Origin of the sequence: Cedecea sp. VD22 (assembly GCF_037150195.1) — a bacterium.
Taxonomy (GTDB): domain Bacteria; phylum Pseudomonadota; class Gammaproteobacteria; order Enterobacterales; family Enterobacteriaceae; genus Cedecea.
In genome coordinates this window covers 230,687-286,843 of the sequence record NZ_JBBCPX010000005.1, presented here as the reverse complement: position 1 = coordinate 286,843, position 56,157 = coordinate 230,687, and the positions used below count along the sequence as shown (strand labels likewise).

Genomic DNA, 56,157 nt, shown 5'->3' with positions numbered 1-56,157 from the left:
GAGGTCGCTCCCCGGAACGACAACATCTGGAATAAATACTGAGAACACGGTGCCGCTCGGCAGGTTATCGGAAACCTCCACCGTGCCCTTCGCCAGCGCGACGTAGCTGGCGATCAGGTGCAGGCCGAGCCCGTGGTCGCCGTGGGTTTTGGTGGTGACGCCCGGCGTGAAAATATGGTCACGCAGTTCATGCGCAATGCCGACGCCGTGGTCGGCCACCTCGATGACCAGCTCCCGGTCGTTTATCACGATATAGACTTCCACCGGCTGGTGCTCGCCTTCGGCGCGCTGGGTGGCCTCGATGGCGTTATCCAGCAGGTTACCAATAATCGAAATCAGCTCGGATTCCGGCACGTTGCTCGGCATTCTCGTCATGCTGCAGGCCGGATCGAACGCCAGCGACACGCCTTTCTCACGCGCTCTGGCGTATTTGCCCAACAGCAGGCCGCACAGCGTGGCGGAACAGAAGCGTGCGGAGACAAAATCCAGCACTTCCTGGGCGTGCTCGGACTGCGCTTTGATATAGCGTTTGGCGTCATCGTAGCGGGCCATGTGCAGCAGCCCGGCGAGCGTTGCCATGCGGTTAAGCTGCTCGTGCCGCATGATGCGTAGGTTGTCCACGTAGCGTTTCACCTGGCTGAGCTGGAAGCTCAGGCTATCAATATCTTTGCGGTCGCGGAAGGTGATCACCCAGCCCTGCAGCACGCCCTCAAGCTCGATACGAACCCGGCTGGCAAGCACGCTGAGATCGTTAAAGGCGCAGATTTCATCGTGGGTATCTCGCGCCAGCATGACTTCAGGAGCGAAGAACGTCACCGGCTGGATCACCTCGGCAATCTGCTTGCCGCGGATCTCGCGTGAAGGCTGTTCCAGGCCCAGCAGTTTCTTCGCCGCCTTGTTGATCACCTCGATCTGCGAGCGGCTGTCGATGGCGATCACGCCTTCGTAGATCGACTCCATCATCGCTTTTTGCTGGCGCACCAGCAGGCTGATCTGCCGCGGCTCCAGCGAGAACATCTGCCTTTTGATACTGCGGGTGAAGTACCAGGAAAAGATAAACAGCGCCAGCAGCAAAATGATCGCCGCCAGCAGGATGTTGATCACCTTGCCGGACGTGACGTCATCGAGGTAGCTCTTCAGGTAGCCCACCGACACAATGCCAATCACCTTGCCGTGCTGGTCGAAGATTGGGGCTTTGCTGCGCAGCGACAGGCCGAGGCCGCCTTTGCGCAGCGTGGTGATGCTTTTGCCCTGCAGCACTTCCTCGTTATCGCCGCCGACCAGCGTTTTGCCCACGCGGTCGGCATGCACGGAATGATAGAGATGAATGCCGTGCTCGTCGCCGATGACGATAAAGCTGGCATCGCTATGCACGACCAGCTTTTGCATAAAGTTGTGTATTGCCGGAATATCTTTTTTTTCCACCGACTCCTGCAGGGTAGGAATTAAGGCAATCTCTTCCGCCTGAATTCTCGCCCGGGTGCTCATTTCCTGATAAAGCTGCCGGCCAACGTCGAAATAGTAATAGGTTCCGAGCATGGCAAAGAGCACGGAAAAAAAGGCAACCAGGTAGATAAACAAGCGTATCTGAAAGGAAACTTTCATAGGCCAGGCGTGTATTCAGTGAGGCAAAATGGCAGCTTAACACCGATGCCCCGCTGGCTGCGCGGCTTTGAACGAAAGTTTGAACAACCTCACGCAACGGCACTTTTCGTTAATTTCAGCCAATTTTTTTGCACTCTCTTAAGGTTTGTCTAAGCCGGGAATAAAAACCATAAAAACCACGAAGAAATAAAAACCATTAACGCCATAGATGCCTTTAAATTAACGGTTTTAATCTGCTACCCCTCACATTACAGGGGTATTTAATCTTTTAGTCTGCCCCGACAAATTAAAAAAAGGGGCTTGATATGAGCACGACCGATGATTCCTACAACATCATTCCTGAATCCATTGATATTAATAAGCCGACGCTCAAAGAGCGCTGGTGGCATATTCTCGACAGCTGGAAAGTGGGGATTATCCCGCTGCCGCTGTTTGTGCTGGCAGGGGCGCTGATCGCCATCGACTGCCTCGGCGGTAAACTGCCGAGCGATATCGTGGTGATGGTGGCGACGCTGGCCTTCTTCGGCTTTGCCTGCGGCGAATTTGGTAAACGCCTGCCGGTGATCGGCAAAATGGGTGCCGCCGCCATCTGCGCCACCTTCATCCCTTCCGCGCTGGTGTACTACGGCCTGCTGCCGGACGTGGTGGTGGAGTCCACCACCAAATTCTATAAATCCACCAACATCCTTTACCTCTACATCTGCTGCATCATCGTCGGCAGCATCATGAGCATGAACCGCACCACGTTAATTCAGGGCTTCCTGCGTATTTTCTTCCCGATGCTGTGTGGCGAAGTCGTGGGCATGATTGTTGGCATGGGCGTTGGTCTGGCGCTGGGCCTTGAGCCGTTCCAGATCTTCTTCTTCCTGATCCTGCCGATCATGGCCGGGGGCGTTGGGGAAGGGGCGATCCCGCTTTCCATCGGCTACGCCACGCTGCTGCATATGGATCAGGGCGTGGCGCTGGGCCGCATTCTGCCTATCGTGATGCTGGGCAGCCTGACGGCGATCGTTATCTCCGGCTGCCTGAATCAGCTGGGAAAACGCTTCCCGCACCTGACCGGCGAAGGTGAACTGATGCCGGGTAAAACCAACGGCGGTGAAAAAGAGCAAACCGCCGCCCTGTTCAACGGCAAAGCAGATGTGACCACTATCGCTTCCGGCGCGCTGCTGGCGGTGCTGCTCTACATGGTGGGTATGCTGCTGCACAAACTGATTGGCCTGCCGGCTCCGGTCGGGATGCTGTTTGTCGCGGTGCTGATCAAACTTTGCCACGGCGTTTCCCCACGCATGCTGGCGGGCTCGCAGGTGGTTTATAAATTCTTCCAGACCGCCGTGACCTATCCAATTCTGTTTGCCGTGGGCGTCGCCATTACGCCTTGGAATGAGCTGGTTGACGCTTTCACTATTACCAACCTGCTGGTCATTGTCAGTACCGTCAGCGCGCTGGTGGCGACCGGTTTCTTCGTCGGTAAAAAAATCGGTATGCATCCCATCGACGTGGCCATTGTGTCCTGTTGCCAGAGCGGGCAGGGCGGGACCGGCGACGTCGCCATTCTGACCGCCGGTAACCGCATGTCGCTGATGCCGTTCGCCCAGATTGCAACCCGCATTGGCGGGGCGATCAACGTCTCGGTGGCGCTGCTGGTGCTTGGCAACTTTCTTGTCTGACTTTTGATTAACCAGGAACTGTTATGAAACTCGCAAGTTATGTACTTCAGGGCCAGCGGAGCTACGGCGTGGTAACGCCGGAAGGCATCGTTGACCTGGGCCGCCGTTTAGGCTCGCGTTTTGCGGATTTAAAGGCTTTGCTGGCGGCAGACGCGGTGCATGAAGCGCTGGCGTTTGCCGGGCTGAAGGCCGATGTGGCGGCGTCAGACGTTCGCTGGCTGCCGGTCATCGAACGCCCGGAGAAAATTCTCTGCGTCGGCATGAACTACGCTGACAAGCGCAAAGAGTTCGACCAGCACAATCCGGCTCCAACCCTGTTTGTGCGCTTTGCAGACTCCCAGACCGGGCATGACTCCCCGGTGGTGAAACCGCATCACTCCAGCGAGTTCGACTATGAAGGCGAGCTGGCGGTGATCATCGGCAAAGGTGGGGTGAACATTTCTGCGGCGGATGCCCTGAACCACGTCGCGGGCTACAGCTGCTATATGGACGGGTCGGCGCGCGACTGGCAGCACACCTGGTTTACCGCCGGGAAAAACTGGCCACAGACCGGGGCTTTTGGCCCGTGGATGACCACGTCGGATGAAATTCGCGATCCGCACGATCTGGCGATCCGCACCTGGCTGAACGGGCGCATGGTACAGGAAGACAACACCAGCAGCATGATCCACAAGGTTGCCGAGCTTATCGAATACATCTCGACTTTTACCTCGCTCAGCGCGGGGGACGTGATCATCACCGGTTCTCCCGGTGGCGTCGGCAAAAAGCGCACGCCGCCGCTGTTCATGCAGCCGGGCGACCGCATTGAAGTTGAAATTGAGCGCATTGGCCATCTCAGCAACGTGATCGTTGCGGCCCGCGAGCCTCTGGCTTCCGGGGCGGTGGCGCACTAACGCTATGTTCCAGCCCAACCCCATCGAGTTCAGTACCGTCGATCCGCTGCGCCAGCCGCAGGCGCTGGCCGCTATCCGGGATCTGCTGGGGCGGAACCAGCTCGGGCTTGACGGCGACATTCAGCTGTTCGTCGTCGCCCTTTCAGGGGCAAAAATCGTCGGCTGTGCCGGGCTGGCGTGGCGCACCATCAAATGTGTGGCGGTGGATGAAGCCTGGCGTGGGGAGAACCTTAGCGTGCGTTTGCTGGGGGAAATCCAGCATATCGCGATGGAGCGCGGGCAGGCGCATTTGTTCCTGTTCACCCGCCCCTACAACCTCGACCGGTTTCGCCAGAGCGGCTTCTGGCCGCTGGTGCAGGTGGATGAGGCGGCGGTGCTGATGGAAAACACGCCCGTCGGCATCAGCCGCTACTGCGCCGGGTTGGAGAAACTACGGCAACCGGGCAACCGGATCGGCGCCATTGTGATGAACGCTAACCCGTTCACTCTCGGCCACCGCTATCTGGCCGAGCAGGCGGCGCAGCGCTGCGACTGGCTGCATCTGTTTGTGGTACGCGAGGACGCTTCATTTTTTCCGTTCGAGGAGCGGTGGGAGATGGTTCGCCAGGGAGTGGCCCACTTGCCTAACGTGATTGTGCATCCGGGGTCCGACTACCTGATCTCCCGCGCCACCTTTCCGGGCTATTTCCTGAAAGAGAGCGGGCTTATCGACAAAACCTGGAGCGCAATGGATCTGATGATTTTCCGTGACTACGTTGCCCCGGCGCTGGGCGTGACGCACCGCTTTGTCGGCAACGAACCGTTCTGCGCGGTGACCCGGGAATACAACCAGGCCATGCGCTACTGGCTGGAAGTGCACCGCCACCACAGCGCGGCGTCGATTCAGGTGATCGAGCTGCCGCGAAAATGCCATGCCGCCGGACGAGAGATTTCCGCCTCTGAAGTGCGAGCCTTACTCAAGAGCCAGCAAATGGCCCGCATCCGGGACATTGTCCCGGACAGTACCTTTAGCCATCTCCAGCGGCACTACGCGCGGGATGTGGCCTGAATTTTTTAACCAGGACAAAGCCTTATGAGAATCGTAAAGCAAGCCTTAGCCGGGACGCTGGAGTCCAGCGATCTGCTGGTGAGAGTCGCCCCCGCCGAAGGTGAGTTCAGCCTGATGATACACAGCGAAGTACAAAAGCAGTTCGGGGAGCAAATTCGTCGTGTGGCGGAGCAGACGCTCTCTCAGCTCGGTGTGAAAGAGGGGATTTTTATTCTGGAAGACAAGGGGGCACTGGACTGCGTGATCCGCGCCCGTTTGCAAAGCGCGGTGCTCCGTGCCGCCGATGCCGAACAGATTGACTGGGAAAAACTACAATGAAAAAACTCCGTCGCAGCATGTTGTTCCTCCCCGGCGCTAACGCCGCCATGCTCTCCACCGCTTTTATTTACCGCCCGGATTCGATCATGTTCGACCTGGAAGACGCCGTGGCGCTGCGTGAGAAAGACACCGCCCGCGTGCTGGTGTTTCACGCTCTGCAGCACCCGATGTACCGCGACATCGAAACCGTGGTTCGTATTAACCCGCTTAACACCCCGTTTGGCCTGGCCGATCTCGAGGCCGTCGTGCGCGCCGGAGTGGACGTGGTGCGCCTGCCAAAAACCGACACGCCGGAAGATATCTTCCTGCTGGAATCTCACCTCGAGCGCATTGAGCGTGAGTGTGGCCGAGAGCCAGGCTCCACCAAACTGATGGCGGCGATTGAATCCGCCGTCGGCGTGATCAACGCCGTCGCCATCGCACGTTCTTCCCCTCGTCTGATTGGTATTGCGCTGGCGGCGTTTGATTACGTGATGGATATGCAAACCGAGCGTGGCGACGGCACGGAGCTGTTCTATGCCCGCTGCGCGGTGCTGCATGCCGCGCGCGCCGCCGGGATTGACGCGTTCGACGTGGTTTGGTCTGACGTGAATAACGAGGCCGGGTTCCTGCGGGAAGTCGAGCTAATCCGCAAAATGGGCTTCAACGGTAAATCGCTGATCAACCCCCGGCAGATTGAGCTGCTGCATAACGCCTACGCGCCAACTCAGGACGAAGTCGATTATGCCCGCCGGGTGATTGCCGCCGCCGACGAAGGGGAGCGCAACGGCCTGGGCGTAGTGTCGCTCAACGGCAAGATGATCGACGCGCCAATCATTAACCATGCGCAGGTGGTGCTTGAGCGCGCCGCGGCTTCCGGCGTGCGCCGTTAAGGACAAAACAATGAGCAATATGACCGAACTTTTACACCTTGAGTATCCGCATCTGGCCCATCTGCGAAGCTTCGAAGGGGCGCATCAAACTACGCCGTGGCTGGCGGATGCCGAAGCGAAGAAAACCCGTAAGCTTTGCGACACGCTGGAGCAGGCGATTGCCCAAAGCGGGCTGAAGGACGGCATGACCATCTCCTTCCACCATGCTTTCCGGGAAGGCGATCGGGTGATTAATCACGTGGTTGCCACGCTGGCTCGCCTTGGATTTAAAGATCTGACGCTGGCCTCAAGTTCGCTGATGACCTGCAACGAAGCGCTGATTGAGCCCATTCGTAACGGTGTGATCACCCGCATTTACACCTCCGGGATGCGCGGCAAGCTGGCGGAAGCGATCTCTCATGGCCTGATGGCCGAGCCGGTACAAATCCACTCCCACGGCGGGCGCGTGAAGCTGCTGCAGGACGGCGAGCTAAAAATCGACGTGGCATTTCTCGGCGTGCCGTGCAGCGACGAATACGGCAATGCCAACGGCACCCACGGTAAATCCTGCTGCGGCTCGCTGGGCTATGCCAAAGTAGACGCCCATTTTGCCCGCAAAGTCGTGCTGTTAACCGAAGAGCTGGTGCCGTTCCCCAATATGCCCGCGAGCCTGATGCAGGATGAGGTGGACTACATCGTTCAGGTCGACACCGTGGGCGATCCGGCCAAAATCAGCGTCGGGGCTGCACGTGTCACCAGCAACCCCCGCGAGCTGATGATTGCCCGCACCGCAGCGGAAGTGATTGAACATTCGGGCTACTTCCGCCCCGGCTTCTCCATGCAGACCGGCTCCGGCGCGGCGGCGACCGCCTGCACGCGCTTTATGGAAGAAAAAATGGAGCGTAATGGCGTCGTCGCTCGCTTTGCCCTCGGGGGGATCACCGGCAGCCTGGTGGATCTCCATGAGAAAGGGCTGATCGAAAAACTGCTCGACACCCAGTGTTTTGACGGCCAGGCCGCCGCCTCTCTGGCGCGTAACCCGAACCACGTTGAGATCTCCACCAACGTTTATGCCAATCCCGGAGCGAAGGCCACGAGCTGCGATCAGCTTGATGTGGTGATCCTCAGCGCGCTGGAGATCGATATCGACTTTAACGTCAATGTGATCACCGGATCTGACGGCGTTATGCGCGGCGCATCCGGCGGACACTGCGACGTGGCGAGCGCGGCAAACCTGACTATCGTGGTTGCTCCGCTGCTGCGCACGCGCATTCCTACCGTTGTTAAAAGGGTGACCACGCGCGTTACGCCAGGTGAAAGCATTGATGTGCTGGTGACGGATCACGGCGTGGCGGTTAATCCGGCCCGGCCGGAGATCCGTGAACGGCTTGAGGGTGCGGGGATGAAGATCGTGAGCATAGAAGATCTTTACCAGCGCGCTATTTCCCTGACCGGCGAGCCGAAGCCGATCGAATTTACGCCGCACATCGTCGGCGTGATCCGCTACCGCGACGGCAGCGTGATCGACGTGGTGCGTCAGGTCAAAGAGGAGTCAGCCCAATGAGTGAAACGCTTGTGGAAGCGGAAGGCGTTACCCTTACAGCCCTGCTTGAGGCGAAAGAGCGGCGGGCGCACCGGCAGCAAGAGTGGCTGGTTAAGTACCGGCAGCCGGTGCTTTCCCTGACGCTGGTGACGCCCGGCCAGGTAAAGGACAGCATTCGCTACCGCAACTGCATGGCGGTAGCGCTGCAGGCCTGCGACCAGCTGCTGTGGGGCAACCGCTGGCCGGTGCTCGAGCGGCAGGTACTGTGGCTGCCGACCGGGGCCGAAGCGATGTGGAGCGTGGCGCATTCGGCCAGCGAACTTAAGGCGGCAACTGTCGGGCTGGAGCAAACCCATCCGCTCGGCAGGCTGTGGGATGCGGATGTGATTTGCCCCGACAATGGCCCGGTCGGGCGGACTTCGCTGGATTTGGCGGGCCGGCTCTGCCTGGTGTGCAACGAGCCCGCGCATGCCTGTGCACGCTCCCGCCGCCACCCCATGGATGAAGTGACCGCGCGCGTCGAGAGGCTGATAGATGGCTGGTTTGCCAGGGATTAAATCAAATACTGCCGCCGCCCCGGATGTGCCAGCCCTGGCGCGGCAGGCGCTGCTGGACGAGGTGTGGCTAACGCCAAAGCCGGGGCTGGTGGATGCCGCCAACAACGGCTCGCACCGGGACATGGATCTGCCGATGTTTCTCGGCAGCATTGCGGCCATTGGCCCCTGGTTCAGCACGTTCCACGCTTTAGGACGTGAACATGCCGGGCGAGGTGCCAGTGAGATGCTGCGGCTCATCCGTCCGGCGGGCATCGCCTGCGAACAGGCGATGTATAAGGCCACTCAGGGCGTGAATACGCACAAAGGTGGCGTGTTTTCGCTGGGGCTGCTTTCTACCGCCGCTGGCCGTCTGCAGGGGCAGGACAAAGCGCTAACTGCATCGGCGGTGTGTTCCACCGTGAGCGAGATCTGCAGCGGGATTGTGGAAAGAGAACTGGTCGCGGCCCGGAAGGCTTCTTCCGTTGGCGAAAGGCTTTATCAGCAGTTTGGCCTGACCGGCGCACGCGGCGAGGCGGAAAGCGGATTCCTTACTGTGCGCCAGCACGTGCTGCCTTACTGGCAGGCGGAAAGCTGCCCGAAGCGCCGTCTGCTTGCGGCGATGTTGCGTCTGATGGCTGCTAACCCAGACACCAATCTTGTGTCGCGCGGCGGGCTAAACGGACTGCGCTATGTGCAGCGTTACGCTGCGCGCCTGATTCAGCAAGGCTGGCACGAGGACGATCTTCGGCAAATGGATGCCGATCTTATTGCCCGCAACCTCAGTCCCGGCGGGAGCGCGGATCTGCTGGCCGTCAGCGCTGTTTTAGCGGAAATTGCGGTGTGAAGGCAACGCAGCACGAATTTCATGCTAATAAGACCCGTTTTTGTCTAGTCTGAGGTTTTCACTCTTGATAATAAAAGGAGTAACTCATGGCTCAGACCGCAGAGAAAAACCGTCGCTTTGTGCTGGCGAAGCGCCCGCAGGGGATGCCGACCCGCGAAGATATCCATCTGGAAGAAGTGGCTGTTCCGACGCCGGGAAAAGGTGAAGTGCTGCTACGCACGCTTTTCCTCTCCCTCGACCCGTATATGCGCGGGCGCATGAGCGACGCCAAATCCTACTCGGCGCCGATTGCCATCGGTGAAGTTATTGTGGGGGGAACCGTCAGCCGCGTGGAAAGCTCTCGGCATCCTGATTACCAGCCGGGCGACCTTGTTCTGGCCGACTCTGGCTGGCAGGATTATTCACTTTCCAACGGGGAAGGCCTGCAGAAGCTGGAGAAAAACATGTCTCATCCTTCCTGGGCGCTGGGACTGCTTGGCATGCCGGGCTTTACCGGCTATATGGGGCTGACGGACATCGGTAACCCGCAGCCGGGTGAAACCGTGGTGGTTGCGGCAGCCAGCGGCGCGGTGGGTTCGGTTGTAGGGCAAACGGCTCGCCTTCGCGGGGCGAGAGTTATCGGCATTGCCGGCGGGGAAGATAAGTGCCGCTATGTGAAGGACACGCTGAAGTTTGATGAGTGCCTCGATCATCGTGCCAGTGATTTCGCTGAACAGCTCGCCAAAGCCTGCCCGAACGGCATCGACGTCTACTTTGAAAACGTCGGCGGGGCGGTGTTTGACGCCGTCTTCCCGCTGCTGAATACCAAAGCGCGTATCCCGGTTTGTGGCATGATCAGCCAGTACAACGGCAACAACAGCGCCTTTGAGCACGATCGTCTGCCGGAGCTAATGGCTACTATCCTGAAAAAACGTATGCGCGTGGAAGGGTTTATCATCAGCCAGGATTACGGCCATCGTTACCCGGAATTCTACAAGCAGATGAGCGAGTGGATCGCCGCCGGAGAGATTGAGTTCCGCGAGGATATCGTGGACGGGCTGGAAAACACCGTGGAGGCGTTCCAGGGGCTGCTGGCCGGGAAGAACTTCGGCAAGCTGATTGTGAAGGTGGCGGAATAAGATTGACCCTCACCCCGGCTCTCTCCCTGGAAGGGAGAGAGGGGGATCAAACGTTTTTTGTATGAATTCCCTCTCCCCCGTGGGAGAGGGTTAGGGTGTGGGGAAGCCACGCTCCCTTAAATGAGAATTTTTTTTATTTCCCTGCTGTACTTGCTAAATGGCGGCGGACGTGAGAGATTAGCACCCGGTTTGGAACACAGACCTTATGAAAGCAGTTTTAGTAAAGCAGTCCTCAGTTCAAGCGCTATCTTAGATATCCCTTCTTCTCGAGTCTCCTCCTAAGTGCCCGAATAAGTCCAACTCTGCTGAACAGACCATGTTCGCCGCGTTTAGTGGCTCAAGAAACTGAAAAGGTAATATCTATGTCTAACAAAATGACTGGTTTAGTAAAATGGTTCAACGCTGAGAAAGGTTTCGGCTTCATCTCTCCTACCGATGGCAGCAAAGATGTATTCGTACACTTCTCTGCAATCCAGAGCGACAGCTTCAAAACCCTCGACGAAGGCCAGAAAGTTGAGTTCTCTATCGAGAACGGCGCTAAAGGCCCAGCTGCTGCTAACGTTGTTGCGCTGTAATCCAGCCTGACGTTTCAGAAGTGAAGAAACCCGCTACGGCGGGTTTTTTTGTGCCCGCAGTTTGTAGATGTCTGATATCTTTTGCTCTCTCCTGCCTAATGTTGTGTGTTAAATTGTGATTTTGGTTAACCAATTATCCCTTCATGATTGACACGCTTGCCGAATTGGCCGAACTTAGACGCTATATCACGCACCTAAAGAGGTGCTTAATCATCAGTGTTTACTGGTCAACCAATTTGAGTTGTGGGGTGGATATTATGAAGCAAACCTGGCGCTGGTATGGTCCAAACGATCCGGTTAGTCTGGCCGACGCCCGGCAGGCGGGGGCGACAGGGATCGTCACCGCGCTGCACCATATTCCGAACGGTGAAGTGTGGCCGGTCGAAGAGATACTGAAACGCAAAGCCGTGGTGGAGGCCGCCGGGCTGGTCTGGTCGGTGGTGGAAAGCGTGCCTATCCACGAAGAGATCAAAACCCATCGCGGGCAGTACGATTTGTGGATCGACAATTACTGCCAAAGTCTGCGTAACCTGGCGGAATGCGGCATCTACACCGTGTGCTACAACTTCATGCCGGTGCTGGACTGGACGCGCACCGATCTCGAATACCCGCTGCCGGACGGTTCCAAAGCGCTGCGCTTTGACCAAATCGAATTCGCCGCGTTTGAGCTGCATATTCTGAAGCGCAAAGGGGCTGAAGCTGACTACAGCGCGGAAGAAATCGAACAGGCAAACCGACGCTTCGCGGAAATGCGCGAGGATGAAAAAGCGCGGCTGACTCGCAACATCATCGCTGGCCTTCCTGGCGCAGAAGAAGGCTACACGCTCGACCAGTTCCGCGCCCAACTGGACACCTACCAGGATATCGATAAAGCGAAACTTCGCGAAAACTTTGCCTACTTCCTTGAGGCAATTATCCCGGTTGCGGAGCAGGTTGGCATCAAAATGGCGGTTCACCCGGACGATCCTCCGCGTCCCATCCTTGGCCTGCCGCGCATTGTTTCAACTGTGGAGGATATGCAGTGGATGGTGGAGGCGGTGAACAGTCCGGCGAATGGCTTCACGATGTGTACCGGCTCTTACGGCGTGCGGGCCGATAACGACCTGGTCGGCATGATTAAACGCTTTGGGCCTCGTATCTACTTCACGCACCTGCGCTCAACGCTGCGGGAAGAAAACCCTAAAACCTTCCACGAGGCCGCACACCTTTATGGTGACGTGGATATGTATGAAGTGGTGAAAGCCATTGTGGAAGAGGAGCAGCGCCGGAAAGAAGCAGGGCAAAGTGAACTGATTCCGATGCGCCCGGATCACGGCCATCAAATGCTGGATGACCTGAATAAAAAGGTGAATCCAGGCTATTCGGCGATTGGCCGCCTGAAAGGGTTGGCCGAAGTGCGTGGCGTTGAGATGGCTATCCAGCGCGCGTTCTTTGGTAAATAGCCCTCACTGGGCCAGGGAATGGGTCAACCAGTTATGCTATAGTCCGGCTCATTCCCTACCTGCCGTGAGTAAAGATGAAACCGCAAATCCAGGACAAACCTGCCGCGCAGCCGCAGCGGCCTTATCAGGAAGTGGGTGTGATGCTGCGCGACATGATTGCGCGGCAGCAATATGCCCTGGGGGATCGTCTTCCGCCCGAGCGTGAAATCGCGGCGCTGCTGTCGGTGAGCCGGACCGTGGTGCGTGAAGCGCTGATCATGCTGGAGATTGAAGGGCTGGTGGAAGTCCGCCGTGGGGCGGGTATTTTTGTGGTTGCCATGCCGGATAAACTTGTTAACCCTCCCGTTAGCACGAGCCAGTGCAACGATGCCGGGCCGTTTGAGCTATTGCAGGCGCGCCAGCTGCTGGAAAGCAATATCGCGGAGTTTGCCGCCCAGCAGGCCACACGGGAAGATATTCTCAAAATGCGTCAGGCCTTGCAGGTAGAAGAGCAGGAACTGGCTGCCGGGGATAACGAAAGCGGCGACAGGCAGTTCCATCTTGCCGTGGCCGAGGCCACCCACAACAGCATGCTGGTGGAATTGTTTAAACAATCCTGGCAGTGGCGTGAAAACAACCCGATGTGGATCCAGCTGCACAGCCATCTGGAAAACAACCACTATCGGCAAGAGTGGCTCGCCGACCATAAACAAATTCTTGCGGCGCTGATCAAGAAAGACGCCAAAGCGGCCAAACACGCGATGTGGCAGCACCTGGAAAACGTCAAAAACCGGCTGCTGGAACTGTCCGACGTCGATGATATTAACTTCGACGGATATTTGTTCGAGTCCTGGCCGCTGAACGAGCCTGGGCGTTAACCCGGGCTTATTTCACACGAACTGCCGCTGCAGCAGCTCGCCGCTTTGCTGTAAATCCTGCTGCGGGTTGCGGCCTATCAGCACATATTCATACCCCTTACTGCGCCACCAGACCAGGTTAAGGCCGCGGCGGACTTCGTGCTTCAGCGTAGGGCTGTCGGCTGCCTTGCTGCGGGAAATACACAGCGCCATCGGCCCGTAGCTGGCGTGCAGGTAGGCCATCTGCGCGATGGAGATGCTGTCGTAGCGCAGCATCCTCACGCTTTTTAGCTCGGCTTCCGGCAGCTCAACTTCACCTTGCTGCAGCCTGAGGCCGATATCCTGCTGCATACGGTTCAGGCCGTTTTGCAGCGCCTGAGGCGTGACGTTGATGTCCGCCAGCGTTTCGGCGCTGTAAAGCGACATGTACTGCGCAATCAGGTCGCGAATTTCTGGCTCGCCGCTAAGTTTTTGCTCGCCGGGGCGAATAAAGCGCCCGGCCAGCACGCCGACGGCGAGGAAGCTGAGGGCGGCGGCGATCAGGCTGCGGCGGCTAACGCCTTGTGTTTGCGGCTTCATGTTCATCGGCTGATGCAGCAGCACGTTGAGTTTGGCCTGCATTCTATCGACTGGCGCTTCTTCCAAAAGTGGGGCAAAAGCCTGTTCCAGCGGCAGATGGCTTTGCATGAGCGGCTCAACGCGCGCGGCCAGATCGGCGTCGTTATTCAACTGCTGCTCAAAGACGTGGCGTTCATCCTCGCGCATTTCGCCGTCCAGCCAGGCCACGATAGCCTCATCGCTCCACGGAGCGGAGAAGGATTGACGCGTCATTGGAGCTCCTTCTTCATCGTCGGCATCAGGTGCCTGGCCAGCGTCAGACGCGCGGCGGCCAGGCGGCTCATCACGGTGCCAATGGGAATGGCCAGCGTGTCGGCTGCTTCCTGATAGGTAAAGCCCTCGACATACACTAAAAACACGGTATTGCGCTGGGCTTCAGGCAGCTCGCTAACCTGCTGCAGCAGCGCGTGATACTGGTGCTTGTCTTCGGTATTTTCGCTGTCTGCCAGCTGGCTCAGTTCGTCGATGTCGACAAAGCCCTGGCCCTGGCGAACGCGCAGGGCGCGAATTTCGTTGATCCAGATAGAGTACAAAATCGCAAACAGCCAGCGGTCTATCCGCGTCCCGGACTGAAACTGACTGCAGCGCTCTAAAGCGCGCACGCAGGTGGACTGAACCAAATCTTCAGCCACATCACGATTGCGGGACAGCACCATGCCGTAACGCCAGAGGCGAGCAAGGTGCTGGGCCAGCTGTAAACGAACTTCGTTGACGGTGATTTTTATGCCCTCAGCCTTAGGACTCTGGGTGCCCGTCAATGGCGGCTTTTAAATCGCGATACTCCTCGCAGCCGGTTCCGCAGAGCGTTTTAATGGTCGCTAACTGGGCTTTCGCCAGGTCAGGGCGGCCCTTAATCATCCACGCTTCGCCAAGATATTCGCGCACTTTGGCATAGTGCGGATCCAGGGCGATGGAGCGCTGATAATAGCCGATTCCTTCGTCGGTGCGCCCCAGTTTTCTTGTGGCGTAGCCCCGGTAGTTCCAGGCTTCACGCGTGTTGGGCTGCTGCAGGGTATCCAGCAGGTTTAACGCCTCCTGATACCGGCATGATTTTGCCAGATGGTAAGCATATTGCGTCTTGTCGCTGTCGCTTAACATGCTGCTCTTTTCCACGGTACAGGTTTTGGTTTTGCTGTCGTACACCTGGCCTTTCGGGCAGTCCGGCGTTTTGGCATCATCGTCGCCCATGGCGCTGGCGGTGGCGGAGTAGAAAAGTCCGCTGGTCACGAGGCACAGCAAAGGCAGCAGTTTACGAGTTGAAGGCATGTTCATGGTGTCGTCCTGTAGGTTAACGAGAGTGGCCTTTGCAGGCGGGGAGCATGCGGCGCAGCGTGCCGTCACGCAGAACATAGTGGTGGATCAGGGCGGCGGCGGCATGCGCCCCCGCCAGCAGGATCAGCGCCCAGGCCACATTGTTGTGCAGCATCGCCAGGGTATGGCGCAGCGTTGGATCGATGTTAAACACGTCCGGAACTTCAAACAGGTTGAAGAACCAGAAGGGTTCGCCCTGCGCCCAGCGGAACAGGAAGCCAAGCGTGACCTGAGTCAGCAACAGGATGTAAAGCACGCCGTGCGTGGCATGGGCGGCAAGGCGGAATGCGCCCGGCATCGGCACTTTTTCCAGCTTTCGCGACGGCGAAAAAGCGGCGCTGATGCGCCAGATTAGTCGGACGACCATCACCGCCCCAAGCAAAATGCCGAACGAAATGTGTAGCGATTGCAGGCCTTTGCGAAGCGGAGTGCCGCGTTCAAGGACTTCCCAGATGTGCGCGCTGGCAAACAGAAATATCACGCAGAAGGCGGTTAGCCAGTGGAGGGCCATGCTAAAGGCGTCGTAGCGCTTGTGAGGCGGCGTAGCTTCGGGGGGCAGGTAACTCATGATTGTCTCTTCCTCAGGTTCTTGTAAGGAGTAAACAATCGGGGTGGGGAAATTATTCGGCGAAAACGAAAAAAAAGTCAGGCACTCCGCAGAGGCCTGACTTGATCGGGGCTGGAGGGCAGCTTAAAGGGCTTTTTCCCACACGGACTGCGGCAGTAAATAAACCGCTTTTTCAGCGTGCTGGCCGTCGGTCACGATGTGTTTGATGCCGCTTGCCATCACGGCCAGCGTCACGTCGAAGGCGTTCAGGCTGTCGCCGAAGCCGGCGGTCAGGTTCAGCATTGAGCCGTTCGCCATCAGGTAAAGCGTTTTGCCGTTAAGCTGGTACGCGTTGATAAACGGCATCACTTCTTCGGTCGGATATTGCTGCAGGTAGCCGCAGTCGATCTCTTCCGCAACGTGGCCCACGTTCAGCACAAACACGCCGTCTTTGGCTTTATCCAGTACCGCTGCGCTGACGACTTTTTTCGCCCCGGTGGCGGTGGCGACAACGTCAGTGGTGGCAATCACGTCATGAATATCAACCACGTGCCAGCCGTCATAGGCGGCCTGCAGGCGGCGGGCCGGATCTAACTCGGCAACCATCACCTGGCCACCGTAGGCTTTGGCGGCGGCGGCAACGCCCTGGCCGACCAGGCCATAGCCAATGACCAGTACTTTCTTTTCATGCAAGGTAAGGTGCGTCGTCTGGAAGAAGGTTTGCCAGGCGGTGAGGCCAACCATGTGGCGGTTATGCAGGCCTTCTTTTACCGGCAGATCGTCCCAGTTAAAGATCGGGTAGCCAGGGCGGAGATCCGCGAGGCGGTTGACCCCGGAGCCGGTTGCTTCCAGGCAGGCAACCACGTCGCCAAACTCGCCACGCTGATGCAGCAGCGTGGTGATGTCCGCGCCCATTTCGCACAGATGCGTTGGGCGCCAGGCGATGGCTTTTTCCCACGAGTCGCGCCAGTCGGCGTCGTTCATATTGCGCCATGCGCTGGCTTCCGCCCCGGCGGCGACCAGGTAAGCGACAACGTCATCCTGCACGGTGGTTGGGTTGCAGGTGGTGAGGAAGACTTTGGCATTTTTCTTCAGCAGGCCTTCAACCAGCGGGATCATTTTCAGGTCGAGATGCATATTGCAGGCGATGCGAACGTGGCTTAAGTCGGGCAGCGCCTGAACCTGTTTGAGGGTGCGAACCATGTGGCGGGTAGACCACGCAATCTCTTTGTTAAACATCTCGCTCTGGGTGCTCACGTTTTTTCCTTATTAATTGTTTTTACTGGTTTTTATAGAATATATCATCACGTTAACGGGAATCAGAATAGCAAAACGATGGCCGATTGTTAATCACCGAAGCCGGCGCGGCAGGCGTGACTTCTGCTTACCAATGTTTTGTTTTTTCCCTCGATTTCTTCTCTATAGTAAAAGCTTCATCCCCTGATAAAAACGAGAAAAACATGATCAAAAAAGCGCTTGTTGTGTTGTTAAGCAGTGCCTTCTTGACCCCGATGATAGCGAAGGCCGACAGCACGATAGTGTTCCTGCGGCACGGTGAGAAACCGGCTAACAATAGCGGGCAGCTCACCTGCAAAGGGCTGAATCGCGCGCTGCAATTGCCGTCGGTTCTGCTGAGCCAGTACGGCAAACCGGATGCCATCTACGCCGCCGCGCCGAAAGAGAACAAAACCGGCAGCTCTCTGCGCCCGTTAACCACCATCACGCCGACCGCGATCCGCCTTTCTCAGGCCATCGACCTGCACTACCACGCGGAGCAGACGGATGAGCTGGCGGATGATTTACTGAAAACTCAGAGCAGCGGCCGCCTGACTTTTGTCTCGTGGGAGCACAAAAACCTGGTGATCGCGGCGCAAAAGCTGGTGAAGGCAACTGGCGGCGACCCAACCGTGGTGCCAAAATGGCCGGGCAGCGATTTTGATTCGCTGTACATCATCAAACTGGACGATCAAAAGCGATTTAAATCTTTCACCCACGGGGCTGAAGGGCTGAATAACGTGCCGGACAGCTGCGCGGGCGCGAGCTGACAGAAAAGAAAAACCCGTCTGGAAGACGGGTTTTTTTATGCACTTAGCCAAAGAGGATTACCACCACACTTCAGCCTGAACGCCAGCCATAAACTCGTTCTTGCTGTTTTCGTTAAAGCGGAAGTTTGACAGCTCGTTGTCCAGAATATTCAGGTATGTGCCGTAGAAACGAATTTCAGGACGCGAGCCGAGCAGGCTTGGGCCAACCTTCAGAGCGTGATAGAGCGTGGTTTTGTAACCCGACTCTTTCAGATTTACGCCCTGTTCGGTTTTGTTTTTCTGGGTAAACCAGCTCAGCTCCAGGCCGGTCTGGTTCCAGGTATCCCAAATCCACGCCGGGCGAATCACGGCCCGAATGCTGCTGAAGTCGCTGTGGGCGCCGCTCTCATAGCTATAAACATCGCTACCCTGGGAGTAAACCAGCGCGTTAGCCATGATGATCCTGTCCTCGAGGTACATTTCCCCCTGCGAAATCAGACGCCAGGCCACGCCGTCCGTCTGGTCGCCGTAGTAATATCGGCCCGGTGCCATGGAGTTGCTGGCTCCCGAGAAGTTCGCGAAGCTGCTGGCATAAGAGTTATTGGCCACCTGCAGGGTAAACTCGTTGAAGGTGTCGCGCGGCAGATCCTGGCGCACAATGGCCGTCGCCATCCAGGTATCCTTCAGTTTAAAGAAGGAGCCGTTATTTTCGTTGTCCTTCTGGTCGTCAGTTTTATTGGCAAAGGCGTATTTGCCCATCAGCGAGAGCGAACCTTTTTCCCACAGCGGAATGTTGCGGTAGCGCAGGTCAACCGAGTTGGTGTTCATCTGCGTGGTGTGGCTGAAGTCGCGGGAATAAACGTCGACGTCGTTGCGGCTGAGGGAGGCGTCAAGTTGGCCGACGCCCAGGTTCCAGTTTTGGATCCCGACGGCCGCCGCCACCTGGGTGGTTAAGGATTTCCAGTCGAGCATCTGGATTTCGTACTCAGGCAGCTTGTGCTTCCCGACCCAGAAGTCTGCTTCCGGCGCAAACGGCAGGAAGCCTCTGGTGGTCAGGAAAATATCGCTGAACTGCATGATGTTTTCGTTGCCGTTGTTGTCGCCAAACCAGGCGTCGTTATACTGCTCCCCGACGTTACCGTCGTAGGTCACGATGGCGTTGGCGGTTTTGCCGTCCTGGTTGTAGACGCGCTGGTTCAGCGTTAAGTCGAACCAGCCGCTCATTTCATTGCCGAAACGACCCAGCGACCCGGCGGCGTAGGTTTGAGCCGACCCGCGATTGGCCGCTGCCCAGCCGGAACGGAAATAACCTTCGTAGCTAAAGCCAATATCATCTTTAATGTATTTACTGATGTCTTTCAGGGTAACGTTTTCTACGGTAGTTTTGCCACCTTCGTTATTGACCACGGCCACTTTTTGCGTGCCTTTCACCGGCGTTGGTGCCGGCTTAGTATCGAGATGATTATTTTCATTCTCGATGTTGTCGGCTACCGGAGAATAAACCGTCTGATTGACCGGGGCCGGGCCAGACTGCACGTTGTTACCGGCTGGCTGCAGTTGGGCGACCTTATCTTTATATATGGCCAATTCTTTCTGCGTTTTATTTAATTCTGATTTGTTTTCTGATAATTGTCTTTCAAGTAATTCCAGACGCTGCTCTACCGTTAATTTTGCTGCCATTACGTGGGTTGAGGATAACGCCAGAAGGATGGATGAAGACAATAAGCTAACCTTCAATAAATTTGAATTCATAGAATGTCCCAGAAGTATAATTATTATTTGCCTCCAGTTTTAATAACCGGAGGCGGGTGAAAATTAAATTGCTATCATCGGTTTATTTATTACTGCGCCGCCTGTGCTGCATTTACCTTATTGGCGGCCATAACGAACGGTAAATAAATTAGCGTGGAGATGGCCAGGCATAGCAGCCCGACAATCAATGCCATCCAGTTCCCCCCGGTGCCGAAGAAGGCGATGAGCGGCCCCGGCGTTGTCCACGGTACGGCATAGGCAATTGGTGGAATAATCTCCAGAGTGACGAAGGTGTAGCCCACCAAAGAGTTGACGAACGGCACCATGATAAACGGAATGATCAGGATCGGGTTCAGCACGATGGGCAGGCCGAAAATCACCGGTTCGTTGATGTTAAACAGGCCCGGCACGAAGGCCATTTTCGCCAGATCGCGGTAGTCGGCACGGCGGGAGGCAATAAAAATAGCCAGCAGCAGGCCGAGCGTCATTCCCGATCCACCGTAGTTGGCGAAGGCGTCGTTGATGCTCCCCCAGGTGATAGGGTATGGCGCCCCCCACGTAGTGCCGTTGGATGCGGCAAAAGAGAGGTTTTCGAGGTTAGCTTCGGAGAAAATAGTCTCGCGAATCGCCGCCGTGGTGTTCGGCCCGTGAATGCCCAGCACCCACAGGAAGTTGGTGACCACGCCAAGCACCAGCACCGCGACGATATTGGTGCCCATGTTTTTCAGCGGGGCCTGAATCAGGGTATAAATCAGTTCGTTCAGGCCATTCGGGGAGATTTTCGTCAGGCAGTAGTTCAGCACCGAGAAGAAGATCATCACGAAGAAGATAGGAATTAAAACTTTAAATGAGCGTGCAACCGCCGGCGGTACGGCGTCTGGCATGGTGATGGTGATCTTCGGGTTACGCGCCAGGCGGCAGAAGATTTCCCCGGTAATCAGCGCGACAATCACCGCCACAAAAAGCCCCTGCGGCCCCAGATATTGCGTGGTCAGATACGACTGCCCGCCCATCATTTGATAAGGGGTATAGACCACGAAGAACGCGCCGATAGCGGTCAGGCCGCACAGCAAGTCGTCCTGCTGATAGCTGATAGCGATATTACGTGCGACCAGGAAGGCAATCATGATCGACATGATATTCACCGACCCATTCATCACCGGGGAGAATATGTTTTGAGCTTCGGCTAAGTTAGGGAATAACACGCCGAGATGCAGCAGTGAAGCAATAAAACCATCCGGTGAAAGGATGGCAAAGTTAATCAGCACGATCAGCGAGCTGGCCATAACGATGGGGAACGACAAAATAAATGCATCGCGGATGGCCGAGACGTGTATCTGAGAGTTTAATTTAATCGCAATAGGAACAAGGAGCTTTTCCATACCGCGCTCAAAGGCATTCATAATACTCATGATGCGCCCTTTATCATTAGAGAGATATTGACTGATGATATAAGTTTATTGGTGAAGCCTCTGCTTAATAGCAGGTCGCGTAACGATAAACCTAATCAATTACCCATTGGGTTGTTATTTTGGCTGGAAAGCTTAGCGTTCACCGAGTAAATTCAGTGCGGAATCAAGAACTGATTTGCCATCCATTTGCCCGTAATACTTCATGTCGATTACCGCTACCGGAATTTTCCCCTGGGCGATTTCTTCTATTTCACTTTTTTGGAAGCGAACCTGAGGTCCCAGCAGAACAACATCTGCTTCATTTCTTTTAATTCTTTCTTTCGCCTCGGCAATCGCCAGTGCATTAATATTGACCGAAATATTTCCCGCGCTGGCGTGATCCTGCATTCTTTTCACCAGCATGCTGGTAGACATCCCGGCCGCACAAACCAATAATATATTCTTCATTTTTCCCCTTAACGCTTCGTAGATAATCAACCAGCGGCTAACTTAATGAATATCAATGCGTTCATCTGCCATTTCGATCACAGTTAGTCATGCCCGAGTGGTGCAGAAAGCAAAGTGAAAATGGACCTGTGTTGCGCTTTTATTATGACTCGAACGGTAATTGACTGTTTTTAAATAAGTTCAGGAGGTTCAAAAGTGGTATACAAAGATGTTGTTAACTTACTAAAAAACAGGATCAGCAGCCCAACTTATCATATCGGCGACATCCTCCCTTCGGAGAAAGAGCTGGCTGAGTTCTACAATGTGTCACGTAATACCTTGCGTAAAGCATTGAAAGTACTGGAAGATGAGGCGTTGATTGAGCGTAGGCACGGCTCCGGCACCTATGTGCGAAATAAACATTTTCAGGCTTCGGTTACGCATCTGGACAGCTTCACCGAGATTGCCCGAAGTGAAGGGAAAAAACCGTCCAGCCAGGTGCTGAGATTTGAGCTGCAGCAGGCATCGGAAGAGATTGCCAGCCGCCTGCAGCTGGCCATCGGCGAACCGGTCTATTACGCCAAACGACTGCGCCACATCGACAACGTGCCGATGCAGCTGGAAGAGACCTGGCTGTCGGTGAACCGCTTCCCCGACCTGACGGTCAACCACATGAAGCGTTCGAAATTTTCCTACATCGAAGATGAATGCGGCGTCAAAATTCACGGCTGCTACGAGGCGTTTCAGCCCATTCTGCCGTCAACCGAGATTGCCAAAATGCTGCACATCAGTACCCGCGACCCGATTATCCGCATGGAAACCCAGTCCGTTGACGCCAGCCACAGCCCGATTGATTACTCGATCCTCTACACCAACGTGTTCGAGTTCCAGGTGAAGTATTTTTTGCCTCGTAAGGCGGGCTAGCCGCTGTGGCTGACCTTGTATTCGCCACGTCGGTCACAGTTCTGCTTTAAAAAGAGGTTCAATAATGTTCATGAAAATGAACCTGTCGATTCTGAAAGATGAATATCAGCGGTAACTCACTGTATATCATATCTTTTGACAGGTTCAAAAGTTGTTCAATGTGTTATCCCCCTTCTATTGCCTGATGCGCCTCCCATTGATTAAGATTTTCTTCGTTTTCAGAACTGATAATTAAAAATTGAACTCGTCAATTTTTGTATTCCTTTTACCAGGCATGAATATGACCGGTGCGAAATAGTTTCCTCGTTTCAGTGGAAATAAACGATGAGCCGGAAATATGCAGGAGGAATTAGCGTATGAATATCGCCGCATTTGATATCGGTGGTACGGCTTTAAAAATGGGGATCGTCAACTCGCAGGGCGAGATACTGGCAAAAGGCAAAGAGACGATCGACGACAGCGATGGCGAGCAAATTTTACAGGCCATTTTAGCGTGGATTGCCGAGCATCCCGGCTGTGAAGGCGTGGCGATCAGCGCCCCTGGCTATGTCAATCCGCACACTGGCTTTATTGAAATGGGCGGGGCCATCCGCCGCTTCGACAACTTTGCCATCAAAGAATGGCTGGAAGAAAGCACGCAGCTGCCTGTTGCCATCGAAAATGACGCCAACTGCGTCCTGCTGGCCGAACGCTGGCAGGGGAAAGCGGCGGGGATGAGCAACTTCCTCGTACTGACCATCGGCACCGGTATCGGCGGGGCGATTTTCTGCAATAACCAACTGGTACACGGCGCGCGCTTCCGGGCGGGAGAATTCGGTTACATGCTGACCGAACGCCCTGGCCCACGCGATGTTCGCCGCTACACCATGAACGATACCTGCACCCTGAGAACCCTGCGCAAAGACTACGCGGAGTATGTCGGCAAGCCGCTTGAGGCCGTCAGCGGGGAAGAGATTTTCGACCGCTTTGATGCCGGCGACGTGGCGTGCCAGCGTATGGTGAACGCGTTCTTCAACGATCTCGGCACCGGCCTTTATAACCTCGTCAATCTGTTCGACCCGGAAAAAATCCTGCTCGGCGGCGGCATTGTGGAACGCCCAGGCTTCCTTGCGCTGCTGCGCGAACATCTGGCCTGGTTCACCCTCGACGACTATATCGACACCGTCAGTCACGGCAACGATGCCGGACTCATTGGCGCGGTCTACCATTTTAATCAGCACTATCGGTCGCAGCATGCGATCTCTAATTAAGGGAGAGAATATGTCTGGATTCAAAGAAGGTTTTCTGTGGGGCGGCGCGGTTGCGGCGCACCAGCTGGAAGGTGGCTGGAAAGCGGGCGGCAAAGGCGTTAGCGTTGCGGATGTGATGACGGCCGGTGCCCACGGCGTCCCGCGTGAAATTACCGATGGCGTGCTGCAGGGAAAAAACTACCCTAACCATGAAGCGATCGACTTCTACCACCGCTACAAAGAAGACATCCAGCTGTTTGCCGAGATGGGCTTCAAATGCTTCCGTACCTCTATTGCCTGGACGCGTATTTTCCCGCTGGGCGACGAGCTGGAGCCGAACGAAGCCGGCCTGCAGTTCTATGACGACCTGTTTGACGAATGCCTGAAGCACGGCATTGAGCCGGTGATTACGCTGTCGCACTTCGAAATGCCTTATCATCTGGTCACCGAATACGGCGGCTGGCGTAACCGTAAGCTGATTGATTTCTTCCTGCGCTTCTCGAAAGTGGTCTTCACTCGCTATCAGCACAAAGTGAAGTACTGGATGACCTTCAACGAGATCAACAACCAGGCCAACTACCACGAAGACTTCGCGCCGTTCACCAACTCGGGCCTGAAGTATCAGCCGGGTGAAGATCGCGAGCCGGTGATGTACCAGGCGTCTCACTATGAGCTGGTTGCCAGCGCTCTGGCGGTGCGTGCAGCCCGTGAAATCAACCCTGCGCTGCAGGTTGGCTGCATGATTGCCATGTGCCCAATTTACCCGCTGACCTGTGCGCCAGGCGATATGATGATGGCGATGAATGCGATGCACCGCCGCTACTGGTTCACCGACGTCCACGTGCGCGGTAAGTACCCGCAGCACCTGCTGAACTACTTCGAGCGCCGTGGTTTTGAGCTGGATATTACCGACGAAGATCTTGCGGCGCTGGCCGAAGGCTGCGTCGATTACATTGGCTTCAGCTACTACATGTCGTTTGCCACCAAAGCCAGCGCCGACAACCCGCAGTTTGACTACGACGAATCAAAAAGCCTCGTGTCTAACCCGTACGTGCAAAAATCCGACTGGGGCTGGCAGATTGACCCGGTGGGCCTGCGTTATTCTCTGAACTGGTTCTGGGATCACTATCAGCTGCCGCTGTTTATTGTGGAAAACGGCTTCGGGGCGATTGACGTGGCGCAGGCCGACGGCTTCGTGGACGACCAGTACCGCATCGATTATCTTTCGGCGCACGTCGCAGAAATGAAAAAAGCGGTAGTGGAAGACGGCGTGGACCTGATGGGCTACACCCCGTGGGGCTGTATCGACCTGGTCTCCGCCGGGACGGGCGAAATGAAAAAACGCTACGGCTTTATCTACGTCGATAAAGACAACGAAGGCCACGGCAGCCTGAGCCGCAGCCGTAAGAAATCCTTCCAGTGGTACAAAGATGTGATTGAGAGCAACGGCGAAAAGCTCTGATAACGCCTGTGGCTGACTGACTGAACGCTGGTTTCAACACCAGCGTTTTTATTTGCATGTGTTCAACCCCTGAACTGAATTCACTCGGCCACCAGGCTGACGCTATTCCTGGATTTTTAGAATAAAGCGTTAAGTTAAATTATGGCTATCACCTTCTGTATTTAGTTTATTTTGTTCTAAAATATTCTTTTACCGTTTAATGACAATCAAAGTTAGCCTGTATTGAAATACCCGTCTGGATGTTTTTTCACTCCACATTTTCTTTATATATATTTAATTTATTAACTAAATAAACTTGTCGTGCATGATATTGACGAAATTGACCACCTCTGGTGTACTAACCTTGAATTTTGTTTTTTGTTACGGTGCTTTATTCACCGAAAAACTGCTGGCTGAAATTAACTCTGGACACGATCATGAAAAAAATAACACGGCTTATGTTGGCCACCACAGGTTTGCTTGTTTCAATGCTTGGACATGCCGAAGCCACAAAGACAGATGCCAGCGAACACCGTATTCCAGCGATAAAATTGATTAACACGGCTGATAATCACTCTGCGTTTGTAAAAGGTTCAATTCCCTCTCTGGCGAAACTTTCTTCTGAAAATCTCTATTTCAGTAATACCTTTGAAGAGTGGCAGAAAGGGGTGCATCCGGCACCGAAAAAGCAGTATGTGGTTACCCTGAAAGGCAAGCTGAAGTTTAAGGTTAGCGACGGCTCTACGTTCATCATCGAGCCAGGTACAGTACTGCTTGCAGCAGATACCGCCGGCGAAGGGCACAGCTGGGATATCGTTGATGGGAAGGAGTGGGTGCGCGTTTATATCCCGGTGGGAGACGACGATCGCTTCATCGCAGATAAATAAATCCTGCACAGATAAAGCGCTAATTTCAGTCCCGTTAACCACACAATGGAACGGGGCTGCCACTCCTAAAAATAGTAGTTTTAATTCTGTTTAGAACATTAATTCGTTCATTACTTGTCATCTCTTTGTCATTATTTTATGTGGCCAGATCATTATAAATAATGGCTAAAGAAGTCTCTCAGGCTGCCGATAAAAAATCGATAATTAAAAAAACACCGTCGCAACCGTTGATGTGATTTCTACCAATTACCTCCTCTTATTGCCTGCGATATAACCATTAAAGCTCAGAGGGATTTATGAACAAACTGAAGAATATGCGCCTTAGTACTATGCTGGGGGCTGGCTTTGCGCTGGTCATCGCTATTGGATTCTTTGTCGCATTATTTGCCAGAATGCAGTTGGTTTCTGTTGGAAATAACCTTAATTATGCCGCCAATGTCCGCCTTGTGAATTTGCTGCTGATCGTAAAGATTAAGGATAATATTACGGACAATGCCCACGATATTCGTGATATGGCGTTGTTCACCACGCTGCCGCATACCGAAGCTGAGAGTCGGGACTACATTACAAAAACCAACCAGGTACTCGAAAAGCGTATCGCAGACAACAACGTCCTCTTGAAACAGCTGGATAAGGCGCTGAGGCTTAAGCATTCTCGCGAGCTGTTCGACAACCTGAACAATGTTCGCCCGGCATATTCCCAGGCGCTTCGCAAGGTGATGAGCGTCAGCGCGGCGGGGCAGTATGATGCCGCCCGCGCGTTAGTCATCAGCGAAGTGGTTGGCCCCCAGGCCAGAGTACTCGATGCGCTCAGCGAGATGATTAGCGATCATTCCGGTAGCACGGTGGGCATGGCCCGTGGTTATGTGGAGGAAGCTCATTTTGCCGGTAACTTGTTGTTGATTATTACGATTATCAGTGCCGTGATTGGCTCTTTGATTGCCTGGAGCATCGGGCGAGCGGTGAAAGGTCAGCTTGGCGGCGAGCCCGTTTATGCCGTCTCCGTGGCCAAACAAGTTTCTGAGGGTCAGCTCAATACCGCCGTTGAACTGAAGCAAGGGGACACCAGAAGTCTGCTCGCGGCTATGGATGAGATGCGTAGCCGTCTGCTCGGGGTTGTGCGTGAAGTGCGAGACAGCAGCCATTCTATCTCCGTGGGTGCCAGCGAGATTGCTGCTGGCAGCACCGATCTCAGCCAACGCACCGAAGAGCAAGCGGCCAGCCTGCAGGAAACGGCCGCTTCGATGGAACAAATGAGCCAGACTATTCAGCAGAATGCCGAGACGGTGCGCACTGCGACTCGTCTGGCCAACTCTGCCAGCGAAACGGCCACGCAAAGCGGGAATGCCGTTAATAATCTGGTGCTGACGATGCGTGAAATTAGCGAAAGCTCACAGAAAATTGGCGACATTATTAGCGTTATTGACGGCATCGCATTCCAGACGAACATTCTGGCGCTGAATGCTGCCGTGGAAGCCGCTCGTGCAGGGGAGTCCGGGCGCGGTTTTGCAGTAGTTGCCGGGGAAGTTCGCTCGCTGGCGCAGCGTTCTGCTTCGGCGGCCAGTGAGATCAAAGCCCTGATTGAGGACAGCATGCGTACGGTAACAAAAGGATCGGATATGGTGAGTTCGGCGGGAACGACGATCGATGACCTGGTGCAACAGTCCCACCGCGTGGCCGGGCTTATTTCTGAAATTGGCGTGACGACGGAAGAGCAGGGGCAGGGGATTGCGCAGATCAACGTGGCGATCACTCAACTGGATCAGGTTACGCAGCAGAACGCTGCGCTGGTGGAGGAGTCTGCCAGCGCCGCTGAGAGCCTCAGCGATCAGGCTACTCGGTTGGTGCAGCTGATGAGTATCTTCAATACCGGGCAGGTCATTGCCGCAGCTAACGCCCGCCAGGATAAACCCGCACCGGCTTCTACCACTCGCAGGCCACAGCTTGCCGCGAACGGTGGCCGTTTAGATAACTGGGAGCAGTTCTAAAATCTGCCGTAAGCTGTTTTAAAACTAAGGCCCGGGTTTACTCGGGCCTTACTGTTTTTAGGTTAAATTCACCTCGTTCTGCAAAGTTGATAAAAACAGGTGGGTGGGATATCTTTATTTTTAACATAGTGCCAATCTTATAAATGTTGAGAATATGAAAAGCGAATTATTTAAGTTTACTGAAGAAAATAATAATGGTTATACCTTTAGATGGACAAAAAGACATTATGAGTACTGTGCGGATAATAAGATATTTTTAGGTCACAAAGGCAGGAAGGTTTATAAAGAGAGAAGTTTATTGCGTTTCGTCAAAGGCGATAAAATAAAAATTGATGATAATGTTATCGCCGAAGAGTATTCCACCATGCCGATACGTAATTTTTCCAGCGTGGGCGCGTTTTCATTTCCAAGTTGCCATTTTTCAGGCAATACTGTCATCGGCAGATTCTGCAGTATTGCCGGGAATGTGAAGGTGATGGGTGGCAATCATCCTATGGACAGATTTACCACACATATGCTGACCTACAACGGGGGATTTGATAAATATGCCAGGACTGAATTTAATCGGCAGTGGGTATTAAAACCGTTTGATACGACGCAAAAAAATCCTGTAATAGGCAACGATGTCTGGATCGGCAATGATGTGGTTTTAAAAGGGGGAATTACCATCGGTGATGGCGCAGTTATTGCTGCAAACGCTGTGGTGACAAAGGATGTGCCTCCTTATGCCGTTGTTGCAGGTGTGCCAGCCAGGGTAATTAAATACCGTTTTAATGCTGATGTAATTAATGAGTTATTACATTTGAAATGGTGGGAATATAACTACCCGGAACTTCCTGATAATAATAAATGTGACGATATCGATTATTTTATTAAAGAGATTAGTGATGGGATTGCCAGTGGAAGATTGAAGGTGAAAGAGTATAAGAAATTCGATCTTTCTAAAGACTTTAAGACGCTTTAATTTTGCGACTGCTCATTGTCGTGAGGCTTTATTTTTCGTTTCTGCGATCCTCTGGGAACGTTTATCAATCATTGCCTTTCCCGCTCGATATTACAGGCTGGCATGTTCTTCACCATGCCGGCTTTGAGTGATAAAACAACGGAAATAGGGCTGGCGGGAAGGAAAGAACCCTTTGTACTGGTCATAAACGTGACTGACCCTGAAAAAATGAAGTTTGATTAATGGTACATTTGATCTCGCTTGTCACAGTCTTATTGATTAAGTGGTTAATTTTAAGGCTAAATTATGCCAACAGCGATTGATAAAGCGTTAGACTTCATTGGTGGTATGAACACCTCGGCCTCCGTGCCGCACCCTATGGATGAGAGCACCGCGAAGGGAATGTTGAGATATCTCAAACAACTGGGCGTTCCGATTAGCGCTGAAGACATCACGGCCCGAGGTGCCCAGGAGGGATGGAACACCGACTTCACGAAAAAAGTCGCCGGTTGGGCGCACAAGGTTGAGTCCGGTAACCGCCTCGTGATTAAAAACCCTGAATACTTTTCTGCCTACATGAAGGAAGAGCTTCGGGCACTGGTGTAAACGAAATCCCCATGACCCGCACAGCAAAAAGGCTGACGATTTCTCGTCAGCCTTTTTTGTCTGGTGGCCCCTGCTGGACTTGAACCAGCGACCAAGCGATTATGAGTCGCCTGCTCTAACCACTGAGCTAAGGGGCCGTGGCGCTGAATTATAATGTAACTATCGATGGCAATCCAGCGCTTAAATTACATGTGCTGATTTTATAAACAATGGCTAATCAATCCCTTATACTTCCCGCTCGATTCCTTCAGATGAGAAATGCAATGGTTAGCGATATCCTTCAGCCTGACCTTCGGGTCGTGTTTTGCGGCATTAATCCGGGAAAATCATCCGCTCATCTCGGGCTGCCTTTTGCTCATCCTGCCAATCGCTTCTGGAAAGTGCTTCATCTTGCGGGTTTTACGGACCGCCAGCTCAAGCCTGAGGAGGCGCAGCTGTTGCTTTCCTACGGCTGCGGCGTGACGAAACTGGTGGAGCGGCCAACCGTGCAGGCAAACGAAGTGGCACTGCAGGAGCTGCGTGCTGGCGGGCGAGAGCTGATTACAAAGATGCAGGAGTACCAGCCGGGAGCGCTGGCGATTCTGGGCAAGCAGGCCTTTGAGCAGGCGTTCAGGCAGCGTGGCGCGAAATGGGGCAGACAGGAGATAACCCTTGGTGATACCGAGGTGTGGATTTTGCCTAATCCGAGTGGCTTGAGCCGCATCACGGTGGATAAGCTGGTGGAGGCCTATAGAGAGCTGAATGAGTCGCTGACGGCGCGCGGGCGGTAGGTAAGGTGTTGCCGTTTTCCCTCACCCCGGCCCTCTCCCAGAGTGAGAGGGGAATGAAAAGAGGCTCCAGGAGGGTGAGAGGGAATGAAAATAATTTCCCTGAGGGAAAAGGGGGAATTAAAAGCTGTGTATGGAGAGATAAGTGAAAAAGAGGTGCCTGCGGGAGGCGGGAGAAACCGCAAATTCAAGGCAAAAAAAAGCTCCCTGGCGGGAGCTTTTCAATTTTTGACACCGATTAATCGTCCAGGAAGCTACGCAGGACTTCAGAGCGGCTTGGGTGGCGCAGTTTGCGCAGCGCCTTCGCTTCGATCTGACGGATACGTTCGCGGGTAACGTCGAACTGTTTACCCACTTCTTCCAGCGTGTGGTCGGTATTCATGTCGATACCGAAGCGCATACGCAGGACTTTCGCCTCACGCGCTGTCAGGCCAGCCAGAACATCGTGCGTTGCGGAACGCAGACTTTCGGAGGTGGCAGAATCCAGCGGCAGCTCGAGGGTGGTGTCCTCGATGAAATCACCCAGATGCGAATCTTCATCGTCGCCGATTGGCGTTTCCATGGAGATAGGCTCTTTGGCAATTTTCAGCACTTTACGGATTTTGTCTTCCGGCATCAGCATACGTTCGGCTAACTCTTCCGGCGTTGGCTCACGGCCCATCTCTTGCAGCATCTGGCGCGAAATACGGTTGAGCTTGTTGATGGTCTCAATCATGTGCACCGGAATACGGATGGTACGCGCCTGGTCGGCGATAGAGCGGGTGATAGCCTGACGGATCCACCAGGTTGCATAAGTCGAGAACTTATAGCCACGGCGGTATTCAAACTTATCCACGGCTTTCATCAGGCCGATGTTGCCTTCCTGAATCAGGTCGAGGAACTGCAGGCCACGGTTGGTGTATTTCTTAGCGATAGAAATAACCAGACGCAGGTTGGCTTCAACCATCTCTTTCTTCGCACGGCGCGCTTTCGCTTCACCAATGGACATGCGACGGTTGATGTCTTTTACCTGCTCGATGGTCAGGCCGGTCTCTTCTTCGATCTGCTGCAGTTTCTGCAGGCTGCGGTGAACGTCTTCGGAGACTTCATGCAGCTTCTCAGACCACGGCTTGTTCATCGCAATGGCCGCGTTGAACCAGGTTTCGCTGGTTTCGTTGCCGGTGAACAGCGTGATGAAGTTTTTCTTCGGCATTTTGCACTGCTCAACGCACAGCTTCATGATGATACGTTCTTGGGTACGAACGCGGTCCATCATGACGCGCATGCTGTTGACCAGGTAGTCGAACTGTTTCGGCACCAGGCGGAACTGTTTGAACACTTCAGACAGCTGCAGGATCTCCGCGGCGGCGTCAGCGTGGCTGCGGCCCTTCGCTTTGATGGTGTCGCGAGTCAGTTCGTACTGCTTGCGCAGCTCACCAAATTTTTCGCGCGCCAGTTCCGGGTCGATGCTGTTGTCATCGTCGGAGCTGTCGTCATCAGACTCTTCGTCTTCATCCTCATCGTCGTCCATCTCTTCCTGAGAGAGTTCGGAGCCGACGTGGGTTGCGGTTGGCGCGAGATCTTCTTCCGCGTTAGGGTCAACAAAGCCGGTGATGAGGTCTGACAGGCGTGCTTCTTCAGCTTCAACGCGATCGTACTGCTCCAGCAGATAGGTGATCGCTTCCGGGTACTCGGCAACCGAGCACTGTACCTGGTTGATACCGTCTTCGATACGCTTCGCGATATCGATCTCACCCTCACGGGTTAACAGTTCAACGGTCCCCATTTCGCGCATGTACATACGCACGGGGTCGGTGGTACGTCCAATTTCGGACTCCACGCTGGACAGCACCTGGGCAGCCGCTTCTTCCGCGTCTTCATCGGTGCTGTTAGAGTTTTCAGCAAGCAAAAGATCATCGGCATCAGGGGCTTCTTCCATCACCTGAATGCCCATGTCGTTGATCATTTGGATGATGTCTTCGATCTGATCGGAGTCGACGATATCTTCCGGCAGATGGTCATTGACCTCGGCATAGGTCAGATAGCCTTGCTCCTTACCACGTTGGACAAGAAGCTTGAGCTGTGACTGCGGGTTTTGCTCCATAAGACGGTATCCACACTTCAGTATTAGGGTTGTGTCGGTAGGCGTTGCCGCCAACAATAACGTACGAGGGCTGATTTATTTTTATGCCGCAGCCCGTCCGTGCGGCGTTCGGGGGTGACCCGATCAATGTTCGGCAGTTAAGCCGCGAATCTATTTTTTGGCGCGTGATTGCGTGATCACGCGAACTTCTTCACGTTCCGCAGGGGTCAGCCCCGTCGTTCTGGAACGTGCCATTAATTCTTCAAATCTCAGCTCCAGCGCCGACTCAAAAAGATGGTCCAGCGAGTCGGTGAACGTTTTTTCAGCAATGTCCTTATCTGCTATATCGTCCCACGCCGAGAGTTTTTCAAGGGTTGTGGCCTCATTTGTGCCACGATATTGTTCCAGTAGCTGCCCGGTGGTCAGCCCCGGATGCGCCAGGCAAGCGTCAACCAGGTCGCTAAACAGCGTTAAACCCGGCAGCTTTGCGGCATCCAGCCCGCTTAGTGGCGGGACCAGCGGAGCCAGTTCCGGATTCTGTACCAATAACCCTATCAGTATACGCATGGTTGTGCGTTTTAGCTGAGGCGCCGGACGAGGTGTTGCCCCCTCGACCTGTTTGGGCATCAGCTTTTCAAGCTGGCTGTCGTCCAGAATACCGAGCTTGTTGCCCAGCTCCTGGCGCAGATAGATACGCAGCGTTTCGCCGGGTACCTGGCTAATCAGCGGCAGAGCCAGCGTGCTTAGTCGCGCTCTTCCGTCTGGCGTACTCAAATCAACCTGCGGCAGCAGGCTGTTAAACAGGAACGTGGAGAGCGGCTGAGCCTGCTCCATCCGCGCTTCAAACGCGTCCTTTCCTTCTTTGCGCACCAGCGTATCCGGGTCTTCACCGTCGGGCAGGAACATAAACCGCAGCTGACGACCGTCCGTCATATAAGGTAGCGCAGTTTCCAGCGCTCGCCATGCCGCGTCTCGTCCTGCGCGATCGCCGTCATAACAGCAGACGACATTATCTGTCACCCGGAACAGCAACTGAATATGATCGGCGGTGGTGGAGGTACCCAGGGAAGCAACGGCGTAGGAAATGCCGTACTGCGCCAGCGCCACCACATCCATATATCCTTCGACTACCAGAAGGCGTGCCGGTTCCGGCTGGCTCTGCTGGGCTTCATACAGGCCATACAGCTGGCGGCCCTTGTGAAAAATGTCGGTTTCCGGGGAGTTCAGGTATTTCGGCAGGGCATCGCCCAGCACGCGTCCACCAAACCCGATGACCCGGCCGCGTTTATCGCGAATCGGGAACATGACCCGCTCGCGAAAACGGTCGTAACTGCGGCCCTGGTCGTTGGTGACCAGCATGCCTGCGTCCGTCAGCGCCTGGCGGTTTTCGCTGTTGCCGCCAAAGCGTTTAAGCGCATTATCCCAGCCGGGTGGCGCATAGCCGATGGCGAAATGGCTAATGACCTCATCGCTCAGGCCACGCTTGCCCAGATACTGACGCGCCGGTTCTGCGGCGGGCTGCTTCAGGGACTGCTGATAAAAGGCGTTCAGGCCGTCCATCAGTTGATACAGGCTTTGGCGCTGGTGTCGTTCGATCTGGCTTGGGCCATTGCCCGCTTCGTACGGCACTTCAAGGTTGTGCATGGTCGCCAGCTCTTCAACGCTTTCGACAAACTCGAGCTTGTCGTAGTTCATCAGGAAGTCGAGGGCGTTACCGTGTGCGCCACAGCCAAAGCAGTGGTAAAACTGTTTATCACCGTTCACGGTGAAAGAGGGGGTTTTCTCGTTATGGAATGGACAACATGCGTGGTAGTTCTTGCCCTGCTTTTTCAGCTTCACGCGAGCATCGATCAGGTCGACGATGTCGGTGCGAGCGATCAGGTCATTGATAAAAACACGCGGGATTCGTCCAGCCATAGGCCCCATGCTATATCCGTCATCTCTCAGGCGGTGGCCTAAAAGCTCAGGGATATGTCAGTTTATAAACGAGAATAAGCCGCGCATTCCTTTCGGAAGCACGGCCTTATAACTACTACTCAGTCTGATGTTGAGGAGTGAATCCTCAGAAGATTAGTACAGACGAGTGCGGCGTGCGTTTTCGCGAGCCAGTTTCTTCGCGTGGCGTTTCACAGCAGAAGCTTTAGCGCGCTTACGTTCGGTCGTTGGTTTTTCATAGAACTCACGACGACGGACTTCCGCCAGAACGCCTGCTTTCTCGCAGGAACGCTTGAAGCGACGCAGTGCTACGTCGAACGGCTCGTTTTCACGTACTTTAATTACCGGCATGTAACTCTCACCTTTAATAATTCGGTTTGCCGCTGGCATACAGGCCAGCTTAATTCAAAATGGTGCGGAATTTTACTGCAACTCTTGCTGCTTTGTAAAGCACCGAACGACCAGAAACCTGGCTTTTAGGGCCGGTATCTTCCAGGACCGCAGATTATACACCATTAGTCCCGTCCAGGGGCAGCAAAGTTTTACAAAGGAAGCCACCGGGATTAAACTTCGCGCCGGGCCAAAGAGGTAAAACAAGCCATGCGTGTACTGGGAATCGAAACATCCTGTGATGAAACCGGCATCGCCATTTATGACGATGAGAAAGGGTTATTAGCCAACCAATTGTATAGTCAGGTGAAACTTCACGCTGACTACGGCGGCGTGGTGCCGGAGCTGGCCTCCCGCGATCACGTTCGCAAGACCGTGCCGCTTATCCAGGCTGCCCTAAAAGAGGCGGGATTAACCGCCAAAGATATCGACGGCGTGGCGTACACCGCCGGGCCGGGCCTGGTTGGCGCGCTGCTGGTTGGCGCAACCATTGGCCGCTCGCTGGCGTTTGCCTGGGACGTGCCTGCCGTGCCGGTCCACCACATGGAAGGCCACCTGCTGGCGCCGATGCTGGAAGACAATCCGCCCGAGTTCCCGTTCGTCGCGCTGCTGGTTTCCGGCGGCCATACCCAATTGATCAGCGTCACCGGCATTGGTAAATATGAACTGCTGGGTGAGTCTATCGATGATGCGGCAGGCGAAGCGTTCGATAAAACCGCTAAGCTGCTGGGGCTTGACTACCCAGGCGGGCCGCTGCTTTCCAAAATGGCGGCCCAGGGTACGCCGGGGCGTTTCACCTTCCCACGTCCTATGACCGACCGCCCGGGCATGGATTTCAGCTTCTCTGGCCTGAAAACCTTCGCGGCAAACACCATTCGTGATAACGACGCTGACGATCAAACTCGCGCGGATATCGCCCGCGCCTTTGAAGATGCGGTGGTGGATACGCTGGCTATTAAATGTAAACGTGCGCTCGAACATACCGGCTTTAAACGTCTGGTGATGGCGGGCGGCGTGAGCGCCAACCGCACCCTGCGCGCTAAGCTGGCCGAGATGATGACCAAACGTCGGGGCGAAGTCTTTTACGCGCGGCCGGAATTTTGCACCGATAATGGCGCCATGATCGCCTATGCCGGGATGATTCGCCTCAAAGCAGGTACTTCCGGCGAGCTGAGCGTTAGCGTTCGCCCGCGCTGGCCGCTGGCAGAGCTACCCGCCGCCTGATAAACGAGAAAAAAAGGAGTGGGAACCACTCCTTTTTTATTTGGGCTAGAAAGGCGTTGGGCCCAGCACGGTCACTGCGAGTTGTTCGGCAATGGCCATCAGCTGGTCCATATCCTGAGCAGCAATCAGCCGCAGCGCCTGCTCAACGCCTCCGGGTGTACAGGTCATTAGCAGCCGCATGGGCTTATCGGTTCTGTTGGCCCATGCGTGTGGAATACCTCTTTTTAACAGCAGCGATTCGCCGGCGCTGGCATCAATAACCTTTTCCCCGTAGGCAATCCGGGCTGTGCCCTCGAGGACAAGGGCATACTCATCTTCGTTGGCATGAACGTGAAGCGGCGTTCCGTCGCCCGGCTGTGAAACGATCTCCACCACCGAGTAAAGTCCACCGGTCTGCTCCGCAGAGATGCGAATCAGGCAAGCTTCGCCCGGCCGCGTTTGCAGCCACTGTGACGATGCTTCCAGCGCCGTTGAGTGCGATGTTGTATTCAAGATGTTGGCCTCAGTAAAAGTGTTTTGCAGGTGAAACTGTTTTTTTGTTCCTCTCCACTTTAAGCTCCCCAAATCCCGCGCTGCATCTCTGGAGTGTAATAATATGCAACAAACGAAAGCGGCCTTAGCCCGGTACTTTCAGCTCAGGATCCGGCACTCTAAGGTGATACCCGACTGAACCTGGAGAATGTTGTGTCCGATATCCTCAGCAAAATTATCGCCGTTAAACATGAAGAAATTGCCGCCGCCAAAAAAGCAATTTCCCTGAGCCAGCTTGCGGAACAGGCCGCTGCTCAGAACCACCGTGATTTTGTTGCCGCGCTGCGTCATAAGCGTGATGCAGGCCTGGCGGGCGTGATTGCCGAAGTGAAAAAGGCCAGCCCATCGAAAGGGTTGATTCGTGAGAATTTCAATCCTGCTGAGATAGCTGTTTCTTACCAGCAGGGTGGGGCTGCATGTTTGTCGGTGCTAACCGACGAACAGTTCTTCCAGGGAAGCGCGACCTATCTGCAGCAGGCGCGAGCTGCCTGCGACGTGCCGGTTTTACGCAAAGATTTTATGATCGATCCGTGGCAGGTTGTGGAAGCCCGGGCGATGGGGGCGGATTGCATCCTGCTTATTGTTTCTGCGCTTGAAGATGGCCAGATGCAGGAGCTTGAGGCGCAGGCCCACGAGCTGGGCATGGCGGTGCTGGTAGAGGTGCATGATGCCGATGAGCTGGAACGTTCGCTCCGGTTGACCACGCCGCTTATCGGTGTCAATAACCGTAATTTGCGCACCTTTGAGACCACGATAGAAACCACCATCAGCCTGTTGGCACAGCTGCCGGCAGATCGCATGGTTGTGACCGAGTCTGGCATCGCTACGCGCGAACATGTGGTTCGCCTGCGCGAAGCTAACGTGAACAACTTCCTCGTGGGGGAAGCTTTTATGCGGGCAGATGAGCCGGGACAGGAGCTAGCTGCGATGTTTTTCCCCGCTCGGTAAACGGCAGAATACATGTTAAACCAGAGCTAAAGCCCGCTGAGATAGCGGGCTTTTTTATTGATTTTTGCCAGGATTATGTTGATAAATGTCGTGCACTTAAAGTGCATAATAAATGCAATTTATACAATAACGATAATGAGTGGGACAATATGAGCGATAAATGGTTAACAACGCTGATCGCTGACGATCCGCAGGCAGGATATGAACTAGCGGTGACGCTGAGCCGTCGGGGAGTCAAAACCGTACAGCCGGACCCGGAAGTGCTGAAAAAGCTGCGTCCGGTCTACGCGAATGATGCCGATGCGCTGATTGCGTCATCTCAGGTCATCGCGATTCATTTCCAGACGATTGCTGCGGCGAATAATTACTGGAAGGATTAGTGCTTAGCTGATTTACCTAAGAAAAAGGAGTGATTTATCACTCCTTTGTTGTTTCTACAGGGCTCGAATAATCCTGTCTTATTCAGACTCGTCTTTTTTCTTTTTCTTTTTAAATCGCGCCCAGATTTTCGTTTCCTGGCCTCGCCACAGGCGCTGAATATTGTCGTGATGGCGCATCAGGATCAGGCAGGAGAGCATTGCCACCGGGAAGGTAAACTGCGGTTTGAACCACCAGACATAAAACGGGGCTATCAGCGCGCTGATAATGGCACCGAGGGAAGAATAGCCGCTCAGAAGTACGCTTAGCAGCCAAGTTCCCGCCATCACGCCGGTTAAATCCCAGCCGATAGGTGCAATGGCGCCAAACGCCGTGGCGACGCCTTTACCGCCTTGAAACTTAAAGAATACTGGCCAAATATGGCCCATGCAGGCGGCAATAGCAATCAGGCCAAGCCAGAAGGGCGTCACACCCAAGGCCCAGGCCGCCCAGACCGGCAGCATGCCTTTCAGCACATCAAAAATTAGTACCGCTACGGCTGCACCTTTGCCGCCAATGCGTAACACATTGGTTGCTCCTGGGTTACCGGAGCCGCTCTCGCGTGGATCGGGGAGACCGGCAATGCGGCACACCAGAATGGCGCTAGAAATCGAGCCGCAAAGATACGCGAGGAGAATCATACCAGGCGCGATTGCACTCATAACGCTGTTCCATGTTGAAAGTGTCGAAGTCTTCTTTGCATCTGTGGATAATACGCATATTTCGCCGGAAGTGGTATCCGGCATGACTAAAAACCGGGCAGGGCGTGATGGACATTGTATTTATAGAGCAACTTTCGGTAATCACCACTATTGGTGTTTACGACTGGGAACAAACCATTGAACAGAAGCTGGTGTTCGATATCGAAATGGCCTGGGATAACCGCAAAGCCGCAGGCAGTGATGATGTCAACGACTGCCTCAGCTATGCGGATGTCAGCGAAGCGGTTATAAAGCACGTGAGCGGGGGGCGTTTTGCGCTGGTGGAGCGCGTTGCTGAAGAGGTTGCGGAACTGCTGCTGACCCGCTTTAATTCACCGTGGATTCGGCTGAAGGTGAGCAAGCCCGGCGCTGTTGCACAGGCCGCTAACGTGGGCGTTATCATCGAGCGTGGCGGTAATCTGAAACAAAGCAAATAATGGGCTGAACGTTAAACCAAACGGCGAAAGGCTGGTCTTAACGATGTATCTTTTTGCGGCAGGCGTCAAACGTGTGCCGTTTTTTTGTGTTCGTTTTTGGGATGAGGGGTAAGTGATGAGCGATTTACCAACGTTGGCGATAGCCGCCATTCTTGGCGTTGTGGAAGGTTTAACGGAGTTTTTACCGGTATCGTCTACCGGGCACATGATCATCGTAGGGCATCTTTTAGGCTTCGAGGGGCAAACGGCGGAAACCTTTGAAGTGGTTATTCAACTGGGTTCTATTCTCGCCGTGGTGGTGATGTTCTGGCGTCGTCTGTTTGGTTTGATTGGTATCCACTTTGGTCGTCCTCCTGAGCATGAAGGGGTAGGTACCGGCCGTCTTTCTCTGATTCATATTTTGCTTGCTATGATCCCGGCGGTAGTGCTCGGCCTTGTCCTGCACGATGCCATTAAATCGCTGTTTAACCCGGTCAACGTGATGTATGCCCTGGTGGTTGGCGGCGTGCTGCTGATTGTCGCCGAGTGCTTTAAGCCAAAGGTACCGCGTGCCGTAGGCGTGGACGACATCACCTATCGTCAGGCGTTTATGATTGGCTGCTTCCAGTGTCTGGCGCTTTGGCCGGGGTTCTCTCGTTCCGGGGCAACGATTTCCGGTGGGATGCTGATGGGCGTTAGTCGCTATGCGGCTTCTGAGTTCTCATTCCTGCTGGCGGTGCCAATGATGATGGGGGCGACGGCGCTTGATCTCTACAAGAGCATCGGCTTCCTGACGATGGGTGATCTGCCGATGTTTGCCGTGGGCTTTGTCACGGCGTTTATCGTGGCGCTGGTCGCCATCAAAACCTTCCTGCAACTCATCAAGCGTATTTCGTTTATTCCGTTTGCGATTTACCGTTTTATTGTTGCCGCCGTGGTGTTCTTTATCTTCACCTAGTGGCAGCGGCCCTCAGCCTTGCGGCTGGGGGCAATTCGCTTCCTTCCAGGCCGCAACGGCCTTAATTCTCCGCTTCGTTAATTCTTCACGGATCGCCGGGCCGCTGAAGCCTGCTTCTATCACTTCTTTATTGGTTACGCTCTGCGCGGCAATCCAGGCCGCGCGAAGCATTCTGCCCTGCGGATAATCGCTGGCCTCAAAGCCGGTGCGTCCGCGAGCATCTGCTTCGCTGGTTAAGGCGATTTGCTCCACGCGCTGCGGCTTGCGCCAGGCGTCAATGGCGTCGAACAGCTTGATCACCGTTTTGGGCTGCAAAATCGGGAAGGTATGGATCAGGTCGTGGAATTCTGCGACCAGTTTAGCCAGATCACGAATCTCGTTTGGTACGCGCAGGCGAGCACAAAGTTGCTCCACAAGCTTAACGCCCGCCGGGCCGTGGCCGTGGTGGCTGGGCCATTTTTCCTTTGGCGTCAGCCCTTTTCCGAGATCGTGACACAGCGTGGCGAAACGCACATCTACCGCCGGACTAAGCTGCGCGGCAATAGACAGCGTCATCAGCGTATGAATACCGGTGTCGATCTCCGGATGCCATTTGGCCGGCGCGGGGACACCGTAAAGCGCGTCTATTTCCGGGAACAGAACTTTCAGGGCGCCGCATTCGCGTAGTACGGCAAAAAAGACCTGCGGATTGCGGCTGGTCAGCGCATTTTCCGTCTCTTTCCACACGCGTTCGGCGGTGAGATGCGCAATTTCGCCGTTGTCCGTCATGGAGCGCATCAGGGCGAGTGTTTCTGGCGCTATCTGGAAATTAAGATGGGCATAACGTGCAGCAAAACGCGCCACGCGCAGCACGCGCAGCGGGTCTTCATTGAACGCCGGTGAAACATGGCGAAGCAGGCGACGCTCGATATCGGCAAGGCCGTTATACGGGTCGATAAGCTCGCCATTCTCATCCTGGGCAATAGCGTTGATCGTCAGGTCGCGACGCAGGAGATCCTGTTCAAGCGTGACGTCCGGGGCCGAATAGCAGGTAAAGCCGGTATAACCCTGGCCCGATTTCCTTTCGGTACGGGCCAGCGCATACTCTTCGTGGGATTGAGGATGCAGAAACACCGGGAAGTCTTTTCCGACCTGCTCGTAGCCTTCGTCCAGCATTTGCTGAGGCGTCGCCCCAACCACAACCCAGTCTTTATCCTTAACCGGCAGTTTTAATAACCCGTCACGAACCGCACCACCGACAAGATAAATCTTCACGCTTTACACCCCAGGCACCGTTATTGAACCACGAATGGTAAGTGTAGATGCGAGGGGGAATCAACGGCTAATGTGCCGTCACTAGTTCATCCAGCGGTCTTTCTTCTTGCGGCTTGGGATCATGTGCGGAAGCAGCAGGCCAATCAGCAGGCCAAACCCTGCCACGCCGCCGCCGTACATAAACCATTGCATGATGATGGCACGCTGTTTGTCGTCAAGCTGGACGTTGGCGGCATCCACCTTTTTCTTGGCGACGATAAGCTGGTTTTTGAGCTGCTGATTCTCGTCCTTCAGGCCATTAATCACGGTGTCGCTCTGGGCCACTTTCTGCTGCATTTCAGCGGTACGCTGGTTCCAGGTCGTGTCGATGTTGTTCAGCTTGTCTGTCAGCGTTTTGACCTGGTTTTCCAGATCGGGAACGCGGGTACGCAGGCTTGGGGTGGTGCTTAGCTGCGCGAGGGGGATCCAGGAGGTACGCCCGTTGCTGTCACGTACCTGGCCGTATTTGGTTTCTTCGTTGCTTTGCAGCAGCGTGACTTGTTCCCCTGCGTTGACGGTGCCAACCAGGCGGTAGTTATCGCCCGGGCCGCTGCGGACCCAGGTGTTTAATTCATCAGAGACATAACGTTTTTCTTCGGCATGAGCCACGACGGAAACGCTAAGGGAGAGCAAAGTGAGGCAAATCAGGCGTAATTTCTGCATTATTTCGTCGTTATTTTCATAAAGTGTGGAACGATAGTAGTGGCAACAGTCTGACGGCGCAATCCGTAAACCTGAATGAGAATCATCCTGATGTCAATTTGACCACCCGGCGTTCCCGCCCTACCGCAAATTCGCTACCCGACAGGGTATTTTGTCGTACTATTACAGACCTAATCGACGCTATTTAGTTCGCCAGGCGATCGCCTGGCGTGACGTAAACATAAGTAAAGAAGACATGGCCCAGGAAATCGAACTTAAATTCATCGTTAATCCTGCAGCGCTTGACACGCTGCGCGACAAATTAAATGCCCTGCCGGGCGAGCACAGCGACCCGCGTCAGTTGCTCAATATTTATTATGAAACGGCGGATAACCTGCTGCGCCGCCACGACATGGGGCTGCGTATTCGCGGCGATGCCGGGCAATACGAAATGACGATGAAAATCGCCGGGCGAGTGACCGGCGGGCTGCATCAGCGTCCTGAATACAACGTGGCGCTAAGCAAGCCCGAGCTGGATCTTGCTTTACTGCCAGCAGAAGTTTGGCCGGAAGGGCTGGACGTGGCGACTTTACAGGCCGACGTGAAGCCGCTGTTCAGTACGGATTTTGCGCGCGAAAAGTGGGTAGTTACTCACGGTGAAAGCCGCATTGAACTGGCGTTGGATCTGGGTGAAGTGAAAGCCGGTGAGCACCAGACTCCCATCTGCGAGCTTGAACTTGAGTTGCTGAGCGGTGAGACGGCGGATTTACTGGCCCTGGCGGAAAGTCTGGTCACCGAATCTGGCCTGCGTCAGGGCAGCCTGAGCAAGGCGGCACGGGGCTATCACCTGGCCCAGGGCAATGCGGTGCGCGAAGTGAAACCGCTGGGCGTACTGTATCCGCCGGCTAAAGCCAACGTTGAGCAGGGGCTGGAAGGTGCTCTGGAGCTGGCGCTCGCCCACTGGCTGTACCATGAAGAATTATGGCTTAGCGGCGTGAAAGCGGCTAAGCAGCAGGTGATTGACGCCGTGGGCCTGGTGCGCCATGCCCTCGCGCTTTTTGGCGGCATCATTCCAAGAAAAGCGAGCACCCACTTACGTGAGCAGCTGATTGCGCTCGAAGCACGCTTTGCCGGTGACGAAAAAGCCGAAGTGATTGTCTATAGCGCGCAGGCGAGCAGCGCTAAGCTGGCGCTGACCCGCTGGCTGGTGGAGCGCCAGTGGCAGCCGTTCATTGATGAGAAAGGCCGCGCGAAGCTGGATAGTTCCTTTAAACGTTTCGCGGATACGCATCTTTCCCGCCATGCGGCTGAGTTAAAAGAGACGTTCCAGCGCCCGCTGGGGGATGCATACGCAGACCAGTTACCGCGTCTGGCGCGTGAGACGGATGCTATCCGCCTGCTGGCCGGGGTGTACAGCGATGCGCAAACCCAGCCGTGGCTGGAAAACTGGCAGGGGTTGCGTCACGCCATTGTTACCCGCCAGCGCATAGAAATTGAGCATTACCGAAACGAAGCGATCTCGCAGGCGCCTTTCTGGCTGCACAGCGGGAAATAATAGACTGGTAACGGATACCCACCATGATGGCGCTGACCCCTTTGTTACAGCAGCACCTGCAGGCGTTTTTGCCGCGCCTGCCGCAAGAGATTGACTCCCTGACACTGAGCGAAGAAGCTCGCGCGGTGCTGGCGATAAGTGATTTTGTTGGTGACAGCGTGGTGGCGTATCCCGCCTGGCTGCAAACCCTGCAGCAGGACGCCCCTACGGCTGACGAATGGCAACATTATGCCGCCTGGCTGCAGCAGGATCTGCAGGATGTGCACGACGAAGCGGCATTGATGAAAGCGCTGCGGTTTTTCCGTCGCCGTATCATGGTGCGTATCGCCTGGGCGCAGGCGCTGGAGCAGGTGGATACGCAAAGCACGCTGCAGCAGCTGAGCGTGCTGGCGGAAACGCTAATTGTTGCCGCCCGTGACTGGCTTTATGCGGCCTGCTGCCGCGAATGGGGCACGCCTTGCAACGCCGCCGGTGAGCCGCAGCCGCTGCTGATCCTTGGCATGGGCAAGCTGGGCGGAGGCGAACTGAATTTCTCTTCCGATATCGACCTGATTTTTGCCTGGCCGGAAAACGGCTCCACCCAGGGCGGGCGCCGTGAACTGGATAACGCCCAGTTCTTCACCCGCATGGGGCAGCGCCTGATTAAAGTCCTCGACCAGCCAACGCAGGACGGCTTTGTGTACCGCGTGGATATGCGTCTGCGTCCGTTTGGCGACAGCGGTCCGCTGGTACTGAGCTTTGCCGCGCTGGAAGATTATTACCAGGAGCAGGGGCGCGACTGGGAACGCTACGCGATGGTAAAAGCGCGGATTATGGGCGACAACGACGATGTCTGGAGCCAGGAGCTACGCAACATGCTGCGGCCATTTGTGTTCCGCCGCTACATCGACTTCAGCGTGATTCAGTCCCTGCGAAACATGAAGGGCATGATTGCCCGCGAAGTCCGTCGCCGTGGGCTAACGGACAATATTAAGCTCGGCGCCGGCGGCATTCGCGAAACCGAGTTTATCGTGCAGGTCTTCCAGCTCATCCGCGGTGGCCGGGAGCCTTCTCTGCAGTCCCGTTCGCTGCTGCCTACCCTGGAAGCCATTCAACAGCTTCATCTGCTGCCGGAAGAAGATGCCCAGAAACTGCGTGCGGCTTACCTCTACCTGCGTCGGCTGGAAAACTTACTGCAAAGCATCAACGACGAGCAGACGCAGACCTTGCCCGGTGACGATCTAAACCGTGCCCGGCTGGCCTGGGCGATGCAGGCGACTGACTGGGAAGCCCTGCAGCAAACGCTGCAGCTGCATATGAACGACGTGCGTCAGGTCTTTAACGATCTGATTGGCGACGATGAGCCGGAAGCCGGTGAAGATAAAGTTGCTGAAGGCTGGCGCGAGCTGTGGATCGACGCCCTGGACGCCGATGAAAACATGGCGGTGCTGAGTCATTTGAGCGCTGAGGCGCGGGCAGAGTTACTGAAGCAAGTTAGCCATTTCCGGCAGGAGATCGACAAGCGCACCATTGGCCCACGTGGCCGCCAGGTGCTGGATCAACTTCTGCCGCACCTGCTGAGTGAAGTCTGTTCCCGGGCCGACGCGCCGCTGACGTTTTCCCGTCTGACGCCGCTGCTGTTTGGGATCCTCACCCGCACGACCTATCTGGAACTGTTAAGTGAATTCCCCGGCGCGCTTAAACACCTGATTACGCTCTGTGCGGCCTCGCCGATGATTGCCGCGCAGCTTGCCAGCTATCCGCTGCTGCTGGATGAACTGCTCGACCCTAATACGCTGTATCAGCCCACGGCAATGGACGCCTATCGCGACGAACTGCGTCAATATCTGCTGCGCGTGCCGGACGAAGACGAAGAGCAGCAGCTGGAAGCGTTGCGTCAGTTCAAGCAGGCGCAGATGCTGCGCGTGGCGGCGGCCGATATCGCTGGCACCTTGCCGGTGATGAAGGTCAGCGACCATCTGACCTGGCTTGCGGAAGCGATTCTCGATGCGGTGGTGCAGCGTGCCTGGGCGCAAATGGTGGCGCGCTACGGCCAGCCTCGTCATTTGCAGAACAGAGAAGGGCGCGGCTTTGCCGTGCTGGGCTATGGCAAACTCGGCGGCTGGGAGCTGGGCTACAGTTCCGATCTGGATCTGGTTTTCCTGCATGATTGCCCGATGGAAGTGATGACGGACGGCGAGCGTGAAATCGATGGCCGTCAGTTCTATCTGCGCCTGGCGCAGCGCATCATGCATCTGTTTAGCACGCGTACCTCAACCGGGATTTTGTACGAAGTTGACGCTCGCCTCAGGCCGTCCGGTGCGGCAGGTATGCTGGTCACCACCGCAGAATCGTTTGCTGATTATCAGAAGAATGAAGCCTGGACCTGGGAACATCAGGCGCTGGTTCGCGCCCGTGTGGTGTACGGCGATCCGGCGCTTAACCGCCAGTTTGACGCCATCCGCCGCGAGATCCTGTGCACGCCGCGTGAAGGGGAAGCCCTGCAGGTAGAAGTGCGCGAGATGCGTGAAAAAATGCGCGCGCATTTGGGCAATAAGCACCGCGATCGCTTTGATATTAAAGCCGATGAGGGTGGGATCACCGACATCGAATTTATTACGCAATATCTGGTGCTGCGCTATGCCAGCGAAGCGCCGAAGCTAACCCGCTGGTCCGATAACGTGCGCATCCTGGAACTGATGGCGCAGAACGACATCATGGATGAAGCCGAGGCCAAAGCGTTGACGCATGCCTATGTCACGCTGCGGGATGAATTGCACCATCTGGCGCTGCAGGAATTGCCGGGCCACGTTGCGCTGGACGCCTTTGCGAAAGAGCGTGAGCAGGTGCGTCGGAGCTGGCAAACCTGGCTTGGCGAGCCGCAAACGCACGCGGGAGAGTAATTATGTTATCATCCCGCGCAAAATTTTATCCCTCGCTGGAGAGTCAGGAATGAAAGTAACGCTGCCCGAATACAGCCGTGCAGGCGTCATGGTGGTTGGTGATGTGATGCTGGATCGCTACTGGTACGGCCCAACCAGCCGTATTTCGCCGGAAGCCCCGGTGCCGGTGGTGAAAGTCGATACCATCGAAGAACGCCCTGGTGGCGCGGCTAACGTGGCGATGAACATTGCTTCGCTGGGCGCGAATTCTCGCCTGGTTGGCCTGACCGGCATTGACGATGCGGCGCGCGCGCTCAGCCAGAGCCTGGCCGGGGTCAACGTGAAGTGTGACTTCGTTTCTGTTCCGACTCACCCGACGATTACCAAGCTGCGCGTGCTGTCCCGCAACCAGCAGCTGATTCGCCTCGACTTCGAAGAAGGGTTTGAGGGCGTCGATCCTGAGCCGCTGCACGAACGTATCAGCCAGGCGCTGCCGCAGATTGGTGCGCTGGTGCTTTCCGACTACGCAAAAGGCGCTCTGGCGACCGTACAGCAGATGATTCGCCTGGCACGTGTTGCCAAAGTCCCGGTCCTCATCGACCCGAAAGGGACTGACTTTGAGCGCTACCGTGGCGCAACGCTGCTGACTCCGAACCTTTCAGAATTTGAAGCCGTGGTCGGCAAGTGCAAAACCGAAGCCGAGCTGGTGGAACGTGGCATGAAGCTTATTGCCGATTATGAACTGTCGGCGCTGCTGGTGACGCGTTCAGAACAAGGCATGACGCTTCTGCAGCCGGGCATTGAGCCTTTCCATCTGCCGACTCAGGCACAGGAAGTCTATGACGTGACCGGGGCCGGTGACACGGTGATCGGCGTGCTGGCGGCAACGCTTGCGGCGGGGAACTCGCTGGAAGAAGCCTGTTACTTCGCGAATGCCGCAGCTGGCGTGGTGGTTGGCAAGCTGGGGACATCAACCGTTTCTCCGGTCGAGCTGGAAAACGCGGTGCGCGGTCGCGCGGAAACGGGTTTTGGCGTGATGACCGAAGCCGAGCTGAAAGTTGCGGTTGCCGCTGCCCGCAAGCGCGGTGAGCGCGTGGTGATGACCAACGGCGTGTTCGATATTCTGCATGCGGGCCATGTTTCCTATCTGGCCAACGCGCGCAAGCTGGGTGACCGCCTGATTGTCGCGGTTAACAGCGACGCGTCAACCAAACGTCTGAAAGGGGAAACCCGGCCGGTTAACCCGCAGGATCAGCGCATGATTGTGCTGGCTGCGCTGGAAGCGGTGGACTGGGTGGTACTGTTTGAAGAAGACACGCCTCAGCGCCTGATTGGTGAAGTCCTGCCGGATCGTTTAGTGAAGGGCGGCGACTACAAACCAGAACAGATTGCCGGGAGCAAAGAGGTTTGGGCCAACGGCGGGGAAGTGATGGTACTGAACTTCGAAGATGGCTGCTCCACCACCAATATCATCAAGAAGATTCAAAATAACGGCTAAATTGGCCGTTAAGAAAAAAGCCTCTCGTTTGAGAGGCTTTTCTGTTTCTAGTGCTTCACCAACGTGGCGAAGTAGTACGCCAGCGGAATGGCCAGCAGGTAAAGCCCCACCGGGATTTCACGCCATTTACCGGCAATCACCTTAATGATGATATAGAACAGCAGGCCGCCAGCGATCCCGGTCCCGAAGCTGTTGGCGATAAGCGTGATCATCACCATCATCAGCACCGGCAGACCTTCGGTGAAGTTGCCCAGATCCACTTTGCGCAGGCCGCTGAACATGTTCAGGCCGATAAGGATCAGCGCGGGCGCGGTTGCCTCTTTCGGGATCATCAATGCCACCGGGGTAAACAGCAGCATCAGCAGGAACATTACCGCTGCCGCCAGCGCGGTGAGGCCGGTTTTACCGCCCGCTTCTGCCGCCGCTGAAGACTCAATCAGCGCGGTAGCCGCCGGAATGCCGACCCACGGGCCTAGCGCGGCGGCAATGGAATCCACCATAAACGGGCGGTTGATGTGCGGCATGTTGCCATGTTCGTCCAGCAGGCCAGCCTCGCCACCCACCGCCAGCGTCGTGCCCATGGTGGAGAAAAACTCTGAGGCAAAGAAGACAAACAGGAACGGCAGGAAGGCGATATTCAGCGCGCCGAGCATATCCACGTGCCCCAGCACCGGCGTCAGCGAGTGCGGCATGGCGATAAAGCTCTGCGGCAGGTGAGTGACGCCCAGAGGAATACCGACCAGAGTGGCAAACAGAATCGCCCATAAAATGGCTCCCGGCACGCGGCGAGCCTGAAGCGCAATCGCCAGGAACAGGCCGCACAACGCCACGACAGCGCCAGCAGAAGTGAAGTCACCGAGCGCCAGCGCGTTGGTTTTGGCGTTGGCGAGCACCAGCCCGGCGTTGCGGAAGCCCAGCACCGCAACAAACAGGCCGATGGAGGCCGTCAGCCCAAGCTTGATCGACTGCGGTACCGAGCGCGTGACCACTTCACGCAGGCCAAGGCGGGTAAGCGCAAAGAACAGAATGCCTGACCAGCAGGCGATGCCGAGGCCAATCTGCCAGCCAATATGCTCACTCCCGGCAAGCGTCACGCCGACCAGCACCGAACCGCCGATGCCCGGCCCGACAATAAACGGCAGGTTGCCGTAAAACGCCATCAGCAGCGTGCCGAGGACAAAAACAACGATCGTCCCGGTGGTTGCCGCACCTTTATCCATCCCGCCCACGGCCAGCAGGCCAGGGATAACAACCAGCAAATAGGCGGCGGCGAGAAAGCCAGTGATGCCCGCGAGGCATTCGGTTTTCACTTTGCTTTGGCGGCTGCGAAGCTGGAATCGCCGCTCCAGCCAGCTTTCGCTGGCGGCCTGAGACACTGAATTTTCGGCCATTACTTGGCTCTCCGGATTAATGTGTTGTGTGTGCGTCTGCCGGGTGTTCGTGGCATTCAATAAGCGGGTCGACGATCTGGCGAGTACTGCCGTCCGTCAATCCCAGGTCGGTCAGATGTGGCCCGGCGTTACAGGCCAGGCAGGTGCCTTCGATGGCCTTGAAAACTCGGTACGGTGGCTCCCAGTCGGCGACTTTATTGCTCAATTCACGGAGTTGAGCAAACTGCTGCGCCAGGTCGGCGGCGGGCAGGTCGGAGAGCATCCCGGCAATCGGCATTTCCACCTTCGCCAGCATCTGTCCGTTCTGGCTCAGCGCCATCCCGCCTCCACAGGCGATCAGCGCGTTGGCGGCGAGCGCCATGTCCTGCGGATCTCTGCCGAGGACAACGAGGTTGTGCGAGTCGTGTGAATAGGTAGTGGCAATCGCGCCGCGCAGCTCACCCCAGCCTTCGAGCAGCGCCAGCTGTGGTTTTGCCTCATGGCGACCGTGGCGATGCTGAACCCAAATCAGGCTGAAGCCGTCCGGGACCTGAACTTCGCCGTGCCGGACTTCCACCTCGACTTCGCTCCACTGGGTGAAGCGCGCGCCCTTGATGTGGCGCAGGCGCGCGCGCCCATTATTCACTGGCACCTTGAGAACAAAATCGTTCGGGCTGAGCGACTGAAGTCGGACGGTGTCTCGCGGGGGAACGATGGACGGTGCCGCGACGGGCTCCAACATTTTTCCCTGTTCCGCGATGAGTTTCCCGGCGACATAAACGGTTTGAGCGCTCAGTTTTTCCAGCGTATCGAAGACCACCAGGTCGGCAGTGCGGCCCGCGGCAATCAGGCCGAGATCCGGGCGTTGCAGGCGCAGCGAGGCGTTCAGCGTGGCCAGGCGCAAAGCATCTTCGGCTTTCATGCCGTGCTCGATGAGCAAGTTCAGCAGGGCAACGATACCGCCTTTCGCCAGCAGCATGTCCGGCGGCACGTCGTCGGTGCAGACGGTGACCTGCGATGACAGATGCGGCAGGCCGTTCAGCGCGGCGACGATCTCTGGCAGCAAATACGGATGTGACCCGCGAATCTCCAGGGTCAGCCCGGCACGCAGTTTTTCCAGCGCGTCGGCGGCGGAAGTCAGTTCATGATCTGACGTCACGCCAGCGGCAAGGTAGGCCTGTAATCCCGCGCCATTCAGGCCGCGGGCGTGTCCTTCAATCAGTTTGCCGCTTTCCAGGCCAGCGTTAAGAATCTCCAGCATTCTTTCGCTGCCGTTCAGCACGCCGTGCATATCCATCACTTCGGCTACGCCCGCCACTTCCGGCCATGAAAGCAGTGTTTCCATCTCTTTCCCGGCAAAATCAGCGCCGGACATTTCCAGGCCCGGCGTTGAAGGCACGCTGGACGGGGCCGCGCAGATCACGCGTAGCGGCAGGTTGCGGCTGGCGTCAACGGCGTAACGCACGCCCTCAATACCGAGCACGTTCGCCAGCTCGTGCGGATCCCAAAAAATCGTTGTGGTGCCCTGGGCAACGACAATTTCCGCATAGCGCGCGGGCGGCAGGTGGGAGCTTTCAACGTGGACGTGGGTATCCATCAGCCCTGGGCTGAGATAGTTTCCGGCGAGATCGTGAGTCTGGGCGGCATCTTCGCGGCTGCCGCGTGGATGTACGCTGGCGATGAGCGTACCGACGATACCGACATCCGCCTCACGGATTTCACCGGTGGCCATATCCACGATCCGGCCATTGATGAGCAGCAGGTCGAAAGGCGTTTCGCCGAGAGCGGCTTTCACCGCGCGGCGACGTAAATCAGCAGGAGTCATGACAGGTTCCAAAACAGGGGCTCTGGCGGCTACTCTAGGCAGGGGAATACGCTTTGCCCAGATGATTTAATTTATCAGCCGATAAGAAACGTTTATCCTGTGGCAAACGTTTACCTGGCAACCCTGATACTCCAATGGCTGAACCCTGGCAGCGCCTTCCCGCACTCTCGTTAAAACAGATCCAGTATTTTGTGACGCTGGCCAAACTTCGTCATTTCACCGATACCGCCAACCGGCTGGCCATTAGCCAGCCCGCGCTAAGCAGCGCGTTACGGCAGATTGAGTCCGTGTTGGGCGGGAAACTGGTTAACAGAACCGCTGCGGCAGTGACGCTGACGGACCTGGGCGCAGCGCTACTGCCCCATGCCGAACGCGTGCTCAACGTCGCGCAGCGCGCGTTTGACGACATGCAGCGCATTGTCCAGGACGGCGGTGACGGCACGCTTCGCATAGGCCTGGTGCCCTCGGTCGGCAGCCTTTTATTTCCCGATATTCCTCAACGTATTGCAGAGGCTTTTCCTCGCCTGCGGGTGGAGTTTCACGACCGCACCAATGACGCGCTGATTGCCCAGCTTGAAAGCGGCCAGCTGGACTTTGGCCTGGGGGCGCTGGACAGCTCGGTGCCCAAAACGCTGGAGATCCATCCGCTGCAGGAAGATCCCTTCGTGGCGGTAGTCAACTGTCACGATCCTCTGGCAGAATCCAGCCACGCGCCGTGGCGAAGCCTGGTGAAACGGGACATCGCGGTGTTTTCAAAAGGGAATATCAGCCGGCTGGTCGCGGCGATGGCGGAAAGCCAGCGCCTGACGCTGAATGCGCGCTATCAGGTTGATTTTATTGAAACCCTTTATGGACTGGTGCGCTCACAGCTGGCGGTGGCGATTTTACCGCAGCTTTACACCACCTTTTTGCAGGACCCCGAGCTGAAAGTGATTCATTTGCAGCAGCCTTCGCTGAGCCGCACCGTGGCATTGATGCGCAGCACTGAGCCGTTCGCGCCGCAAATAGAAGCCTGCTTCCAGCTTATTGTCCGCCTATTACAACAACGAAAAGTACTCTGACTTTACAAGGAAAACCTGACATGAAAAAGATCCTGCGCGTGGTGGTTGTGCTGCTGATTTTGCTGGTGGCCGCCGTCGCAATCCGCCTGTGGCTGCTGCATCGCCACAGTGATGCTCTGTGGAATATCATCAGCCAGCAGTGCATTCCCAATCAGCAGCAGAACCACTCCCCAGCGCCTTGCCTGAAAGTCGATCTGGCCGGGCGCTACCTGGTATTTAAAGATGCCAAAGGCCCGCTGCATAATTTGCTGATGCCGACGGACAAAATCACCGGTATCGAGAGCCCGAAAATCCTTGAAAACGGTGCGCCAAATTACTTCCTGGATGCGTGGGAGAATCGCCACTATCTGCTGGATGAAACCACAAAAGCGGTTCGGGACGATGATTTGGTGTTAGCGATCAACTCTCGCTACGGACGCTCTCAGAACCAGCTGCACATTCACCTGTCCTGCCTGCGCCCTGAGGTGTATCAATCCATTTACCAGCTTGCCGACAAAGTCGGTGACCAGTGGCAGCCGTTTGGTGCGGAGATCCTTGGCCATAAATATCTGGCGAGAAAAGTCCCGGCAGAGGCGAATCCGTTTACCGTGCTGGCGGAGTACGTGAAGGCTCAGGGCGATGAGATGGAAAACTTTGGCCTGGCGCGAGTGGTGACAACGAAGGGGGATGTGGTGCTGTTGGCTAACCCTCGTCAGCTGCTGGGCGGGAACCAGGGTTCGGCGGAAGAGATGCTGGACTACAGCTGCTCGCTGGCAAACTAAAACAAAATGGCCTCTTAGCAAGAGGCCATTTTTTTGTGCCGTTACGACAGGTAATTCATGCCCTGTTTGAGCACCAGATCGCAGGCTTTGGTTTTCACCTTTTCAGCCAGCGGCGAGTTGCCGATGCTGTTCAGATCCAGCTTCTGGCCGTTGGCCGTGTTCAGTAAGCCCATCAGGCCCTGATTATAGTCCTGCTTGTCGGCAGGCTTGGTGCTGCTTTCCAGCCCCAGCTTGGTCATCAGCTGGTTTTTAATGTTGTCGGTATTGGTGACGGAAGCCAGTTTATTCTTCGCGCAGTACTCCATCACGCCAGCCGCATTGGTCATCGTACTTGAGCTGAGAGATTTGCTGTTGCCGTTCAGCAGGCTGGTCAGTGAAGAGAGAGACAGACCGCCGGTCTGAGCGCCATTGCTGGTAGTAGTGGCATTGCCGCTTTTAGTCAGTTCATTGGCGGCGCTGGAAAGTTGTTCCTGCCAGTTTGCAGCCGTTGCCTGGCCCGCGAAAAAGGCTGCTGCCAGCGCCATTGCGCAGAGCGTTTTATTCCTTGCTTTCATCTTGTGATACTCGCTTTGTTTGCCTGCGGTGCAGGAGATTTCAGGCGTGAGTATAGCGCTTTGGCCGGAAGCAGGGGGATTGAGAGTTGTCTTAAACCGTGGGGGCAGGAGAAAAAGCCGGGTTTCCCCGGCTGTAGCATCAGTTGATGATGTTCAGGGTCACATCAATGTTGCCGCGGGTTGCGTTGGAGTATGGGCAAACAATGTGTGCCGCATCGACCAGTTTTTTCGCTTCGGCAGCGTCCATCCCCGGCAGGTGGATATTCAGCTTCGCTTCGATACCGAAGCCGGTTGGCAGTGGCCCGATACCGACTTCACCTTCGATGAAAGCGTCAGCCGGCATGGAGATTTTATCGCGGCCGGAGACGAACTTCATCGCGCCCAGGAAGCATGCGGAGTAGCCCGCCGCGAACAGCTGCTCAGGGTTGGTGACTTCGCCACCCGCGCCGCCCATCTCTTTTGGCAGGCCCAGTTTGACGTCCAGTACGCCGTCGGAAGAGGTTGCACGACCTTCACGGCCACCGGTGGCTTTGGCTTTTGCGGTGTAAACGACTTTTTCTAAAGACATGGCAGGTTCCTCATCTTACATTTAGTATGTGCTATAAAATAGCGTGCGATTTACATGATGTTTTAAAAATCGCCGACAGTATCGACGATTAATTATTACGTATTTAAATTACTGCGCAAAGTTTCCAGCTGCGCTTTCAGCGCCAGCATGCTGTCTACGCTACAGGCAGAAGCACAGCGCACGGAGTCTGGAATACCCAGCGCTTTTTCCTGCAGCGCTTTCCCTTCCTGGGTCAGCGTGACTGCCACCTGACGCTCGTCTTCGCGGGAGCGCTGACGTAGCAGCAGCCCTGCGCTTTCAAGCCGTTTTAGCAGTGGCGTTAAGGTGGCTGAGTCTAAAAACAGACGCTCGCCGATTTGCGACACCGTGACATCGTCCTGCTCCCACAGCACCAGCATCACCAGGTATTGCGGATAGGTGAGCTGCAGCGGCGTAAGCAGCTGGCGGTAGAGCTTGTTCACCGCCAGATTGGCGGAGTAGAGCGCGAAGCAAAGCTGGTTGTCCAGCAGCAGGGCGTTCGTTTCGGTGGATGTCTTCTTCATGTTTCTCAATATAGATAGCGCGCGATTAAATAGCAAATTTTATTTTACGGCGATTTCGTCTGTGCGATCAGACCCGGGGCTTTTTGCGATAAAGCCACAGCCCCGGCAGAGAGAGCCCGATGGACAGCGCCCCCACGATAAATGACGCTTTCAAGAAGTTGGTCACCAGTTGGATCATCAGCGGATCGCTGTAGCCAAAGTGCGTCAATTTTACCGCCGAGATCATTGCGGTATAGGCGTAGATCCCCGGAAACATAGGAATGACGGCCGCAACGGTAAAGACCTTCGGGTGAGCAAGATACCAGCGTGACCACTGAATACCAATGATGCCGACCAGAATCGACGCCAGAAAAGTGCTCCACTCGATGTTTAAACCCGCCGTCATCATCGCCATACGCGAGCCGTGGCCGATGGCACCGAGAAGCCCACAGTAAGGCAGGGCGCGCTGAGGTACGTTAAAGACTAACGCAAAGCCCACCGCCGGCACGGCAGACAGCGCCATATCCTGAAGCAGGGCCAGAAGAAATTCGATTATGCCCATCCTCTTAGCCCCCATACCGCCATTGCCATCACCACGCCAATGCAGGTTGCCAGCGTGAGCAGGCTGGCCATCGCCCAGCGAGCAAGCCCGGTATTAACATGGCCTTTAAACATGTCGGCCACGGCGTTAATCAGCGGGAAACCGGGGACGAGTAATAACACGCTCGCGGCCATCGCAATATTGGAAGTGGCGGCAAATGGGCCTTTGGCGATAAGCAGGCCCGAAACGGTAGTGGCGACAAACGCGGTGATGCAGAAGTTGATCTGCGGATGAAGCTGGCGGTGGGTGAACAGCTGGCGGACATACATCGCCAGTGAGCTGGCGACAAAGGCGACAAACGCCCCGTCCCAGCCACCGTTGTTCAGTTTGCAGAAACAGCCGCAGGAAAGACCCACCATCAGGACAACCAGCCAGCGTGGGTAACGCAGCGGTTTGATGTGTTCGAAGCGTTTGAGAACGTCCCTGGCATCCAGCAGCTTGTGTTCGGTGAGGATCACGATGTGCTGTACTTCGGTGACGACGTGCATGTTGATCCCGCGATCGTTATTTTTGCGGGTAGTCGTCAGGCACTGATTGTCTTTAATGGTGCTAAGTACAATGGCGTTAGCGGAGATTGAGCTTTCCACGCTGTCCATCCCCAGCGCTTTGCCAAGGCGGGTTGAAAGCTCCTCGACCAGCGCGCTTTCTGCCCCGTGCTGCAGTAAAAAGAGCGCGCATTGAATACATAAACGAGTGACGTCCCGCTGGGAGGCAACATCTGGCTGCATGCTTGATCCTGACTAAAGAGAAGGAAATGCGCTTAACGTTTATCCATTTAACATGAGCGCATCGCTTCATTAGCCGCGTCAGATCAAGCTTTGCGTCACTTAGACGGCAATTACTGGCAGACGTCCACCCATTTGGCGTGGGTGAGTTCGGCCATGCGTTCAGGTGAAATGCGGACGGCGCTGTGAATGGCCCCTGCGGCGGGCAGCACTTCATCGTACTGGCGGAGTGAGATGTCGCAGAACACCGCCAGCGGGTTTTCCAGCCCGAACGGGCAAACGCCACCGACCGGATGCCCGGTCCAGTTCACTACTTCATCGCTGCTGAGCATGCGCGCTTTAGAGCCAAATGCTTCTTTAAGTTTCTTATTATCAAGACGAGCATCGCCCTTGGCGACGATCAGAATAATGTCGTTTTTGACCTTTAATGAGAGCGTTTTGGCTATTTGTCCGGGGGCCACATTGTGGGCGGCGGCGGCAAGCGCGACGGTAGCGGTGCTTTGGTTTAGCTCGATGATGTCTATATCGGGGGCATGGTCGGCGAAGAATTGCCGCACGGACTGCAAACTCATGATTTTCTCCTGAT

At 55.6% G+C, this 56,157-nt stretch carries 54 protein-coding genes, 1 tRNA gene and 1 pseudogene (1 of these 56 running past the window's edge); 31 read left to right on the top strand and 25 right to left on the bottom strand.

Annotation, left to right across the window (positions count from 1 at the left end):
* Positions 1-1,605: the 5' portion of a sensor histidine kinase gene (locus WFK85_RS12885; protein WP_336707672.1), read on the bottom strand. It extends 12 nt beyond the left edge of the window; only the first 1,605 of its 1,617 coding nucleotides appear in the window; the start codon lies at positions 1,603-1,605; its stop codon lies off the left edge, out of view.
* 305 nt (positions 1,606-1,910) lie between these two features.
* Here WFK85_RS12885 and WFK85_RS12880 point away from each other — a divergent pair, with 305 nt between their 5' ends.
* From WFK85_RS12880 to uxuR, 12 genes are all read left to right on the top strand, one after another.
* Positions 1,911-3,275: a 2-hydroxycarboxylate transporter family protein gene (locus WFK85_RS12880; RefSeq protein ID WP_008460515.1), complete on the top strand. Its 1,365-nt coding sequence runs from the start codon at positions 1,911-1,913 to the stop codon at positions 3,273-3,275.
* 23 nt (positions 3,276-3,298) lie between these two features.
* On the top strand, positions 3,299-4,168 hold the full coding sequence (locus tag WFK85_RS12875; RefSeq protein ID WP_008460517.1) for a fumarylacetoacetate hydrolase family protein: 870 nt from the start codon (positions 3,299-3,301) through the stop codon (positions 4,166-4,168).
* A gap of 4 nt (positions 4,169-4,172) precedes the next feature.
* Complete coding sequence (citC, locus tag WFK85_RS12870; RefSeq protein WP_336707675.1) at positions 4,173-5,216, top strand: [citrate (pro-3S)-lyase] ligase; 1,044 nt, start codon at positions 4,173-4,175, stop codon at positions 5,214-5,216.
* Positions 5,217-5,240: 24 nt separating this feature from the next.
* Positions 5,241-5,534: a citrate lyase acyl carrier protein gene (gene citD / locus WFK85_RS12865; protein ID WP_336707677.1), complete on the top strand. Its 294-nt coding sequence runs from the start codon at positions 5,241-5,243 to the stop codon at positions 5,532-5,534.
* Positions 5,531-6,406 (top strand): citrate (pro-3S)-lyase subunit beta, encoded by an 876-nt coding sequence (citE, locus tag WFK85_RS12860; protein WP_008460523.1) that lies wholly within the window; start codon positions 5,531-5,533, stop codon positions 6,404-6,406. Before citD ends, citE begins: the two co-directional genes overlap by 4 nt.
* A gap of 10 nt (positions 6,407-6,416) precedes the next feature.
* Positions 6,417-7,949, top strand: a complete 1,533-nt coding sequence (gene citF, locus WFK85_RS12855) for a citrate lyase subunit alpha (protein WP_336707679.1) — start codon at positions 6,417-6,419, stop codon at positions 7,947-7,949.
* Complete coding sequence (gene citX / locus WFK85_RS12850) at positions 7,946-8,485, top strand: citrate lyase holo-[acyl-carrier protein] synthase (protein WP_166993400.1); 540 nt, start codon at positions 7,946-7,948, stop codon at positions 8,483-8,485. The genes citF and citX overlap by 4 nt, the downstream gene beginning before the upstream one ends.
* Positions 8,463-9,308 (top strand): triphosphoribosyl-dephospho-CoA synthase CitG, encoded by an 846-nt coding sequence (citG, locus tag WFK85_RS12845; RefSeq protein WP_166993402.1) that lies wholly within the window; start codon positions 8,463-8,465, stop codon positions 9,306-9,308. Before citX ends, citG begins: the two co-directional genes overlap by 23 nt.
* A gap of 86 nt (positions 9,309-9,394) precedes the next feature.
* Complete coding sequence (locus WFK85_RS12840; protein WP_336707680.1) at positions 9,395-10,426, top strand: NADP-dependent oxidoreductase; 1,032 nt, start codon at positions 9,395-9,397, stop codon at positions 10,424-10,426.
* A gap of 362 nt (positions 10,427-10,788) precedes the next feature.
* A complete protein-coding gene (gene cspE, locus WFK85_RS12835; RefSeq protein ID WP_008459989.1) occupies positions 10,789-11,001 on the top strand; it encodes a transcription antiterminator/RNA stability regulator CspE in 213 nt (70 codons plus the stop codon).
* Positions 11,002-11,258: 257 nt separating this feature from the next.
* Positions 11,259-12,443, top strand: a complete 1,185-nt coding sequence (uxuA, locus tag WFK85_RS12830) for a mannonate dehydratase (protein ID WP_336707681.1) — start codon at positions 11,259-11,261, stop codon at positions 12,441-12,443.
* Between the two features lie 74 nt (positions 12,444-12,517).
* Entirely contained in the window at positions 12,518-13,300 is a 783-nt protein-coding gene (uxuR, locus tag WFK85_RS12825; RefSeq protein ID WP_166993406.1) for a Uxu operon transcriptional regulator, read from the top strand.
* 12 nt (positions 13,301-13,312) lie between these two features.
* Here uxuR and WFK85_RS12820 read toward each other — a convergent pair whose 3' ends face one another.
* The 5 genes from WFK85_RS12820 to WFK85_RS12800 all read right to left on the bottom strand — a co-directional run bounded on the left by WFK85_RS12820 (position 13,313) and on the right by WFK85_RS12800 (position 16,994).
* Entirely contained in the window at positions 13,313-14,110 is a 798-nt protein-coding gene (locus WFK85_RS12820; protein ID WP_336707683.1) for an anti-sigma factor family protein, read from the bottom strand.
* Complete coding sequence (locus tag WFK85_RS12815; RefSeq protein WP_336707685.1) at positions 14,107-14,655, bottom strand: RNA polymerase sigma factor; 549 nt, start codon at positions 14,653-14,655, stop codon at positions 14,107-14,109. The genes WFK85_RS12820 and WFK85_RS12815 overlap by 4 nt, the downstream gene beginning before the upstream one ends.
* Entirely contained in the window at positions 14,633-15,085 is a 453-nt protein-coding gene (locus WFK85_RS12810; protein ID WP_442892249.1) for a tetratricopeptide repeat protein, read from the bottom strand. The genes WFK85_RS12815 and WFK85_RS12810 overlap by 23 nt, the downstream gene beginning before the upstream one ends.
* A gap of 100 nt (positions 15,086-15,185) precedes the next feature.
* Positions 15,186-15,776 carry a cytochrome b gene (locus tag WFK85_RS12805; RefSeq protein ID WP_336707687.1) on the bottom strand — a complete coding sequence of 197 codons (591 nt, stop codon included), beginning with the start codon at positions 15,774-15,776 and terminating at the stop codon, positions 15,186-15,188.
* A gap of 123 nt (positions 15,777-15,899) precedes the next feature.
* Positions 15,900-16,994 (bottom strand): adenosylhomocysteinase, encoded by a 1,095-nt coding sequence (locus WFK85_RS12800; protein ID WP_166877660.1) that lies wholly within the window; start codon positions 16,992-16,994, stop codon positions 15,900-15,902.
* A gap of 221 nt (positions 16,995-17,215) precedes the next feature.
* On the opposite strand from WFK85_RS12800, the gene WFK85_RS12795 reads away from it, so the two are divergent.
* On the top strand, positions 17,216-17,800 hold the full coding sequence (locus tag WFK85_RS12795) for a histidine phosphatase family protein (RefSeq protein WP_336707689.1): 585 nt from the start codon (positions 17,216-17,218) through the stop codon (positions 17,798-17,800).
* 57 nt (positions 17,801-17,857) lie between these two features.
* Here the strand turns inward: WFK85_RS12795 and WFK85_RS12790 are convergent, their stop codons facing one another.
* The 3 genes from WFK85_RS12790 to WFK85_RS12780 all read right to left on the bottom strand — a co-directional run bounded on the left by WFK85_RS12790 (position 17,858) and on the right by WFK85_RS12780 (position 21,390).
* Positions 17,858-19,531: a carbohydrate porin gene (locus tag WFK85_RS12790; protein ID WP_336707690.1), complete on the bottom strand. Its 1,674-nt coding sequence runs from the start codon at positions 19,529-19,531 to the stop codon at positions 17,858-17,860.
* Between the two features lie 89 nt (positions 19,532-19,620).
* On the bottom strand, positions 19,621-20,943 hold the full coding sequence (locus tag WFK85_RS12785) for a PTS sugar transporter subunit IIC (RefSeq protein ID WP_008460011.1): 1,323 nt from the start codon (positions 20,941-20,943) through the stop codon (positions 19,621-19,623).
* Positions 20,944-21,075: 132 nt separating this feature from the next.
* A complete protein-coding gene (locus WFK85_RS12780) occupies positions 21,076-21,390 on the bottom strand; it encodes a PTS sugar transporter subunit IIB (protein WP_166877064.1) in 315 nt (104 codons plus the stop codon).
* Positions 21,391-21,585: 195 nt separating this feature from the next.
* On the opposite strand from WFK85_RS12780, the gene WFK85_RS12775 reads away from it, so the two are divergent.
* The 7 genes and pseudogenes from WFK85_RS12775 to WFK85_RS12745 all read left to right on the top strand — a co-directional run bounded on the left by WFK85_RS12775 (position 21,586) and on the right by WFK85_RS12745 (position 29,387).
* Positions 21,586-22,293 (top strand): GntR family transcriptional regulator, encoded by a 708-nt coding sequence (locus WFK85_RS12775; protein WP_008460014.1) that lies wholly within the window; start codon positions 21,586-21,588, stop codon positions 22,291-22,293.
* A gap of 356 nt (positions 22,294-22,649) precedes the next feature.
* Positions 22,650-23,543: a beta-glucoside kinase BglK gene (gene bglK / locus WFK85_RS12770; protein WP_336707695.1), complete on the top strand. Its 894-nt coding sequence runs from the start codon at positions 22,650-22,652 to the stop codon at positions 23,541-23,543.
* 10 nt (positions 23,544-23,553) lie between these two features.
* Positions 23,554-24,984, top strand: a complete 1,431-nt coding sequence (locus tag WFK85_RS12765; protein WP_166993420.1) for a 6-phospho-beta-glucosidase — start codon at positions 23,554-23,556, stop codon at positions 24,982-24,984.
* A 416-nt stretch (positions 24,985-25,400) separates the two neighbouring features.
* Positions 25,401-25,850, top strand: coding sequence for a hypothetical protein (locus WFK85_RS12760; RefSeq protein ID WP_034809738.1), 450 nt, complete (start codon positions 25,401-25,403; stop codon positions 25,848-25,850).
* A gap of 296 nt (positions 25,851-26,146) precedes the next feature.
* Complete coding sequence (locus WFK85_RS12755; protein ID WP_166993422.1) at positions 26,147-27,838, top strand: methyl-accepting chemotaxis protein; 1,692 nt, start codon at positions 26,147-26,149, stop codon at positions 27,836-27,838.
* 154 nt (positions 27,839-27,992) lie between these two features.
* Complete coding sequence (locus tag WFK85_RS12750; protein ID WP_336707697.1) at positions 27,993-28,802, top strand: CatB-related O-acetyltransferase; 810 nt, start codon at positions 27,993-27,995, stop codon at positions 28,800-28,802.
* A gap of 262 nt (positions 28,803-29,064) precedes the next feature.
* Positions 29,065-29,387 (top strand): annotated as a pseudogene (locus tag WFK85_RS12745) (DUF1889 family protein).
* 61 nt (positions 29,388-29,448) lie between these two features.
* On the opposite strand, the gene WFK85_RS12740 reads toward WFK85_RS12745, so the two are convergent.
* Positions 29,449-29,524, bottom strand: a tRNA-Ile gene (locus WFK85_RS12740).
* 126 nt (positions 29,525-29,650) lie between these two features.
* On the opposite strand from WFK85_RS12740, the gene mug reads away from it, so the two are divergent.
* Entirely contained in the window at positions 29,651-30,157 is a 507-nt protein-coding gene (mug, locus tag WFK85_RS12735; protein ID WP_166993428.1) for a G/U mismatch-specific DNA glycosylase, read from the top strand.
* 235 nt (positions 30,158-30,392) lie between these two features.
* Here the strand turns inward: mug and rpoD are convergent, their stop codons facing one another.
* The 3 genes from rpoD to rpsU all read right to left on the bottom strand — a co-directional run bounded on the left by rpoD (position 30,393) and on the right by rpsU (position 34,502).
* Positions 30,393-32,237, bottom strand: coding sequence for an RNA polymerase sigma factor RpoD (rpoD, locus tag WFK85_RS12730; protein ID WP_008460031.1), 1,845 nt, complete (start codon positions 32,235-32,237; stop codon positions 30,393-30,395).
* Positions 32,238-32,387: 150 nt separating this feature from the next.
* Positions 32,388-34,133, bottom strand: a complete 1,746-nt coding sequence (dnaG, locus tag WFK85_RS12725) for a DNA primase (RefSeq protein WP_008460032.1) — start codon at positions 34,131-34,133, stop codon at positions 32,388-32,390.
* A gap of 153 nt (positions 34,134-34,286) precedes the next feature.
* Positions 34,287-34,502, bottom strand: a complete 216-nt coding sequence (gene rpsU / locus WFK85_RS12720; protein WP_001144069.1) for a 30S ribosomal protein S21 — start codon at positions 34,500-34,502, stop codon at positions 34,287-34,289.
* Positions 34,503-34,751: 249 nt separating this feature from the next.
* Between rpsU and tsaD the strand changes: the two genes are divergently transcribed.
* Complete coding sequence (gene tsaD / locus WFK85_RS12715) at positions 34,752-35,765, top strand: tRNA (adenosine(37)-N6)-threonylcarbamoyltransferase complex transferase subunit TsaD (protein WP_039300165.1); 1,014 nt, start codon at positions 34,752-34,754, stop codon at positions 35,763-35,765.
* Positions 35,766-35,810: 45 nt separating this feature from the next.
* On the opposite strand, the gene WFK85_RS12710 is transcribed toward tsaD, so the two are convergent.
* Positions 35,811-36,257: a cupin domain-containing protein gene (locus WFK85_RS12710; RefSeq protein WP_336707700.1), complete on the bottom strand. Its 447-nt coding sequence runs from the start codon at positions 36,255-36,257 to the stop codon at positions 35,811-35,813.
* Between the two features lie 192 nt (positions 36,258-36,449).
* On the opposite strand from WFK85_RS12710, the gene trpC reads away from it, so the two are divergent.
* Together trpC and WFK85_RS12700 are read left to right on the top strand one after the other, a co-directional pair.
* Positions 36,450-37,244, top strand: coding sequence for an indole-3-glycerol phosphate synthase TrpC (gene trpC / locus WFK85_RS12705; RefSeq protein WP_336707702.1), 795 nt, complete (start codon positions 36,450-36,452; stop codon positions 37,242-37,244).
* A gap of 149 nt (positions 37,245-37,393) precedes the next feature.
* Positions 37,394-37,624, top strand: coding sequence for a hexameric tyrosine-coordinated heme protein (locus WFK85_RS12700; RefSeq protein WP_008460037.1), 231 nt, complete (start codon positions 37,394-37,396; stop codon positions 37,622-37,624).
* Between the two features lie 78 nt (positions 37,625-37,702).
* On the opposite strand, the gene plsY is transcribed toward WFK85_RS12700, so the two are convergent.
* On the bottom strand, positions 37,703-38,323 hold the full coding sequence (gene plsY / locus WFK85_RS12695) for a glycerol-3-phosphate 1-O-acyltransferase PlsY (protein ID WP_008460038.1): 621 nt from the start codon (positions 38,321-38,323) through the stop codon (positions 37,703-37,705).
* A gap of 107 nt (positions 38,324-38,430) precedes the next feature.
* Here plsY and folB point away from each other — a divergent pair, with 107 nt between their 5' ends.
* Together folB and bacA are read left to right on the top strand one after the other, a co-directional pair.
* Positions 38,431-38,799: a bifunctional dihydroneopterin aldolase/7,8-dihydroneopterin epimerase gene (gene folB / locus WFK85_RS12690; protein WP_166867010.1), complete on the top strand. Its 369-nt coding sequence runs from the start codon at positions 38,431-38,433 to the stop codon at positions 38,797-38,799.
* A 115-nt stretch (positions 38,800-38,914) separates the two neighbouring features.
* Complete coding sequence (bacA, locus tag WFK85_RS12685; RefSeq protein ID WP_008460040.1) at positions 38,915-39,736, top strand: undecaprenyl-diphosphate phosphatase; 822 nt, start codon at positions 38,915-38,917, stop codon at positions 39,734-39,736.
* 12 nt (positions 39,737-39,748) lie between these two features.
* On the opposite strand, the gene WFK85_RS12680 is transcribed toward bacA, so the two are convergent.
* Positions 39,749-40,990, bottom strand: coding sequence for a multifunctional CCA addition/repair protein (locus tag WFK85_RS12680; protein ID WP_166993436.1), 1,242 nt, complete (start codon positions 40,988-40,990; stop codon positions 39,749-39,751).
* Between the two features lie 81 nt (positions 40,991-41,071).
* A complete protein-coding gene (locus WFK85_RS12675; protein ID WP_008460042.1) occupies positions 41,072-41,692 on the bottom strand; it encodes a TIGR04211 family SH3 domain-containing protein in 621 nt (206 codons plus the stop codon).
* 235 nt (positions 41,693-41,927) lie between these two features.
* On the opposite strand from WFK85_RS12675, the gene WFK85_RS12670 reads away from it, so the two are divergent.
* The 3 genes from WFK85_RS12670 to hldE are packed head-to-tail and all read left to right on the top strand — an operon-like array spanning position 41,928 to position 47,585.
* Positions 41,928-43,226 (top strand): CYTH domain-containing protein, encoded by a 1,299-nt coding sequence (locus WFK85_RS12670; RefSeq protein WP_166993438.1) that lies wholly within the window; start codon positions 41,928-41,930, stop codon positions 43,224-43,226.
* Positions 43,227-43,249: 23 nt separating this feature from the next.
* Complete coding sequence (gene glnE, locus WFK85_RS12665) at positions 43,250-46,108, top strand: bifunctional [glutamate--ammonia ligase]-adenylyl-L-tyrosine phosphorylase/[glutamate--ammonia-ligase] adenylyltransferase (RefSeq protein ID WP_166993441.1); 2,859 nt, start codon at positions 43,250-43,252, stop codon at positions 46,106-46,108.
* Between the two features lie 49 nt (positions 46,109-46,157).
* Positions 46,158-47,585: a bifunctional D-glycero-beta-D-manno-heptose-7-phosphate kinase/D-glycero-beta-D-manno-heptose 1-phosphate adenylyltransferase HldE gene (gene hldE, locus WFK85_RS12660; protein ID WP_166876997.1), complete on the top strand. Its 1,428-nt coding sequence runs from the start codon at positions 46,158-46,160 to the stop codon at positions 47,583-47,585.
* Positions 47,586-47,632: 47 nt separating this feature from the next.
* Here the strand turns inward: hldE and WFK85_RS12655 are convergent, their stop codons facing one another.
* Together WFK85_RS12655 and WFK85_RS12650 are read right to left on the bottom strand one after the other, a co-directional pair.
* Positions 47,633-48,976: an NCS2 family permease gene (locus WFK85_RS12655; protein ID WP_008460050.1), complete on the bottom strand. Its 1,344-nt coding sequence runs from the start codon at positions 48,974-48,976 to the stop codon at positions 47,633-47,635.
* 16 nt (positions 48,977-48,992) lie between these two features.
* Positions 48,993-50,780: an adenine deaminase C-terminal domain-containing protein gene (locus tag WFK85_RS12650; protein WP_166993443.1), complete on the bottom strand. Its 1,788-nt coding sequence runs from the start codon at positions 50,778-50,780 to the stop codon at positions 48,993-48,995.
* Between the two features lie 134 nt (positions 50,781-50,914).
* Between WFK85_RS12650 and WFK85_RS12645 the strand changes: the two genes are divergently transcribed.
* Both WFK85_RS12645 and WFK85_RS12640 read left to right on the top strand, forming a co-directional pair.
* The gene (locus WFK85_RS12645; protein ID WP_008460054.1) at positions 50,915-51,841 is read left to right on the top strand and encodes a LysR family transcriptional regulator; all 927 of its coding nucleotides are present in this window, start codon (positions 50,915-50,917) and stop codon (positions 51,839-51,841) included.
* A 20-nt stretch (positions 51,842-51,861) separates the two neighbouring features.
* Positions 51,862-52,602 carry a CDP-diacylglycerol diphosphatase gene (locus WFK85_RS12640; protein WP_336707707.1) on the top strand — a complete coding sequence of 247 codons (741 nt, stop codon included), beginning with the start codon at positions 51,862-51,864 and terminating at the stop codon, positions 52,600-52,602.
* 41 nt (positions 52,603-52,643) lie between these two features.
* Here the strand turns inward: WFK85_RS12640 and WFK85_RS12635 are convergent, their stop codons facing one another.
* The 6 genes from WFK85_RS12635 to WFK85_RS12610 all read right to left on the bottom strand — a co-directional run bounded on the left by WFK85_RS12635 (position 52,644) and on the right by WFK85_RS12610 (position 56,143).
* On the bottom strand, positions 52,644-53,156 hold the full coding sequence (locus WFK85_RS12635; RefSeq protein WP_034809722.1) for a DUF2501 domain-containing protein: 513 nt from the start codon (positions 53,154-53,156) through the stop codon (positions 52,644-52,646).
* A 139-nt stretch (positions 53,157-53,295) separates the two neighbouring features.
* Positions 53,296-53,724: an organic hydroperoxide resistance protein gene (locus WFK85_RS12630; protein ID WP_166876986.1), complete on the bottom strand. Its 429-nt coding sequence runs from the start codon at positions 53,722-53,724 to the stop codon at positions 53,296-53,298.
* A gap of 95 nt (positions 53,725-53,819) precedes the next feature.
* Positions 53,820-54,266: a transcriptional regulator, SarA/Rot family gene (locus WFK85_RS12625; RefSeq protein ID WP_166993445.1), complete on the bottom strand. Its 447-nt coding sequence runs from the start codon at positions 54,264-54,266 to the stop codon at positions 53,820-53,822.
* Positions 54,267-54,333: 67 nt separating this feature from the next.
* A complete protein-coding gene (locus tag WFK85_RS12620; RefSeq protein WP_166993447.1) occupies positions 54,334-54,807 on the bottom strand; it encodes a threonine/serine exporter in 474 nt (157 codons plus the stop codon).
* Entirely contained in the window at positions 54,798-55,574 is a 777-nt protein-coding gene (locus tag WFK85_RS12615; protein WP_166993449.1) for a threonine/serine exporter family protein, read from the bottom strand. The genes WFK85_RS12620 and WFK85_RS12615 overlap by 10 nt, the downstream gene beginning before the upstream one ends.
* 110 nt (positions 55,575-55,684) lie before the next feature.
* Entirely contained in the window at positions 55,685-56,143 is a 459-nt protein-coding gene (locus WFK85_RS12610) for a YbaK/EbsC family protein (protein ID WP_008460069.1), read from the bottom strand.
* Positions 56,144-56,157: the final 14 nt, after the last annotated feature.

What these genes read in the sequence shown, in the direction of transcription:
- WFK85_RS12880 (WP_008460515.1), top strand. Translation starts at nt 1,911, where the DNA reads ATGAGCACGACCGATGATTCCTACAACATCATTCCTGAATCCATTGAT.
- WFK85_RS12875 (WP_008460517.1), top strand. Translation starts at nt 3,299, where the DNA reads ATGAAACTCGCAAGTTATGTACTTCAGGGCCAGCGGAGCTACGGCGTG.
- citC (WP_336707675.1), top strand. Translation starts at nt 4,173, where the DNA reads ATGTTCCAGCCCAACCCCATCGAGTTCAGTACCGTCGATCCGCTGCGC.
- citD (WP_336707677.1), top strand. Translation starts at nt 5,241, where the DNA reads ATGAGAATCGTAAAGCAAGCCTTAGCCGGGACGCTGGAGTCCAGCGAT.
- citE (WP_008460523.1), top strand. Translation starts at nt 5,531, where the DNA reads ATGAAAAAACTCCGTCGCAGCATGTTGTTCCTCCCCGGCGCTAACGCC.
- citF (WP_336707679.1), top strand. Translation starts at nt 6,417, where the DNA reads ATGAGCAATATGACCGAACTTTTACACCTTGAGTATCCGCATCTGGCC.
- citX (WP_166993400.1), top strand. Translation starts at nt 7,946, where the DNA reads ATGAGTGAAACGCTTGTGGAAGCGGAAGGCGTTACCCTTACAGCCCTG.
- citG (WP_166993402.1), top strand. Translation starts at nt 8,463, where the DNA reads ATGGCTGGTTTGCCAGGGATTAAATCAAATACTGCCGCCGCCCCGGAT.
- WFK85_RS12840 (WP_336707680.1), top strand. Translation starts at nt 9,395, where the DNA reads ATGGCTCAGACCGCAGAGAAAAACCGTCGCTTTGTGCTGGCGAAGCGC.
- cspE (WP_008459989.1), top strand. Translation starts at nt 10,789, where the DNA reads ATGTCTAACAAAATGACTGGTTTAGTAAAATGGTTCAACGCTGAGAAA.
- uxuA (WP_336707681.1), top strand. Translation starts at nt 11,259, where the DNA reads ATGAAGCAAACCTGGCGCTGGTATGGTCCAAACGATCCGGTTAGTCTG.
- uxuR (WP_166993406.1), top strand. Translation starts at nt 12,518, where the DNA reads ATGAAACCGCAAATCCAGGACAAACCTGCCGCGCAGCCGCAGCGGCCT.
- WFK85_RS12820 (WP_336707683.1), bottom strand. Translation starts at nt 14,110, where the DNA reads ATGACGCGTCAATCCTTCTCCGCTCCGTGGAGCGATGAGGCTATCGTG.
- WFK85_RS12810 (WP_442892249.1), bottom strand. Translation starts at nt 15,085, where the DNA reads ATGGGCGACGATGATGCCAAAACGCCGGACTGCCCGAAAGGCCAGGTG.
- WFK85_RS12805 (WP_336707687.1), bottom strand. Translation starts at nt 15,776, where the DNA reads ATGAGTTACCTGCCCCCCGAAGCTACGCCGCCTCACAAGCGCTACGAC.
- WFK85_RS12800 (WP_166877660.1), bottom strand. Translation starts at nt 16,994, where the DNA reads ATGTTTAACAAAGAGATTGCGTGGTCTACCCGCCACATGGTTCGCACC.
- WFK85_RS12795 (WP_336707689.1), top strand. Translation starts at nt 17,216, where the DNA reads ATGATCAAAAAAGCGCTTGTTGTGTTGTTAAGCAGTGCCTTCTTGACC.
- WFK85_RS12790 (WP_336707690.1), bottom strand. Translation starts at nt 19,531, where the DNA reads ATGAATTCAAATTTATTGAAGGTTAGCTTATTGTCTTCATCCATCCTT.
- WFK85_RS12785 (WP_008460011.1), bottom strand. Translation starts at nt 20,943, where the DNA reads ATGAGTATTATGAATGCCTTTGAGCGCGGTATGGAAAAGCTCCTTGTT.
- WFK85_RS12780 (WP_166877064.1), bottom strand. Translation starts at nt 21,390, where the DNA reads ATGAAGAATATATTATTGGTTTGTGCGGCCGGGATGTCTACCAGCATG.
- bglK (WP_336707695.1), top strand. Translation starts at nt 22,650, where the DNA reads ATGAATATCGCCGCATTTGATATCGGTGGTACGGCTTTAAAAATGGGG.
- WFK85_RS12765 (WP_166993420.1), top strand. Translation starts at nt 23,554, where the DNA reads ATGTCTGGATTCAAAGAAGGTTTTCTGTGGGGCGGCGCGGTTGCGGCG.
- WFK85_RS12760 (WP_034809738.1), top strand. Translation starts at nt 25,401, where the DNA reads ATGAAAAAAATAACACGGCTTATGTTGGCCACCACAGGTTTGCTTGTT.
- WFK85_RS12755 (WP_166993422.1), top strand. Translation starts at nt 26,147, where the DNA reads ATGAACAAACTGAAGAATATGCGCCTTAGTACTATGCTGGGGGCTGGC.
- WFK85_RS12750 (WP_336707697.1), top strand. Translation starts at nt 27,993, where the DNA reads ATGAAAAGCGAATTATTTAAGTTTACTGAAGAAAATAATAATGGTTAT.
- mug (WP_166993428.1), top strand. Translation starts at nt 29,651, where the DNA reads ATGGTTAGCGATATCCTTCAGCCTGACCTTCGGGTCGTGTTTTGCGGC.
- rpoD (WP_008460031.1), bottom strand. Translation starts at nt 32,237, where the DNA reads ATGGAGCAAAACCCGCAGTCACAGCTCAAGCTTCTTGTCCAACGTGGT.
- dnaG (WP_008460032.1), bottom strand. Translation starts at nt 34,133, where the DNA reads ATGGCTGGACGAATCCCGCGTGTTTTTATCAATGACCTGATCGCTCGC.
- rpsU (WP_001144069.1), bottom strand. Translation starts at nt 34,502, where the DNA reads ATGCCGGTAATTAAAGTACGTGAAAACGAGCCGTTCGACGTAGCACTG.
- tsaD (WP_039300165.1), top strand. Translation starts at nt 34,752, where the DNA reads ATGCGTGTACTGGGAATCGAAACATCCTGTGATGAAACCGGCATCGCC.
- WFK85_RS12700 (WP_008460037.1), top strand. Translation starts at nt 37,394, where the DNA reads ATGAGCGATAAATGGTTAACAACGCTGATCGCTGACGATCCGCAGGCA.
- plsY (WP_008460038.1), bottom strand. Translation starts at nt 38,323, where the DNA reads ATGAGTGCAATCGCGCCTGGTATGATTCTCCTCGCGTATCTTTGCGGC.
- folB (WP_166867010.1), top strand. Translation starts at nt 38,431, where the DNA reads ATGGACATTGTATTTATAGAGCAACTTTCGGTAATCACCACTATTGGT.
- bacA (WP_008460040.1), top strand. Translation starts at nt 38,915, where the DNA reads ATGAGCGATTTACCAACGTTGGCGATAGCCGCCATTCTTGGCGTTGTG.
- WFK85_RS12675 (WP_008460042.1), bottom strand. Translation starts at nt 41,692, where the DNA reads ATGCAGAAATTACGCCTGATTTGCCTCACTTTGCTCTCCCTTAGCGTT.
- WFK85_RS12670 (WP_166993438.1), top strand. Translation starts at nt 41,928, where the DNA reads ATGGCCCAGGAAATCGAACTTAAATTCATCGTTAATCCTGCAGCGCTT.
- glnE (WP_166993441.1), top strand. Translation starts at nt 43,250, where the DNA reads ATGATGGCGCTGACCCCTTTGTTACAGCAGCACCTGCAGGCGTTTTTG.
- hldE (WP_166876997.1), top strand. Translation starts at nt 46,158, where the DNA reads ATGAAAGTAACGCTGCCCGAATACAGCCGTGCAGGCGTCATGGTGGTT.
- WFK85_RS12655 (WP_008460050.1), bottom strand. Translation starts at nt 48,976, where the DNA reads ATGGCCGAAAATTCAGTGTCTCAGGCCGCCAGCGAAAGCTGGCTGGAG.
- WFK85_RS12650 (WP_166993443.1), bottom strand. Translation starts at nt 50,780, where the DNA reads ATGACTCCTGCTGATTTACGTCGCCGCGCGGTGAAAGCCGCTCTCGGC.
- WFK85_RS12645 (WP_008460054.1), top strand. Translation starts at nt 50,915, where the DNA reads ATGGCTGAACCCTGGCAGCGCCTTCCCGCACTCTCGTTAAAACAGATC.
- WFK85_RS12640 (WP_336707707.1), top strand. Translation starts at nt 51,862, where the DNA reads ATGAAAAAGATCCTGCGCGTGGTGGTTGTGCTGCTGATTTTGCTGGTG.
- WFK85_RS12635 (WP_034809722.1), bottom strand. Translation starts at nt 53,156, where the DNA reads ATGAAAGCAAGGAATAAAACGCTCTGCGCAATGGCGCTGGCAGCAGCC.
- WFK85_RS12630 (WP_166876986.1), bottom strand. Translation starts at nt 53,724, where the DNA reads ATGTCTTTAGAAAAAGTCGTTTACACCGCAAAAGCCAAAGCCACCGGT.
- WFK85_RS12625 (WP_166993445.1), bottom strand. Translation starts at nt 54,266, where the DNA reads ATGAAGAAGACATCCACCGAAACGAACGCCCTGCTGCTGGACAACCAG.
- WFK85_RS12620 (WP_166993447.1), bottom strand. Translation starts at nt 54,807, where the DNA reads ATGGGCATAATCGAATTTCTTCTGGCCCTGCTTCAGGATATGGCGCTG.
- WFK85_RS12615 (WP_166993449.1), bottom strand. Translation starts at nt 55,574, where the DNA reads ATGCAGCCAGATGTTGCCTCCCAGCGGGACGTCACTCGTTTATGTATT.
- WFK85_RS12610 (WP_008460069.1), bottom strand. Translation starts at nt 56,143, where the DNA reads ATGAGTTTGCAGTCCGTGCGGCAATTCTTCGCCGACCATGCCCCCGAT.